The sequence below is a fragment of the Mesonia sp. K4-1 genome (assembly GCF_008017825.1).
In the GTDB taxonomy this organism is placed as follows: domain Bacteria; phylum Bacteroidota; class Bacteroidia; order Flavobacteriales; family Flavobacteriaceae; genus Mesonia.
The window spans coordinates 1-56,830 of record NZ_VRLS01000043.1 but is presented as its reverse complement, the minus strand read 5'-3'; the positions used below and the strand labels follow the sequence as shown (position 1 = coordinate 56,830).

General features: G+C 33.4%; 65 protein-coding genes and 2 tRNA genes (1 of these 67 cut by a window edge). 47 read left to right on the top strand and 20 right to left on the bottom strand.

Translation table 11 applies throughout. The annotated features are described in order from the left end of the window. Positions 1-191: the 5' portion of a calcium/sodium antiporter gene (locus FT986_RS07225; protein ID WP_147864515.1), read on the bottom strand. The gene continues 754 nt to the left of window position 1, outside the view; only the first 191 of its 945 coding nucleotides appear in the window; the start codon lies at positions 189-191; its stop codon lies beyond the left edge, outside the window. 226 nt (positions 192-417) lie between these two features. Here FT986_RS07225 and FT986_RS07220 point away from each other — a divergent pair, with 226 nt between their 5' ends. From FT986_RS07220 to FT986_RS07210, 3 genes are all read left to right on the top strand, one after another. Beyond that, on the top strand, positions 418-777 hold the full coding sequence (locus FT986_RS07220; protein WP_147864514.1) for a BlaI/MecI/CopY family transcriptional regulator: 360 nt from the start codon (positions 418-420) through the stop codon (positions 775-777). Then, on the top strand, positions 777-3,008 hold the full coding sequence (locus tag FT986_RS07215; protein WP_147864513.1) for a M56 family metallopeptidase: 2,232 nt from the start codon (positions 777-779) through the stop codon (positions 3,006-3,008). The genes FT986_RS07220 and FT986_RS07215 overlap by 1 nt, the downstream gene beginning before the upstream one ends. Positions 3,009-3,084: 76 nt before the next feature. Continuing rightward, positions 3,085-3,270: an SsrA-binding protein gene (locus tag FT986_RS07210; RefSeq protein ID WP_147864512.1), complete on the top strand. Its 186-nt coding sequence runs from the start codon at positions 3,085-3,087 to the stop codon at positions 3,268-3,270. Here the strand turns inward: FT986_RS07210 and FT986_RS07205 are convergent. Next, on the bottom strand, positions 3,267-3,776 hold the full coding sequence (locus FT986_RS07205) for an adenine phosphoribosyltransferase (protein WP_147864511.1): 510 nt from the start codon (positions 3,774-3,776) through the stop codon (positions 3,267-3,269). The two genes, FT986_RS07210 and FT986_RS07205, sit on opposite strands and share 4 nt — an antisense overlap. A 117-nt stretch (positions 3,777-3,893) precedes the next feature. Here FT986_RS07205 and FT986_RS07200 point away from each other — a divergent pair. From FT986_RS07200 to FT986_RS07175, 6 genes are all read left to right on the top strand, one after another. Then, positions 3,894-3,967, top strand: a tRNA-Arg gene (locus FT986_RS07200). Between the two features lie 277 nt (positions 3,968-4,244). Further along, on the top strand, positions 4,245-5,321 hold the full coding sequence (locus FT986_RS07195; protein ID WP_147864510.1) for an NAD(P) transhydrogenase subunit alpha: 1,077 nt from the start codon (positions 4,245-4,247) through the stop codon (positions 5,319-5,321). Between the two features lie 10 nt (positions 5,322-5,331). Then, positions 5,332-5,634 (top strand): NAD(P) transhydrogenase subunit alpha, encoded by a 303-nt coding sequence (locus tag FT986_RS07190; protein ID WP_147864509.1) that lies wholly within the window; start codon positions 5,332-5,334, stop codon positions 5,632-5,634. Positions 5,635-5,638: 4 nt separating this feature from the next. Beyond that, a complete protein-coding gene (locus FT986_RS07185; RefSeq protein ID WP_147864508.1) occupies positions 5,639-7,030 on the top strand; it encodes an NAD(P)(+) transhydrogenase (Re/Si-specific) subunit beta in 1,392 nt (463 codons plus the stop codon). A 70-nt stretch (positions 7,031-7,100) separates the two neighbouring features. Beyond that, positions 7,101-8,189, top strand: coding sequence for a sensor histidine kinase (locus FT986_RS07180; RefSeq protein ID WP_245924759.1), 1,089 nt, complete (start codon positions 7,101-7,103; stop codon positions 8,187-8,189). After that, on the top strand, positions 8,189-9,526 hold the full coding sequence (locus tag FT986_RS07175) for a sigma-54 dependent transcriptional regulator (protein WP_147864507.1): 1,338 nt from the start codon (positions 8,189-8,191) through the stop codon (positions 9,524-9,526). The genes FT986_RS07180 and FT986_RS07175 overlap by 1 nt, the downstream gene beginning before the upstream one ends. 64 nt (positions 9,527-9,590) lie before the next feature. Here FT986_RS07175 and FT986_RS07170 read toward each other — a convergent pair whose 3' ends face one another. Then, positions 9,591-10,397: a T9SS type A sorting domain-containing protein gene (locus FT986_RS07170; protein WP_147864506.1), complete on the bottom strand. Its 807-nt coding sequence runs from the start codon at positions 10,395-10,397 to the stop codon at positions 9,591-9,593. 436 nt (positions 10,398-10,833) lie between these two features. Between FT986_RS07170 and FT986_RS07165 the strand changes: the two genes are divergently transcribed. The 3 genes from FT986_RS07165 to FT986_RS07155 all read left to right on the top strand — a co-directional run bounded on the left by FT986_RS07165 (position 10,834) and on the right by FT986_RS07155 (position 13,074). Further along, the gene (locus FT986_RS07165) at positions 10,834-12,114 is read left to right on the top strand and encodes a Glu/Leu/Phe/Val dehydrogenase (protein WP_147864505.1); all 1,281 of its coding nucleotides are present in this window, start codon (positions 10,834-10,836) and stop codon (positions 12,112-12,114) included. Positions 12,115-12,253: 139 nt separating this feature from the next. Further along, entirely contained in the window at positions 12,254-12,643 is a 390-nt protein-coding gene (locus tag FT986_RS07160; RefSeq protein ID WP_111541260.1) for a GreA/GreB family elongation factor, read from the top strand. Between the two features lie 5 nt (positions 12,644-12,648). Beyond that, positions 12,649-13,074, top strand: coding sequence for a hypothetical protein (locus FT986_RS07155; protein WP_111541259.1), 426 nt, complete (start codon positions 12,649-12,651; stop codon positions 13,072-13,074). Positions 13,075-13,190: 116 nt separating this feature from the next. Here the strand turns inward: FT986_RS07155 and arsB are convergent, their stop codons facing one another. From arsB to FT986_RS07135, 4 genes are read right to left on the bottom strand one after another with little or no spacing between them, the layout of a single operon-like run. Next, a complete protein-coding gene (gene arsB, locus FT986_RS07150) occupies positions 13,191-14,228 on the bottom strand; it encodes an ACR3 family arsenite efflux transporter (RefSeq protein WP_147864504.1) in 1,038 nt (345 codons plus the stop codon). 3 nt (positions 14,229-14,231) lie between these two features. Then, complete coding sequence (locus tag FT986_RS07145) at positions 14,232-14,855, bottom strand: low molecular weight phosphatase family protein (protein ID WP_147864503.1); 624 nt, start codon at positions 14,853-14,855, stop codon at positions 14,232-14,234. A gap of 10 nt (positions 14,856-14,865) precedes the next feature. Further along, positions 14,866-15,330, bottom strand: a complete 465-nt coding sequence (locus tag FT986_RS07140) for a DUF6428 family protein (protein ID WP_147864502.1) — start codon at positions 15,328-15,330, stop codon at positions 14,866-14,868. A gap of 48 nt (positions 15,331-15,378) precedes the next feature. After that, positions 15,379-15,708: a helix-turn-helix transcriptional regulator gene (locus FT986_RS07135; protein WP_111541255.1), complete on the bottom strand. Its 330-nt coding sequence runs from the start codon at positions 15,706-15,708 to the stop codon at positions 15,379-15,381. A gap of 69 nt (positions 15,709-15,777) precedes the next feature. Between FT986_RS07135 and FT986_RS07130 the strand changes: the two genes are divergently transcribed. After that, on the top strand, positions 15,778-16,293 hold the full coding sequence (locus FT986_RS07130; protein WP_147864501.1) for a DinB family protein: 516 nt from the start codon (positions 15,778-15,780) through the stop codon (positions 16,291-16,293). A 61-nt stretch (positions 16,294-16,354) separates the two neighbouring features. Here the strand turns inward: FT986_RS07130 and FT986_RS07125 are convergent, their stop codons facing one another. From FT986_RS07125 to FT986_RS07115, 3 genes are read right to left on the bottom strand one after another with little or no spacing between them, the layout of a single operon-like run. Then, complete coding sequence (locus FT986_RS07125) at positions 16,355-16,744, bottom strand: rhodanese-like domain-containing protein (protein WP_146240774.1); 390 nt, start codon at positions 16,742-16,744, stop codon at positions 16,355-16,357. 2 nt (positions 16,745-16,746) lie between these two features. Then, complete coding sequence (locus FT986_RS07120) at positions 16,747-17,121, bottom strand: rhodanese-like domain-containing protein (protein WP_147864500.1); 375 nt, start codon at positions 17,119-17,121, stop codon at positions 16,747-16,749. A gap of 5 nt (positions 17,122-17,126) precedes the next feature. After that, positions 17,127-17,441, bottom strand: a complete 315-nt coding sequence (locus tag FT986_RS07115) for a rhodanese-like domain-containing protein (protein WP_111541252.1) — start codon at positions 17,439-17,441, stop codon at positions 17,127-17,129. 153 nt (positions 17,442-17,594) lie between these two features. Between FT986_RS07115 and FT986_RS07110 the strand changes: the two genes are divergently transcribed. The 23 genes from FT986_RS07110 (at position 17,595) to FT986_RS07010 (ending at position 37,003) form a co-directional block, all read left to right on the top strand. Then, positions 17,595-18,047 (top strand): MarR family winged helix-turn-helix transcriptional regulator, encoded by a 453-nt coding sequence (locus FT986_RS07110; protein WP_147864499.1) that lies wholly within the window; start codon positions 17,595-17,597, stop codon positions 18,045-18,047. Between the two features lie 15 nt (positions 18,048-18,062). Next, on the top strand, positions 18,063-18,695 hold the full coding sequence (locus FT986_RS07105) for an NAD(P)H-dependent oxidoreductase (RefSeq protein ID WP_147864498.1): 633 nt from the start codon (positions 18,063-18,065) through the stop codon (positions 18,693-18,695). Between the two features lie 8 nt (positions 18,696-18,703). Beyond that, positions 18,704-19,276: a YceI family protein gene (locus tag FT986_RS07100; RefSeq protein ID WP_147864497.1), complete on the top strand. Its 573-nt coding sequence runs from the start codon at positions 18,704-18,706 to the stop codon at positions 19,274-19,276. A gap of 189 nt (positions 19,277-19,465) precedes the next feature. Beyond that, positions 19,466-20,860: an anthranilate synthase component I family protein gene (locus FT986_RS07095; RefSeq protein ID WP_147864496.1), complete on the top strand. Its 1,395-nt coding sequence runs from the start codon at positions 19,466-19,468 to the stop codon at positions 20,858-20,860. 1 nt (position 20,861) lies between these two features. Continuing rightward, positions 20,862-21,428, top strand: coding sequence for an aminodeoxychorismate/anthranilate synthase component II (locus FT986_RS07090; protein ID WP_147864495.1), 567 nt, complete (start codon positions 20,862-20,864; stop codon positions 21,426-21,428). A gap of 9 nt (positions 21,429-21,437) precedes the next feature. Beyond that, positions 21,438-22,430 (top strand): anthranilate phosphoribosyltransferase, encoded by a 993-nt coding sequence (gene trpD / locus FT986_RS07085; protein WP_147864494.1) that lies wholly within the window; start codon positions 21,438-21,440, stop codon positions 22,428-22,430. Beyond that, positions 22,431-23,234: an indole-3-glycerol phosphate synthase TrpC gene (trpC, locus tag FT986_RS07080; protein ID WP_147864493.1), complete on the top strand. Its 804-nt coding sequence runs from the start codon at positions 22,431-22,433 to the stop codon at positions 23,232-23,234. Positions 23,235-23,244: 10 nt separating this feature from the next. Then, on the top strand, positions 23,245-23,856 hold the full coding sequence (locus tag FT986_RS07075; RefSeq protein ID WP_147864492.1) for a phosphoribosylanthranilate isomerase: 612 nt from the start codon (positions 23,245-23,247) through the stop codon (positions 23,854-23,856). Then, on the top strand, positions 23,853-25,040 hold the full coding sequence (gene trpB, locus FT986_RS07070; RefSeq protein WP_147864491.1) for a tryptophan synthase subunit beta: 1,188 nt from the start codon (positions 23,853-23,855) through the stop codon (positions 25,038-25,040). The genes FT986_RS07075 and trpB overlap by 4 nt, the downstream gene beginning before the upstream one ends. Positions 25,041-25,129: 89 nt before the next feature. Beyond that, positions 25,130-25,894, top strand: coding sequence for a tryptophan synthase subunit alpha (gene trpA / locus FT986_RS07065; protein ID WP_147864490.1), 765 nt, complete (start codon positions 25,130-25,132; stop codon positions 25,892-25,894). Between the two features lie 54 nt (positions 25,895-25,948). After that, positions 25,949-26,182 (top strand): hypothetical protein, encoded by a 234-nt coding sequence (locus FT986_RS07060; protein ID WP_147864489.1) that lies wholly within the window; start codon positions 25,949-25,951, stop codon positions 26,180-26,182. A 277-nt stretch (positions 26,183-26,459) separates the two neighbouring features. After that, complete coding sequence (locus tag FT986_RS15900) at positions 26,460-26,603, top strand: hypothetical protein (RefSeq protein ID WP_170116601.1); 144 nt, start codon at positions 26,460-26,462, stop codon at positions 26,601-26,603. 98 nt (positions 26,604-26,701) lie between these two features. Continuing rightward, complete coding sequence (locus FT986_RS07055; protein ID WP_147864488.1) at positions 26,702-28,480, top strand: VWA domain-containing protein; 1,779 nt, start codon at positions 26,702-26,704, stop codon at positions 28,478-28,480. A gap of 297 nt (positions 28,481-28,777) precedes the next feature. Further along, entirely contained in the window at positions 28,778-28,933 is a 156-nt protein-coding gene (locus tag FT986_RS07050; protein WP_147864487.1) for a lmo0937 family membrane protein, read from the top strand. Between the two features lie 18 nt (positions 28,934-28,951). Next, the gene (locus tag FT986_RS15895) at positions 28,952-29,092 is read left to right on the top strand and encodes a hypothetical protein (protein WP_170116602.1); all 141 of its coding nucleotides are present in this window, start codon (positions 28,952-28,954) and stop codon (positions 29,090-29,092) included. A gap of 62 nt (positions 29,093-29,154) precedes the next feature. Then, positions 29,155-29,844, top strand: a complete 690-nt coding sequence (locus FT986_RS07045; RefSeq protein ID WP_147864486.1) for a hypothetical protein — start codon at positions 29,155-29,157, stop codon at positions 29,842-29,844. 77 nt (positions 29,845-29,921) lie between these two features. Continuing rightward, complete coding sequence (kynU, locus tag FT986_RS07040) at positions 29,922-31,190, top strand: kynureninase (protein ID WP_147864485.1); 1,269 nt, start codon at positions 29,922-29,924, stop codon at positions 31,188-31,190. A gap of 1 nt (position 31,191) precedes the next feature. Further along, positions 31,192-32,589, top strand: a complete 1,398-nt coding sequence (locus FT986_RS07035; RefSeq protein WP_147864484.1) for an NAD(P)/FAD-dependent oxidoreductase — start codon at positions 31,192-31,194, stop codon at positions 32,587-32,589. 29 nt (positions 32,590-32,618) lie between these two features. Continuing rightward, complete coding sequence (locus FT986_RS07030) at positions 32,619-33,380, top strand: 2-keto-4-pentenoate hydratase (RefSeq protein WP_147864483.1); 762 nt, start codon at positions 32,619-32,621, stop codon at positions 33,378-33,380. Positions 33,381-33,384: 4 nt separating this feature from the next. Next, on the top strand, positions 33,385-33,813 hold the full coding sequence (locus FT986_RS07025) for a RidA family protein (protein WP_147864482.1): 429 nt from the start codon (positions 33,385-33,387) through the stop codon (positions 33,811-33,813). Beyond that, positions 33,800-35,251, top strand: a complete 1,452-nt coding sequence (locus tag FT986_RS07020) for an aldehyde dehydrogenase (RefSeq protein ID WP_147864481.1) — start codon at positions 33,800-33,802, stop codon at positions 35,249-35,251. Before FT986_RS07025 ends, FT986_RS07020 begins: the two co-directional genes overlap by 14 nt. A gap of 28 nt (positions 35,252-35,279) precedes the next feature. Further along, complete coding sequence (locus FT986_RS07015) at positions 35,280-36,362, top strand: amidohydrolase family protein (RefSeq protein ID WP_147864480.1); 1,083 nt, start codon at positions 35,280-35,282, stop codon at positions 36,360-36,362. After that, a complete protein-coding gene (locus FT986_RS07010) occupies positions 36,362-37,003 on the top strand; it encodes an O-methyltransferase (RefSeq protein WP_147864479.1) in 642 nt (213 codons plus the stop codon). Before FT986_RS07015 ends, FT986_RS07010 begins: the two co-directional genes overlap by 1 nt. On the opposite strand, the gene FT986_RS07005 is transcribed toward FT986_RS07010, so the two are convergent. The 8 genes from FT986_RS07005 to FT986_RS06970 form a co-directional block, all read right to left on the bottom strand. Beyond that, complete coding sequence (locus FT986_RS07005) at positions 36,980-37,555, bottom strand: phosphatase PAP2 family protein (RefSeq protein ID WP_147864478.1); 576 nt, start codon at positions 37,553-37,555, stop codon at positions 36,980-36,982. The genes FT986_RS07010 and FT986_RS07005 overlap by 24 nt on opposite strands. A 6-nt stretch (positions 37,556-37,561) precedes the next feature. Further along, the gene (locus FT986_RS07000) at positions 37,562-37,840 is read right to left on the bottom strand and encodes a twin-arginine translocase TatA/TatE family subunit (protein ID WP_147864477.1); all 279 of its coding nucleotides are present in this window, start codon (positions 37,838-37,840) and stop codon (positions 37,562-37,564) included. A gap of 69 nt (positions 37,841-37,909) precedes the next feature. After that, positions 37,910-40,219: a M1 family metallopeptidase gene (locus FT986_RS06995; protein WP_147864476.1), complete on the bottom strand. Its 2,310-nt coding sequence runs from the start codon at positions 40,217-40,219 to the stop codon at positions 37,910-37,912. Between the two features lie 34 nt (positions 40,220-40,253). After that, positions 40,254-40,760 (bottom strand): DUF6702 family protein, encoded by a 507-nt coding sequence (locus FT986_RS06990; protein ID WP_147864475.1) that lies wholly within the window; start codon positions 40,758-40,760, stop codon positions 40,254-40,256. Continuing rightward, the gene (locus tag FT986_RS06985) at positions 40,747-41,538 is read right to left on the bottom strand and encodes a hypothetical protein (RefSeq protein WP_147864474.1); all 792 of its coding nucleotides are present in this window, start codon (positions 41,536-41,538) and stop codon (positions 40,747-40,749) included. The genes FT986_RS06990 and FT986_RS06985 overlap by 14 nt, the downstream gene beginning before the upstream one ends. Then, entirely contained in the window at positions 41,525-42,334 is an 810-nt protein-coding gene (locus FT986_RS06980; RefSeq protein ID WP_147864473.1) for a carboxypeptidase-like regulatory domain-containing protein, read from the bottom strand. Before FT986_RS06980 ends, FT986_RS06985 begins: the two co-directional genes overlap by 14 nt. After that, positions 42,321-43,082, bottom strand: a complete 762-nt coding sequence (locus FT986_RS06975; protein ID WP_147864472.1) for a hypothetical protein — start codon at positions 43,080-43,082, stop codon at positions 42,321-42,323. The genes FT986_RS06980 and FT986_RS06975 overlap by 14 nt, the downstream gene beginning before the upstream one ends. A gap of 31 nt (positions 43,083-43,113) precedes the next feature. Further along, positions 43,114-43,899: a hypothetical protein gene (locus tag FT986_RS06970; RefSeq protein WP_147864471.1), complete on the bottom strand. Its 786-nt coding sequence runs from the start codon at positions 43,897-43,899 to the stop codon at positions 43,114-43,116. A gap of 100 nt (positions 43,900-43,999) precedes the next feature. On the opposite strand from FT986_RS06970, the gene pepE reads away from it, so the two are divergent. Together pepE and FT986_RS06960 are read left to right on the top strand one after the other, a co-directional pair. Then, positions 44,000-44,704: a dipeptidase PepE gene (gene pepE / locus FT986_RS06965; protein ID WP_147864470.1), complete on the top strand. Its 705-nt coding sequence runs from the start codon at positions 44,000-44,002 to the stop codon at positions 44,702-44,704. After that, complete coding sequence (locus tag FT986_RS06960) at positions 44,704-45,615, top strand: glutaminase (protein WP_147864469.1); 912 nt, start codon at positions 44,704-44,706, stop codon at positions 45,613-45,615. The genes pepE and FT986_RS06960 overlap by 1 nt, the downstream gene beginning before the upstream one ends. Before the next feature lie 33 nt (positions 45,616-45,648). Here the strand turns inward: FT986_RS06960 and FT986_RS06955 are convergent. Beyond that, a tRNA-Gly gene (locus FT986_RS06955) sits at positions 45,649-45,721 on the bottom strand. A gap of 161 nt (positions 45,722-45,882) precedes the next feature. Here FT986_RS06955 and FT986_RS06950 point away from each other — a divergent pair. The 9 genes from FT986_RS06950 (at position 45,883) to FT986_RS06910 (ending at position 52,057) form a co-directional block, all read left to right on the top strand. Next, positions 45,883-46,170, top strand: coding sequence for a GNAT family N-acetyltransferase (locus FT986_RS06950; protein WP_147864468.1), 288 nt, complete (start codon positions 45,883-45,885; stop codon positions 46,168-46,170). A gap of 4 nt (positions 46,171-46,174) precedes the next feature. Further along, complete coding sequence (locus tag FT986_RS06945) at positions 46,175-46,618, top strand: GNAT family N-acetyltransferase (RefSeq protein WP_147864467.1); 444 nt, start codon at positions 46,175-46,177, stop codon at positions 46,616-46,618. Then, positions 46,615-47,355 carry a M15 family metallopeptidase gene (locus FT986_RS06940; RefSeq protein WP_147864466.1) on the top strand — a complete coding sequence of 247 codons (741 nt, stop codon included), beginning with the start codon at positions 46,615-46,617 and terminating at the stop codon, positions 47,353-47,355. The genes FT986_RS06945 and FT986_RS06940 overlap by 4 nt, the downstream gene beginning before the upstream one ends. 68 nt (positions 47,356-47,423) lie before the next feature. Then, a complete protein-coding gene (gene gpmI, locus FT986_RS06935; RefSeq protein WP_147864465.1) occupies positions 47,424-48,935 on the top strand; it encodes a 2,3-bisphosphoglycerate-independent phosphoglycerate mutase in 1,512 nt (503 codons plus the stop codon). Continuing rightward, on the top strand, positions 48,932-49,501 hold the full coding sequence (locus tag FT986_RS06930) for a thioredoxin family protein (protein ID WP_147864464.1): 570 nt from the start codon (positions 48,932-48,934) through the stop codon (positions 49,499-49,501). Before gpmI ends, FT986_RS06930 begins: the two co-directional genes overlap by 4 nt. A 6-nt stretch (positions 49,502-49,507) precedes the next feature. Continuing rightward, complete coding sequence (locus tag FT986_RS06925) at positions 49,508-49,918, top strand: BT0820 family HAD-type phosphatase (protein WP_147864463.1); 411 nt, start codon at positions 49,508-49,510, stop codon at positions 49,916-49,918. A 6-nt stretch (positions 49,919-49,924) separates the two neighbouring features. Then, the gene (gene map / locus FT986_RS06920; protein ID WP_147864462.1) at positions 49,925-50,728 is read left to right on the top strand and encodes a type I methionyl aminopeptidase; all 804 of its coding nucleotides are present in this window, start codon (positions 49,925-49,927) and stop codon (positions 50,726-50,728) included. Then, positions 50,700-51,290, top strand: a complete 591-nt coding sequence (locus FT986_RS06915) for an HNH endonuclease (RefSeq protein WP_255505929.1) — start codon at positions 50,700-50,702, stop codon at positions 51,288-51,290. The genes map and FT986_RS06915 overlap by 29 nt, the downstream gene beginning before the upstream one ends. Then, positions 51,290-52,057: a class I SAM-dependent methyltransferase gene (locus FT986_RS06910; protein ID WP_147864597.1), complete on the top strand. Its 768-nt coding sequence runs from the start codon at positions 51,290-51,292 to the stop codon at positions 52,055-52,057. The genes FT986_RS06915 and FT986_RS06910 overlap by 1 nt, the downstream gene beginning before the upstream one ends. Before the next feature lie 333 nt (positions 52,058-52,390). Here the strand turns inward: FT986_RS06910 and FT986_RS06905 are convergent. Further along, the coding region (locus tag FT986_RS06905) for a T9SS type B sorting domain-containing protein (protein ID WP_147864461.1) at positions 52,391-56,830 on the bottom strand (4,440 nt) is incomplete at its 5' end.

The following is a 56,830-nucleotide window of genomic DNA, read 5'->3' as shown; positions in this document are numbered from 1 at the left end:
GAAAAGCCATCTAATGCCGCTTGCAAACTTACTAGAAGCTCTGGCATAGACGTAGCAAAAGAGACTACGGTAAGCCCTATGACCATTTTAGAAATATTTAATTTAAAAGAAAGTGCTACAGAAGATCTTACCAAGAACTCTCCTCCCACTACTAATAAAACCAAACCTAATAGAATAAGTAAAACAGACATATCGATTTTTTTTTGCGAAGATAAGGGTTTTCTTTTTCAGAGAAATTAAAATAGAAACTAATAAAATAGTTACATAACTATAAAAATAGTTGTTTAACTTATTTTTTAGTTATAGATTTGATTTGCGTTAAGGATGGAAACGGCATCCTTTTACTTGTTTTTTTTAAACAAGAAAAAGATATAGTGGACAGCCTGACCTGAAAGGGAACGCCCAAATAACACAACTATGGAAAAATTAACTCCGAAAGAGGAAGAGGTGATGCAAGCTTTATGGAAGCTAAAAGAAGCATTTGTAAAAGAAATTTTAGCCGAAATGCCTAATAGCAAACTGCACTACAATACGGTTTCTACACTGGTTAGAAAGCTAGAAGAGAAAGGGTTTGTAAATTATGAAGCGTTTGGAAAAACCCATCGTTACTTTCCTAAGGTTAGCAAAGAAAGTTATTCTGCCTATTTTATGAAAAATGCTACTCAAAAGTTTTTTGATAGTTCTTATAAGAATATGGTTTCTTTTTTCGCTCAAGAGGAAAAAATAAGCGCCAAAGAGCTACGCGAAATTTTAGAGATTATCGAAAATAAAAAGTAATGGAAATTCTTCTCTACTTATTAAAAAGCACATCTATATTAGGACTATTTTTTATCGTCTATTATTTCGCTTTACGAAAAGACACCTATTTTGAGAGTAATCGCTACTTTCTTTTACTAGGAATGGTGTGCGCTTTTAGTTTTCCTTTTTTAGAATTTACTCAAATCACATATATTGAAACTGAGCCTATTTTAAATTCGGTTTTTTTACCTGGAAACGAAGTTAGTTCTTCTCCTGTACAAAACTTTCCTTTAGCAGAAACTGAATCATTTAACTGGTTAAAACTATTACTTAACCTTTATATTGTTGGGGTGATTTTTATGGGCATTAGGTTTTTATTTCAGTTACTCAGCCTATTTAATATTTTAAGACTACCTAAAAAGAGAGATGCTGAAGGTTTTTATCATATTGAATTAATTAAAAAAACCTCTCCGTTTTCCTTTTTTCATTTTATTGGTTATCACCTACCCTCCTATCAAAAAGATGAGCTAAAATTAATCATTGAACATGAAAAAATTCACGGTAAGCAATACCACTCTATAGATGTAATGCTACATCAACTCATGCTTGTATTTTTATGGTTCAATCCGTTTGCTTGGTGGTATAATAAACAAATGCTAGAGAATTTAGAGTTTATTGCGGACAGAAATGTTACCACAAAAAACAACGTTGACCAAAAAGAATATGCACTTACCTTATTAAAAACTTCTAATCATCATCACTCGCCTAGTTTAGGCAATTCATTTTATCAATCATTAATCAAAAAACGAATTGTTATGTTACACAAAAATGCATCGTCCAAATATGCTTGGGCCAAATCTATTCTCATTTTACCTTTATTAAGTCTTTTTTTATGGAGTTTCAATGTAAAAGAAGAAATAAAATTTATTCCCTTAGCGGAAAATCAATCCACGGAAATTCATGAGAACGAAAACCTTCCTCATAAAGATTTAATTACAGAAGGGATAAAGTCGGTTAAAAACGCTTCAGCTAATCATCTTCAAGAAGTTGATAAAACTCAGCAGCAGCAAAAAACAGCTTTAACTACTAAAAAAACGTATGTAATTACTAAATACACTTCTGATAAAGAAATCAGAAAAATTAAAAACGGACTAGAAAAAGAACTAGAAAATACTAAACTAAAGTTTTCTAATATAGAGAGAAACACTAAAAGTGAAATCATTTCTCTAACGATTAGCAGCAAATTTAAAGATAATGAAAGCTATATAAAAAATATGATTATTGAAGGGGTCAATAGTTTTCCTATAAAAATAGTGGTTGTAAATAACCATATTAAAATCTGGAACAAAAACGATGAAGCTACCATAATTTCTAATAACGGAATCACAGCTGAAAAAAAAATAACATCCAACAAGTTAGGAGAAAAACCTTTAATTATTATTAATGGCAAAGAAGCAAATAAGTTTCAAAAAAAATCTCATACATTTAAAGAAGGTTCTTCATTAAATGTAGAAAGACTCGAGCCCGAAGAAGCACAGAAAATCTACGGAGAAAAAGCCAAAGATGGGGCAATTATTATTAAGGAGATTCCTGCAATTCAAACTTCAAATGAAGGTGTCAAAAAAGCTTTAAGAACTACTAAACAAAGTCCACTTATCATCATTAATGGAAAAGAATCTAATCGTAAGGAATTGAGCTTACTCCAACCTGAAAATATTGAAAATGTAAATTTAATTAAGGAGCAGAACGCTATAAGTGAATACGGAGATAAAGCTAAATACGGCATTATTGACATAACCTTAAAAGAAGACAAAGAGATCCCCTCGAAAGAAGAAAACAATAAAGAGATTGAGGTCGAAATTATCGAGTCTGCAAGTGAATATATTTATTGCCTTAACGGTAAACAAATAGAAGCAAGCGAGGCAGCAAACATCCCAGCTGAAAAAATAAAAACGATTACAGTTTACACATCTCAAGAAGCAAAGGAGAAACTAAATATTAATTCAAACGGAAAAAAATTAATGAATTTTAATATTTACAAAGAAGGTGAAATCAATACAACCTCTCCTAAAGAATTGTTAGAGCATCAAATTTCTCTTCAAAACAAAAACACCCTCATTATCCTTAACGGAAAAGAAATCACAAGAAGACAACTTAGTGAGCTAAACCCAGATCAGATTAAAAGCATCTTTACATTAAAAGGTAAAAAAGCTATTGAAAAATTTGGAAAAAAAGCTAAAGACGGAGTAATTGTCATCACAACCAAGTAAAAGCCTATAATTTTCTTAAAATATGAATCCTTGAAAGCTTGTCTTTCAGGGATTTTGTATTTTTAAAAGAAAAACCATGGGACTTAAAACATCAATATTTAGAGGTTTATCTAAACTCAATAAAGCCATTTTGCCCAATTATACCAAAAAAGGGCTCGACTTAAGAAATGCTAGCAAATTTCAACTGGCAATTATTGGCTGGAAAGCTTGGGTTACTAAACACGCTGGAGCAAACCCCAATCAAAAATTATTAGAAAATTAATACTTTATGAGCGAGAAGATGTCTTTTCCTTCTAATTGATTTTTCCCTTCTAAAAAAGTAAGCTCAATTAAAAAATTACATTGAATAATCTCTCCTTCTAAACGTTCTACCAAATTGCAAGCAGCTTTAGCGGTGCCGCCAGTCGCTAGAACATCATCATGAATTAAGACTTTTTCTCCTTTTAGAATCGCGTCTTCGTGAATTTCTAACTCATCTTGACCGTATTCTAGATCATAAGGTTCTTTTAAGGTATTATAAGGTAGTTTCCCCGATTTCCTTATCAGAACAAAACCTGCCTTTAACTCTTTTGCCAATAAAGTAGCAAAGAAAAAACCTCGAGACTCTATTCCCACTACTTTGTCTATTGGCGAATCTATTTGCTCTGCAAATTTCTTCACACAATATTCCATAACTTTATAATCTTGTAAAAGCGGAGTAATATCTTTATAACTAATCCCTTTCTTAGGAAAATCGGGTATAGTCCTTACTAATGATTCAATATTCATAGGAGTCAATTTTGGAGTTTTCGAAGATAGCCAGAAGTTTTTACAATTAAAATTTGAATTTTAAAACAGAAAACTTTGTAGTTTTATATAAAAGAGATATATTTGCACCCGCAAAACGGCCTTGTGGCGCAACTGAATAGCGCACCTGATTACGGCTCAGGAGGTTCCAGGTTTGAATCCTGGCAAGGTCACTACAAAACCCTAAAACGTTTATTATCGTTTTAGGGTTTTTTTATTTCCCAATTTTCAGCTTTTCCACACGCAAGTAAAATATCTTTTCATCTTCTTCTCTATTCGGCACACTACTATTCAAGCGAGTAATACCTACCCAGTAAAATATTTCACTAAAAAAACACAAAATTCTAATATTCAGTAAATTAAAAACCAAAAGTAGATCTTTTCTTAAGATGGTATAAAACTTGGCAAGTCCTAGCTTTAAAATAAGCTGATCACATATTTATATTATTTATGAAACATCATTTTGGACTTCTAAAGGAGTCCTCTCAAGAAACAAGACTCGCCTTTCTTCCCCAAGAGGTAAAAAAATTAATTGAAAAATATGAAGTTGTTATTCAAGTAGAAAAAGACTACGGTTTAAGAGCAAACATAACAGATGCCGAATATATTTCTGCAGGAGCTACTATAGAAACTAAAGCTCATATCTTACAAAAGGCAAACTTTATTCTTTCTATAAACGATGTAATAGAAGAAAAGGATAACGTAACCCCTCACACCACATTTATTGGTATTTACAACACTTTATATTTTTCTGAGCGACTTGAAAAGTTTAAAAAACTGCAAGCAAAGGTTTACAGTTTAGACCAACTTCCTAGAACTACTTTAGCACAAGCGATGGATGTGCGATCTTCTTTAGATGCTCTATCTGGATATAAAGCTGTTTTAAAAGCAACGGAGTTATACTCTAAAGTTTTTCCTATGATTACGACAGCCACAAGCACTTTACAACCTGCTAAGGTTTTAGTTTTAGGCGCTGGAGTTGCAGGTTTACAAGCTATTGCTACCACAAAACGATTAGGAGCCATTGTACACGCTTTCGATGTAAGAAAAGCTGCTGGAGAAGAAGTAAGAAGTTTAGGCGCTAATTTTATAGAAATTGAAGGAAATACCGAAGCTAAAAATGCAGGCGGTTATGCTGTAGAGCAAGCAGAAGATTACAAGCAACGACAACAAGATCGCATAAACGAGCAACTCCAATCTACAAACATAGTGATATGTACAGCGAATATTCCTGGAAAAAAAGCTCCTGTTCTTATTGATGAAAACGCCGTACAAAATATGCCTTCTGGTTCGGTTGTTATCGATCTAGCAGCAGAACAAGGTGGTAATTGTAGCTTAACCAAAAACAACGAAACGATAACATACAATTCCACTACAATTTTAGGAAACTCTCATTTATCGAGAGAACTTTCAAAAGCTGCTTCTCAATTATTGTCTGCTAATTATTTCAACTTTATAAAACATCTCATCGAAAAAGGGGAAGAAAACGAACTTATTAAAGCTACTCAAGTAATTAATCAAGAATAATAATTAAAATATGGAATTTTTACAAAATAACTTAGAAGCGATTTACATCGTACTCCTTTGTATCTTCATTGGAATAGAAGTACTATCTAACGTGCCATCGGTTTTACACACACCACTTATGTCGGGAGCAAATGCCATTAGCGGTGTTATTACCATAGGAGCCATTGCCATAGTACTTAATTTACCTGAAGATGCTCATATAGGAATATTAATTCTAGGCGGAATAGCTGTTTTTTTAGGAACACTTAATATCGCTGGAGGATTTTTAGTGACCCGTAGAATGTTGAGAATGTTTACCACAAAATCTAATTAAAGTTATGAATATCATTATGAATATTGGCTATTTATTAGCCTCGTTCTCTTTTATCACAGGTCTTAAATTAATGAGCTCACCTAAGCACGCCAGTAAAGGAAACACCATAGCTGCTGTTGGTATGCTAATTGCTATTCTTAGTGTTTTTACGGGAATTATATCAGAGAAAATCAATTACACTAATTTGGGTATTATTTTAACCGCTATTGTTCTAGGGATTCTAGTAGGTAAGCAAATGGCTTTTAAAGTTAAAATGACTGGAATGCCACAAATGGTATCTCTACTTAACGCTACTGGCGGTGGATGCGCTATGTTATTAGGATGGATTGAAGCCATACAAATTAATACTACTATAGCCACTGGGCCCCAAATTCTCTTAAACTTAGGAACGATTACTGGAGCAATTGCATTTTCAGGAAGTATAATAGCCTACTTAAAACTTTCAGGAAAATTAAAAGATCGTAATTCTTTATTTATCAATGTGATTTCTAAAATTCTAGTAATTATTTGTGTCGCATTACCCATAGCTTTTGCAGCCTCGGTTTTACCTATTTCATTTTTTCATCTTACCCTCATTTTATTAGTATTAGGATTACTTTACGGAATTATATTCGTGATGCCCATTGGTGGTGCAGATATGCCTGTAGTGATTTCTTTACTCAACTCTATTACTGGAATTGCCACTGCATTAGCTGGTCTTTTATACGATAATAAAACCATGATTGCAGGAGGAATTTTTGTGGGTGCCGCAGGAATTTTCTTAACTATTCTAATGTGTAAAGCCATGAATAGACCTCTATGGAAAGTTATTGCTGGTTCCAATAAAAGCAAACAACAGGGAGCACAAACATCTCAGCAGCAAGTAATTCAAGAGACCAATGTTTCTGAAACAGTTACTAAATTACTTCTGTCAAAAAAAATCGGAATTGTTCCTGGTTACGGAATGGCTGTAGCACAGGCTCAACACACTTGTTTTCAACTTCAAAAATTATTGCACGGACAAGATAAGACCTTAGATTACATTATTCACCCTGTTGCAGGTAGAATGCCAGGACATATGAATGTGTTACTCGCCGAAGCAAAAATAGATTATGATTACCTCAAAGAAATTCACGAGGCCAATGACTATATACAAGAATACGACTTATTATTAGTTATTGGGGCAAATGATGTTGTAAACCCTGTTGCGGAAACCAACCCAGAGAGTTCTATTTATGGCATGCCAATTATTAAAGCACATTTAAGTAAAAACGTCATCGTATTTAAACGAAGTATGAATCCCGGTTATGCAGGTATTGCAAACGAATTGTTTGAAAAAGAAAATTGCCAGCTTCTTTTTGGGGACGCTCAAACCAATTTACAAGAGATCGTTGAGCAATTGAAAGTTTTAAACTAAATCTGAAATTTTAAAATAGCGTTAATAAAATTATATTATATTGAATCGCCGGTGCAATAAAATAATGAATATGGGAGCAAATGAAAATTTAATTGAAAGAGTAAAAGAACTAAGCTGTCTATATGAAATCTCTTCCCTTTTTCAATCGCAAGATCACCAAGACCCTCAAATAATTTTGGAGAAGATAACCCATGTTTTAAAAAAAGCCTGGCGTCACCCCAATGCAGCATATGTAGAAATTAACGCTTTAAAACATCACTTAAAAACCGATGAGATTCCTGTAAATACAGTTCATCAATCTTGTGATATTTCGCTATTTAAGAAACGCGCTGGTGAGATTAAGGTGCACTATCCTATTCCGCAGTTTCAAACAAGTGATTTTCTAGAAGAAGAACAAAAACTATTAAATAAAGTAGCTCACGAAGTAAGTATTTTTTTAGAGAAGATTGAACAACAAAAGAAAGAAGAGTGGTTACAACGCAGTGCCCAACGTAATGATCGACTTGCGATTTTGGGAGAGATTACCGCAGGTATTGCGCACGAGTTAAACACACCTTTGGGAAACATGTTAGGCTTTGCTGAATTTATTGAAGAAAAAACAACCGATCCCTCCATTAAAAGAGACAGCAAAAAAATAATTGATGCTGCTATTTTTTCTCGAGAAGTAGTGAAGAAACTTATGTTTTTTGCTTGTGAAATGCCACAAAACAGAGAACATATTAATATAAAGCCTGTAGTAGAACAAGCTTTAAGTCTTCTGGGACAAAACTTCAAAAAAGCAGAAGTAAGCGTAAAACTAATTGCAAAAGAAGACATTGAAGCACAAATAGATAGCATTCAACTTACACAAGTATTATTCAATTTACTCATTAATGCCATCTATGCTTCTCCAACCAACAGTAAAATAACCTGTAGCTTAACGCAGGATGAAAAAAACATCTACATAACGATTGCAGACCAAGGTAAAGGTATTCCAGATAAATATGCTAAAAAGGTTTTCGATCCGTTTTTTACTACAAAACCTGTAGGAGAAGGATCTGGATTAGGTCTAAGCGTTGTACACGGAATTATAAAAAGTCATAAAGGAAGTATTACCTTTAGCAAAAATAAGCCCAAGGGTACAGTTTTTAAAATAAGTATTCCTAAACACCACTATTAATGGCACTAAAACGAGAAAATATTTTAATTGTAGATGATAATTATGATATGTTAGAGGTTCTTCAACGGAATCTTAAAGCTTTAGATTATCATGTTTACAAAGCTTCTTCTGTAAAGGAAGCACTAGATATTCTCAAATTATCTGCTATAGATTTGTTGATTACTGATATACAAATGCCAGAAGTTAATGGTATAGAATTGCTAAAATACGCTGGCGAGCATTATCCTTTTCTTCCAAAGTTAGTCATTACGGGGTTTCCTTCGATTACCTCTGCAGTGACTGCGATCCAATCTGGTGCTACAGATTATTTAGTAAAGCCCTTTACGAGCAATGAATTAAAAAATTCAGTAAAAAAATCTTTAAAAAACAAATTAGCGAGTCCAATTCAATTGGGAGATAAATCTGTGAAAGATCAAGATATTCCTATGGTGTATGCTGGGATAATAGGAAAATCTTCTTCCATACAAAATGTGATTGAAAGCATAGAGCGGGTAAAAAATAACCGGGCCACTATTTTAATTCAAGGAGAAAGCGGAACAGGTAAAGAACTTATTGCTCGCGCTATTCACTATAAAGGTTCGTTTGCGGGAAATCCTTTTATTGCTGTAAACTGCGGCGCTATTCCCGAGAATTTATTAGAATCTGAACTGTTTGGGTATGAAAAAGGTGCTTTTACAGGAGCTAATCAAAATAAAGAAGGTTTCTTTCAAGCAGCGAATACTGGTACTATTTTCTTAGATGAAATTGGTACTGCTCCTGCTTCGGTACAAGTTAAATTATTAAGAGTTTTACAAGAAAAGGAAGTCACTAAAATTGGAGCTACAAAACCTCAAAAAATTCAAATTAGGATTATTGCTGCCACCAACGAAGATCTATATCAACAAGTACAAAAAGGTACTTTTAGAGAAGATTTATACTATCGCTTAAATGTGGTAGATATACATGTGCCTAACTTACACGAACGCAAAGAGGATATCCCACTACTGGTTCAATATTTTTTATCTAAATATGCTAAAGAGTATGCCAAAGATAAAATACAGCTAAGCGATCGTATTTATGAAATATTTGAGCGTTACCCTTGGCCCGGTAATATACGAGAATTGGAAAACTGCATTCAAAAATTAACAATTATGAATGAAGACCAAGTAGATTTACCTCAGCTTCCAAAACACTTTAAATATAAAATAGAAACCACTGGAAAAGAAACATTTGTTCCGTTAGAGCAAATGGAGAAACAATATATTCAAAAGGTACTTTCTTCGGTAGATAATAATAAGACTAAGGCTGCCGAAATTTTAAAGATCAATCGAAAAACATTACGAAGTAAGTTAGAGTAAAGAAATAAAAAACGAGTACTTTCATGAAAAAAGCACTCGCTATTTGATACGTGGTTTTACTATTCTATTCCTTGACTATTTTAAAGCTATGCTGAGTTTCTTCCGTAAATAACTTAACCATATACACTCCTTTATTTAAGGATGAAACATTTACTTGTAATTGATTTGCATCTACTTTTTGAGATAATACTTCCTGTCCCAAAATGTTGAAAACCTTAACGGAATTTAATGCAGTTTTGTATTCTATATTTAACACCTCTTTTGCTGGTATAGGATAAACCGACAAGGCATTTTTATCAAAAGTACTGGTTTGCAACGCTCCTACATCTATCGTAAAATCTAAAGCTTGACCATAACCAGGGAAAGCTCCTTGACCAAACGCATCCATTTCTATTACACAAGGATCTACAATAGCAGGTGAATCTTCATCGGCATAGGTTTTTGTAAGTCTCGCTCGTGTTTCTCCTGTTAAAGCATTTGGAGGTACGGTAATGTTCATATTTAAAGAAATTCCATCGCTTCCGGTAGAATTAGTCAGCGTACCTAATTCATAAACCTCATCTATGTCATCTAAAATTTCATTTTGATTCCAATCAATAAAGAGAACTATCTCATTGCCAAAATCTCCATATGTGTTTCCTTCAACTGCAACAGAAATAGTCTCACTGAGATCTACATTTGCAATCGTAGCTGTTTCATCTATTAAAATGGAAGATGCATCACTATTTGGGATACTTGTTTGTCCAAAATTCACTAAGGTTATCTCTTCTACTGTGGTACCACTATCGTCTATATCGCAATATGGATCGGGAAAAGTTTGAGCCTGTAATCCTAAGTTGAATAATACTAAAGCTAGAGTAATTTTTTTCATCATTATAAATTTTAATTAGTTATTTAATTTACAATTAGTTAAAAGAACAGCATTAGCATTTAACTTTAGTTTTAGAATTTGTTTCGTTAAATCAGTTTATAAAAACCACAAGTCTCCATTTAAAAACTGGTACATTATTAATCTTGTGAGTAAAAATCTCTCAATAGGCACAATCTCTTTAAAAATAAAAACATCAACAAACAACTGATATACAAACACTTATTGTTTAACTACCCAAATAAAAAAACAATGGTACACCTATTGACTATTGGGTTTCAAAGAACACTAAAATCTGGTTAATGAATACTTTAACAAAAGAAAAACCTGTAGTTAATAAGGTTAATATTGATTCGGGTTTATGCATAGATTGCTTAGAAAGAATCACATGTATTTGGAAACACAATTTAAAAATGTATTGCGAAAATCATAACTAAATATGAGTACACTTCAAGAAAAAAAACCAGCTACCATGTATGAAAATGTTATGCAACAATATAATCAAGTTGCTAACCTTGTGGGGCTTAATGAAAATATTAAAAAAATATTAGGTATAACCAACAACGAAATTATTGTTCATTTTCCTGTAAAAATGGATAATGGTGAAGTCAAAATATTTACAGGGTACCGCGTTCAACATAACAATGCATTAGGTCCTTACAAAGGAGGTTTGCGTTATCACCCTACTATAGACGTAGATGATGCTAAAGCTTTAGCAATGTGGATGACATGGAAAACTTCTTTGGCAGGTCTTCCATTTGGAGGTGCAAAGGGAGGAATTCAATTAGATCCTAGAGAACATTCTTTAGCAGAGTTAGAAAGAATCACTAGAAGGTTTACTTATGCTTTAGGAGATAATATTGGCCCAGACCAAGATATTCCTGCACCAGATGTTAACACGAATCCACAGACTATGGCTTGGATTTTAGACACTTACATGTCTACGAAATCTCCTTCATCACGTTCTCATAATAATCATATCGTAACAGGTAAACCTGTAGGTTCTGGCGGTTTGGAAGGAAGAGATCGCGCTACAGGCTTTGGAGTTTTTCTTACCATCAAGCTTTATTTAGCTTCTCAGGGAAAAACTTTAGAAGGTAAAACATTTATTGTCCAAGGTTTTGGGAATGTAGGTCAATGGGCTTCACAATTTATGGTAGATGAAGGCGCTAAGTTGATAGCTGTACAAGACGCCCACGCAACTTTATATAAAGAAGAAGGAATAGATCCAATTACTTTAACAGAACATATACAACCAAGAAAAGGTTCTATAGCAGGCTTTACGGAAGCAGAAGAAATTGCGCCAGATGACTTTTTTGGATTAGAGTGTGATGTGCTTATTCCTGCTGCATTAGGAAATCAAATCAATCAAGATAATGCTCTTAGCGTGAAAGCAAATTTAATTGCAGAAGGAGCAAATGGTCCAATTACAACAGAAGGTGAAGAAGTTTTATTAAAACGAGGCATTACAATTATTCCAGATATCTTGTGTAATTCTGGCGGCGTTATTGGCAGCTACTTTGAGTGGTTACAAAACAGACACGGTGAGATTTGGCAATTGGATGAAGTGATGCAAAAAATTGAGAAAAAACTTACTGAAAACTTTAAACGCGTAGAAAAAGCAGTAGAAGAAAATAAAGTAGATTGGAGAACGGCAGCATATATTATTGCCATTCATCGTATAGAATTAGCCTATACTCAACGCGGAATTTTCCCATAAGAAGTATGATTAAAAGTGCTTGTGGTGTCTCGTCAATTATATAATAAATTTTGGAAAATTTAATTTTAAACTAAACAACTGCATTTAGTAATAAATGTAGTAGGCCACTGCAAGTACTTTTTTAATTAATGTTATAGATATGAAATACAACACTTTAATCATAGAAAAGAAAGAGTATGATTTAATCAAAAGAATTATCTCTATGGGAAAATACCAAAAAGATGATACTTATAAAACCTCTATATCAAAATTAAAGGAAGAGCTTACAAAAGCTCAAATTGTAAAAAAGGATAAATTACCAAATGATGTAATAAGATTCAATTCTTATGTAACTATAAAAACTCCTTTTTTAGAAAAAACATACCAACTAGTAACTCCAGAACATAGCGATCTTAAAAACAATAAAATTTCTTTTTTAGCACCTATGGGGCTTGCTTTATTTGGATATGCTAAAGATGATGAAATTACTTGGCACTTCCCATCTGGTGAAAGTACCATTAAAATTATTGATGTAACCCAGACCTCATAAATACCATGGACAATCCTATACAAGAACATCATGATGATGATGATATTCAAAAACTGAATCTTGAAAAAGATATTAATGAATGGACGAAAGAAATAAAGTTTGTAGAACAAGAACTTGTATTCTTTTCTAAACTTTTGGATTCTAATCTAATTAGAAAAGCCAATGCAAATGAAGAAGATGGTTCCTATATTTTAAAATCAATAAAACATATTACTGATAAGAATGCTCATTTTAAACTAAAGCTAATAGAGTTTAAAAATAAGTCTGAAGATATTGTAGAATGCGAAGACGTTCAATGTGAAACTTTTTTTCTAAATGAACACTTTAATTTTAAACAAAAACTAATCACTCATATTAATCAAGTAAGAACTTTAAAAAAGATATTATTTAATTTTTTTGAGCATAATCTAAACAAAGAGATTCTTAATTAGAAAAGCCGTTTTGGTACCGCTATACTACTTTATCAAATAGGCCGTTAAGCAAATAATTAATCAAAAAAAATCCCATAAAACTTAAATTTTATGGGATTTTTTATATAGAATATTGATTACTTATAATACTTTTTCTTCAACCAAAAGGAAACCCTGACTAATAAAATAAGAGCAGGAACCTCAACAAGCGGACCTATTACTCCTGTAAAAGCTTGTCCAGAATTTAAACCGAAAACTGCTATAGCTACGGCAATGGCTAATTCAAAATTATTTCCCGCAGCTGTAAATGCAATGGCTGCATTTTTATCGTAAGTTGCTCCCATCGCTTTACTTATAAAGAAACCTATTAAAAACATAAGCGCAAAATAAATAAGTAATGGAATAGCAATAAGCAATACGTCTCCTGGTAGTTTCACTATATATTCTCCCTTAAGTGAAAACATCACTACAATAGTGAATAAAAGAGCTATTAAGGTTAGTGGTGAAATAGCAGGTAAGAAAGTATTATTATACCAAGCTTCTCCCTTTAGTTTTGCTAGAAAAAACCTACTTAACATCCCTAGTAAGAAAGGAATTCCTAAATAAATAGCAACACTTTCGGCAATAGTAGCGATAGAAATATCTACAATAGCACCTTCAAAACCAAAATAAGGAGGCAATACTGTAATAAATAACCACGCATAAAAACTATATCCAAAAACTTGAAATATACTATTTAGAGCAACTAAACCTGCTCCATATTCACTGCTTCCTTCAGCTAAATCATTCCACACCAAAACCATGGCAATACATCGTGCTAATCCTATTAAAATTAACCCGACCATATATTCTGGATGATCTTGTAAAAAGATAATAGCCAATACAAACATTAACACAGGTCCAATAATCCAATTGAGCACTAAAGATACCGAGAGTACTTTTACATCTTTAAAAACTTTTGGTAATAAAGCATAATTAACTTTCGCTAATGGCGGATACATCATTAAGATTAGACCAATGGCAATGGGAATATTTGTAGCCCCTTTTTGAAAAGAATTTACTATTTCTGGGAAGCTTGGAAAAAAATATCCTAAGCCTACACCTATCAACATGGCTACAAAAATCCATAAAGTTAAATAACGGTCTAAAAAACCTAAACGTTTCTTACTACTCATTTCTTAATTTTTAATTTTAGTAAAAACATATTTCATTTCGGTAGCTATTTGCTCACTTCTTTCTTTGTATTTTTCAAGTGCATTGGGTATACCATCAAACTCTTTGGGGTCGTCATAGGTTAATGCTACTCGTTTTTCCGCTCCAGCGATAAAAGGACAACCTTCATCTGCTTGAGAACAAGTCATAATGGCACCAAACTGAGTCTTCGGGTTAAATGAATGATCGTACACTTTAGAAAAACCAATTACCTTAGGTAAATTTTCTCCTAATGAAATAGCGTAAACACTATTTTCCATTTCAGCTAAGTTTTCGATTGAAAAACCTACTTCCTTTAATGCTAAACCAATATTATTATGCATCGCTGTAGCCACTGTTCCTCCAGAATAAGCATAAAAAGGAAAAACATTAAAATAACTAGCCATACTTTGTGCCCAAACTTGACCTAGATGGCTTCTACGGGAATTATGAGTACAGATAAAATTAAGGTTGCAAACTTCATTATTATCTATTTTTCCCTGAATAAATTCAGCTAAAGTATCTAAGATCTCTTTTCTTTCTTGAGATAAGTTTTCAATCGATAATTGATCGATATAATCCACTAAATTTGAATACAGTAAATTTTTCATAACTTATAAATTAACAGCAACCAGAATTTGGCGTACATGTATTATTGCTCATTCCACTTAATTCTACTTTTAGTTTCTTTTCTGGTATGCCACATTGGTCTTTTGCTAAACAATCTGTTTTTTTAGATACCAATAAAAATTCTCCTTTGCTGAAATTTAAATCATAAGTTTCAATAGTATTTCCTTGGTATTCTACTTCTATATCTACATTCTTTAAGCTTAAAGTACTTTCGGCAGTTTTTAAAATAGCGATTAGTTTTTCAGGATGTAACCTATGGTCATAATCATCTGCTTCCCATAGTTGTAGGCTTATTTTTTCTTCTTTACGGAATTCTCCTCCGCAATCCACAAACTCTTTCTCTACTTTAGCTACTTCCGTAACGTGAAAATGCGAAGGGACTAACGCACCAGAAGGCAACTGAAAATATATCTTTTCTAATGCTGACAACTGATTTTTAAATTCTTCTAAATTCATAATTTGATTTTTTAATCGTAATATTACGATGATTATAATTAAATTTTTTTAACAGCAATGATTCTCTGGTAATGATAAGTCGAAAAAACTACTTAAAGTATTTTTCATCTCTTCCCAATTCTCTACATCTATACAATAACAAACTCTTGTACCAGTAATTTCACCCTTAATTAAACCTATATTTTTGAGTTCTTTAAGATGCTGAGATATAGTTGGCTGTGCCAAACCAATCTCTTCTACTAAATCTCCACAAACACAGGTTTTTATTTTAAATAACTGTTCTAAAATAGCAATACGCGCAGGGTGTCCCAATACTTTGGCAAGACTAGCGAGTCTATTTTGTTGCGGTGTAAATATTTCTGACTTGGTAATTCCCATTTAATCATTTATATATTGCAATATTACGATTAATAATTAAACTACAATGTGTATTTTAGTAAAAAAAACATGAAAGTTTCCAATTTACCATCATCAGATTTTGATCATTACCTCAAAAATTATTTAGAAAAAGTACCTGATCTCTCTTTACTTGAAAGCTTAGATTATTCTAAAAATAAAGTAATTCAGTTTTATAAGGATCTGCCTAGTGATAAAGAAGTATATCGTTATGCTGAAGGAAAATGGACTCCTAAAGAAATTTTATTGCATTTAATCGATACTGAAAGAATTTTTTGTGGTCGTGCGTTACGATTTGCTCGGAATGATAAAACCGTTTTACCTGGTTATGACCACGAAGATTTTGTAAAAGAATCGGATGCTAATGATCGTATGTTGGAAAATCTACTAGAAGAATATGTTGCACAAAGAAAAAGTTCTCGCCTATTATTTAAATCATTTTCTCAACCCATACTTAAAAAAATTGGAAATGCAAATAACTTAATGGTATCGGTAGGTGCTATAGGTTTAGTGATTTCTGGTCACGAGTTACATCATTTACAAATATTAAATGAACGTTACTTATAGAAATAAAAAAAAGCGGAATTAAATAAATTCCGCTTTTTTTATTTTGATTAGCTAGAGTAACTTACTCTAGATTATCTTTATAGGTCCAAGCTTCAAAACCACCTTCTAGATCATAAATCTTTTCAAATCCTGCTTCTTTTAAAATGGTGGCACATTTTGCACTTCTTCCTCCTGTATGGCAATATACTGCCACAGGTTGTTGCTTATCTAATTGAGAGATCTTATTAGCAAAATCTTCATCATAGACTATATTTTGAGCTCCTTTAATATGTCCTGCTTCAAACTCTTTAATAGTTCTTACGTCTATTAATTGAGTATGATCTGACTTTATGATGTCTTTCATCTCTTCTTTAGACACCATTTGTATTTGAGAGGTTTTCTCCTCGGTACAAGAGTTAAACACCAAAAGAGCTAAAACCATAGTTGCAATAACTAATAATCTTTTTTTCATAGTTAATTTATATTAATATCATTTTTCCAACTAGAGTATTCATTTAGGAAAAAATATACAAGCTTAAAGTCTTCATCAAATAATAACATAGAAGCATTCATACTTTCATCATTATTTTCCGCGTAAAGCACTACAGTTTTATCTTTATCAAACTCCTTCATATTTATTAGGAATTGATCATCAAAGACAACATTTACCGCTCCTTTTAAGTGTTCTTTATCAAAACTTGTTTTATTTCTAAGGTCTATTGAGTGAAATTCTTCACTATCATTAACCATATCTTCTAACTCCGTTGGGGTTATAGATTTGACTCTACTAGGTTCACATCCTGCAAGAATAGAAAACGTAAATAATAGAAGAAATAGTCTTATAAGCATTCTACTTAATCTTTTTTCTTGGCTCCTTCCCAATTGGAAAATCCTCCCTGCAAGTTATAGGTGTTTTCAAACCCCATTTGATCTAGAATTTGACACGCTTGCGCACTTCTTCCGCCAGAGCGACAATAAATATAGTATTCTTTCGACTTATCTAATTGATTTACGGCATCCATAAATTCTTGGGGTTGATGAATGTCTATTAAAGTTGCACTAGGAATATAACCTTCATCCCACTCTTCTTGAGTTCTTACATCTAAAATCTCTACATTAGCTTCATTATCAATAGCTTTTTGCCATTCTTCTTGTGTTAAGTCTTTCATGGGTATGTTAATTTATTAGATGACAAATTTACTATTTTATAGTTAATTCTCGCAGAACTAGTATACGAACTTAAAAAAAAGTTTAACACTAATTTTAGACTTACAAACATTTAAAAATATACATTTGTACATACAACAATTGTAAATACAATTATGAATATAGAAGAACTTATAAAATCAAATCAGCCTATTTGTCCAAGAAAGGAATTGATTATTAATTTATGGGTTACAAGTTCTAATCTTAATGTGGAAGTAGCCGAAAGCGTTAAATCTTTTGGTATCTCTATGCAACAGTTTAATGTGTTACGAATTTTAAGAGGTCAAAAAGGTAAACCTGCGAATTTACAAACCATTCAAGAAAGAATGGTTCATAAAATGAGCAACACTACCCGATTAGTGGATAAACTGATTGAAAAAAAATTAACCGAACGCTTTATATGTGAAAATAATCGCAGAAAAGTGGAAATCACCATTACAAAAAAAGGCTTGTCTTTATTAGATGAATTAGATCCTATCATTACCGAAGCTGAAGAAAGATGCACTAAAAATCTTTCAGTTAAAGAAGTAGAAACTTTAAATCAATTATTAAATAAACTTAGAGAATAAAACAAAACAATAGTTATGGAAAAATACTTGGAGAATTTAAATTGGCGATATGCCACAAAGAAATTTGACAGCACCAAAAAAATTAAAGAAGACGACCTAGAGAAAATTAAAGAAGCTATTCGCCTAACTGCTTCTTCATACGGACTTCAACCTTATAAAGTTTTAGTGATTGAAGATGCCGGTGTTAGAGAAAAATTAAAAGCTGCTTCTTGGAATCAGACTCAAATTACAGATGCTTCACAAGTAATTGTTTTTGCTAGCTACACTAAAGTAACCGAAAAAGATGTAGATGAATTTATGCAAAATATAAGTGTGGTTAGAGAAATTGATTTGGAGAACTTAAAAGGATATAGCGATACCATTAAAGGAACAACTCTTCAATTACCAGAAGAGCAGCAAGCTATTTGGGCTGCTAAACAAACTTATATTGGCTTAGGGAATCTTTTAAGTGCTTGTGCTACAATGAAAATTGACGCTTGTCCTATGGAAGGTTTTGATGCTAAAGCTTATAATGAAATTTTAGGCTTGACAGAGAAAGGCTTAACCGCCTCTGTAATAGCTACTATAGGATATAGAAGTGATGAAGACGAAACTCAACACAACAAAAAAGTAAGAAAATCTAAAGAAAATTTATTTATTAATATATAACAGAAATCATGAAAAAAAACTTAAAAGGCCTAGCGGCTGCAGTAATTGTATTAGCTACTGTTGCTTTTACAACGACAAAAAAAGAAACCAAAAAAGTTGATACCCAAGCTAGTAAAATCACTTGGACAGGAGAAAAATTAACTGGTTCTCATACAGGAACTATCGAACTGCAAGAAGGTTATCTAAATTTTGAACAGAATGAACTTACTGGAGGAAGTTTTATAATTGATATGACAACTATCAATGTAACCGATCTTAAAGGAGAAGGAAAACAAAAATTAGAAGGTCACTTAAAATCTGATGATTTTTTTGGTGTAAAAGATCATACCAAAGCAATGTTTAACATTACAAATGTGATTAAGAAAGGAAACATTTATGCTGTATCCGGTAAGATGACCATAAAAGGCAAAACAGAACTTACTAGTTTTGATATGAATGTAATGGAAAATTCAGCTACAGCTAAACTAACAATCGATAGAACTAAATTCGGTATAAAATATGGTTCTGGAAGTTTCTTTGATAACTTGGGGGACAACATGATTTATGATGATTTTATCTTAGATGTAAATCTTAAATTTTAATTAAATTCTTGTAGAGAAACAAAACGTTTCTATCTTTGCAGTCATGTTTACAAAAACTGTACATACTTGGTGGTGGAATAACTTACGTCAAACGTCGTGAGCTAGCTACTAGTTTGTATAATCTATTATATAAAAAAGGCTTGTCATTCACGACAAGCCTTTTTTCATGCTTTAAATTTAAAATTTACTATGTATACGCTAACCACTTCCTCAAAAAAAATTATTGCCGACACCATCACTCCGGTGAGTATTTACTTAAAACTAAGAGACAAATACCCTCACAGTCTACTATTAGAGAGTAGTGATTACCACGCCAATAATAATAGTTTTTCATACATCTGTTGTAATCCTATTGCATCTATAGAGGTTAAAAATGAAATGATAGTGATGCAATACCCAGACGGTAAAATAGAGAAAAAATCTATTACAGAGACTACAAATGTGATGGAAGAGATTCAAGCTTTCGCGGAAATGTTTCAAACTCAAGATGAATCTTACTCTTTTATTCACAATGGCTTATTCGGTTATACAGGCTATGATGCAGTGAGGTATTTTGAGAAAGTATCTATTCAGCAAAAAGAGAACAAGCTCGATATTCCTGACATGTATTATGCAGTTTATCAAAACATTATCGCTATTAATCATTTTAACAATGAAGCTTATTTATTTTCTCATACTTACCAAAAAGAAGATAATTTAGAAGAACTCTATAACTTAATCACTGTTCAAGATTTTGCCGAATTTAACTTTGAACTTGATGGAGAAATCACCTCTAATATAGATGATGAAACCTACCGCAATAATGTCTTAAAAGCTAAAGAACATTGTGCACGCGGAGATGTTTTTCAACTTGTACTTTCTAAACGTTTTTCTCAAAAATATAAGGGAGACGACTTTAATGTATACCGAGCTTTGAGGAGCGTTAATCCTTCTCCTTATTTATTCTACTTTGATTATGGAAATTTTAAAATATTTGGTAGCTCTCCAGAAGCACAAATAGTCATACAAGATGATATGGCAGAAATTCACCCTATCGCAGGAACCATAAAACGTACAGGAGATGATGAAAAGGATGCTGCCGCCGCACAACAACTAGCAAAAGATCCTAAAGAAAATATCGAACATGTAATGTTGGTCGATTTAGCCAGAAACGATTTAAGTAGAAACTCTTCTGAAGTTAAAGTAGAAACCTACAGAGAAATTCAGTTTTTTTCTCACGTTATTCATTTGGTGAGTAAAGTGACAGGGAAAAAGAAAAAAGATATTCCTAGTCTGCAATTAGTAGCCGATACTTTTCCTGCAGGGACACTAAGTGGAGCACCAAAACACAAAGCACTCCAACTTATAGAAAAATATGAAACCGTTAACCGAACCTTTTACGCAGGGGCAATTGGAGTAATGGATTTTAAAGGAAACTTTAATCACGCCATTATGATAAGAACCTTTTTAAGTAAAGACCATCAACTACATTGGCAGGCAGGAGCAGGAATTGTAACCGATTCTACTCCAGAAAATGAATTGCAAGAAGTATATCATAAATTAGGTGCGCTTACCAAAGCTTTAAATATCGCAACACAACTTTAATATGAAAAAGATTTTAGTCATAGATAATTACGACAGTTTTGTATATAATTTAGTCCATTATTTAGAAGACCTCAACTGTCAAGTTACCGTTAAACGGAATGACGAGCTCTATCTTGAAGAGGTAGAACAATACGACAAAATTTTATTATCTCCAGGACCAGGCATTCCCGATGAAGCAGGTTTATTAAAAGAAATTATAAAAACTTACGGTCACTCCAAACCTATGTTAGGTGTATGTCTTGGACAGCAAGCCATAGCCGAAGTTTTTGGAGGTAAACTTATTAACCTCAACAAGGTTTATCACGGCGTGGCAACTTCTATAGAAGTAATAGAAGAAAATTCTGTTTTATTTAAAGATCTACCAAAGAAATTAGATGTAGGCCGTTATCATTCTTGGGTGGTGGAGCAACTTCCTGATGCTCTCATCCCAACCTCTTATGATGAAAACGGACAAATTATGTCTATAAAACATAGGGACTTTCCTGTTTTTGCAGTTCAATTTCATCCAGAATCTGTACTTACTCCATTAGGAAAGAAAATATTAGAAAACTGGGTGAACCACGCTTAAAGAAATGTCATGAAAAACACTTTAAATAAATTAACACATCATCAAATTTTAAGTAAAGAAGAAGCCAAAGAAAGCCTTATTCAAATTTCTAAAGGCAATTTTAATACTACTCAAATTGCAGCATTTCTTACTACTTATATGATGCGTAGTATTAGAGTTCAGGAATTAGAAGGTTTTAGAGATGCGTTGTTAGAGCTCTGTATTTCTATAGATTTATCTGCTTACCAACCCATAGATTTATGTGGTACTGGCGGGGATCATAAAAACACTTTTAATATTTCTACTCTTGCTTCTTTTATAACTGCAGGAGCAGGTATTCCTGTAGCTAAACACGGTAATTACAGTGTATCCTCTGTAAGCGGAAGCAGTAATGTTTTAGAATCTTTAGGGATCAAATTTTCTAATGAAGAGGCTTTTTTACAACGTTGTATAGAAGAAACGAATTTATGTGTATTACACGCTCCATTATTTCACCCAGCGATGAAAGCTGTGGCTCCTGTTAGAAAAGATTTAGCTGTAAAAACCTTCTTTAATATGTTAGGCCCAATGGTTAATCCTGCGTTTCCTACAAAGCAAGTAGTGGGTGTGTTTAGTCTAGAGTTAGCAAGAATGTATCACTATCTTTATCAAAATACCTCAAAAAAATATACCATTGTTCATGCACTAAATGGTTATGATGAAGTTTCATTAACAGGAGATACCAAAATTTACACTAATCAAAGGGAAGCCGTTTTAAGTCCGCAAGAATTAGGGTTTCAAAAAATTGAAGCTAAAGAAATATATGGAGGAAATTCGGTAGAAGAAGCTACAAAACTTTTCTATAATATCCTTAACGGAAAAGGTTCATCTGCTCAAAATGCAGTGCTTATTGCAAATTCCGCTTTAGCGATATCTACTTCTAAACAAATAAGCATAGAGGAAGCTTTAGCTCTAGCTGAAGAATCCTTACTTTCAGGAAAAGCTCTTGAAACCTTAAAGCAACTTCAAAAAATTAGTCTTTAAATGAAAACTATTTTAGAAAAAATAATTGCACAAAAAGAACGAGAAGTCGCTTTAAAAATTAGCATAGTCTCTAATCATCAATTAGAAAAAAGTGAGCTTTTTAAAAGAGCACCTTTTTCTCTTAGTGAACGTATAAAAAATAATTCGTTAGGTTTTGGCATCATCGCAGAACATAAGAGAAGGTCGCCTTCTAAGGCAAGTATCAATCAATCTTTACAAATTCAAGACGTTTTAGCAGGTTATGAAAATGCAGGAGCTAGCGGAAGTTCGATATTAACAGATAATAGTTTTTTTGGCGGTTCTCTAGAGGATTTATTACTTGCTAGAGCTACCACTCAGCTTCCTCTCTTACGAAAGGATTTTATTATTGATAAATATCAAATTTTAGAAGCTAAAGCATATGGCGCCGATGCAATTTTACTGATTGCTACAGCATTAACTCAACAGCAGGTGTTTACGCTTAGTTCTTTAGCTAAGAATTTAGGCCTCGAAGTTTTATTAGAGGTACACAATTTAAAAGAATTAGAGCAGAATTTAGATGCTCCAGTTCAACTCATAGGAGTAAATAATAGAAACTTAAAAACTTTTGAAGTTGATATTGACAATAGTCTTTTACTGGCTAAGCACATCCCAAATGACATAGTAAAAATTTCAGAAAGCGGTATTAATTCCGCGAAAGCGATACAAAAATTACACGCAGCAGGCTTTAATGGTTTTTTAATTGGTGAACATTTTATGAAAACTAATACTCCTGGAGATGCTACACAAAAATTTATAGAAGAAGTTACTCAACTCATTCACTAAAAAAATAGCTATGAAAATTAAAATTTGCGGAATGAGAGAATCAGAAAACATCAAAGAAGTTGCCGCACTTTCTCCTGATTATATGGGCTTCATTTTTTATAAAAGTTCTCCACGTTACATTACACAGATTCCTGAAAATTTATCGCAAGAAATTAAAAAGACAGGGGTTTTTGTAAACGAAGATTATGAGCATATTATGGAAAAAGCTGAGCTTTTTGGTTTACAAGCGGTTCAATTGCATGGAAAAGAAACAGCTGAATTATGCGATAAACTAAAAAATGAAAATTTAGAAGTCATTAAGGCGTTTTCTGTAGATGAAGAATTCAATTTTGGAACTTTAGCTCCTTATATAAAAGCTACTACATATTTTTTATTTGATACTAAAGGGAAAAACTATGGTGGTAATGGAGTAACTTTTAATTGGGGTATTTTGCAGAATTATACTTACCAGCATCCATTTTTCTTAAGTGGAGGAATTGCTATAAAGCACATACAAGAAATTAAAAAAATAAAACAGTCTTCTTTACCTCTAGCGGGAGTAGATTTAAATAGCAAATTTGAAATAGCTCCGGGATTTAAAAATACTGATTTATTAAAACAGTTTAAAGATTTAATGCAATGAAAAATTCTTATCATATAGACGAAAAAGGGTATTATGGCGAATTTGGAGGAGCTTTTGTCCCCGAAATGCTACAACCCAATCTAACCGAATTAAAAGAACAATACTTAAACATTCTTGAAGACGATCAATTTCAAGAAGAGTTTCAAGATTTGTTGAAACAATATGTAGGTCGCCCTACTCCGCTTTATTATGCCAAACGTCTAAGCGAAACTTATGGAACTAAAGTATATTTAAAAAGAGAGGATCTTTGTCATACTGGAGCCCATAAAGTGAATAATACGGTGGGGCAAATATTATTAGCCAAACGTTTAGGAAAAAAAAGAATTATTGCCGAAACTGGAGCAGGTCAGCACGGAGTAGCCACAGCCACTGTTTGTGCCTTAATGGGTTTACCATGTGTTATCTATATGGGAGCCATAGATATAGAACGACAAGCACCAAATGTTGCCCGCATGAAAATGTTAGGTGCTACAGTTATACCTGCAAAATCGGGGAGTAAAACATTAAAAGATGCTACCAATGAAGCGATTAGAGATTGGATAAGTAATCCTACAGATACGCATTACATTATAGGCTCTGTAGTTGGTCCCCACCCCTATCCAGATTTAGTTGCTCGTCTGCAAAGTATCATTTCTAAAGAAATAAAGAATCAACTTTTGGAAGTTGAGGGAAAAGAAAATCCAGATTATGTCATCGCTTGTGTTGGCGGAGGAAGTAATGCTGCAGGAGCTTTTTATCATTTCCTAGAGGAAGAAAACGTAAAACTTATCGCTGTAGAAGCCGCAGGTAAAGGTGTAGATTCTGGAGAAAGTGCAGCCACCTCAATTTTGGGGAAAACGGGAATTATTCACGGGAGTAAAACCTTGCTTATGCAAAGTAAAGACGGACAAATAACTGAACCTTATTCTATTTCAGCAGGTTTAGATTACCCAGGTGTGGGACCTTTACACGCACATTTGTTTCAATCTAAAAGAGCCGATTTTGTTGCTATTACAGATGAGGATGCGATGAAAGCGGGATTACAATTATCTAAATTAGAAGGGATAATACCAGCTATCGAAACCTCACATGCCTTGGCACTTTTAGAACAAAAAACATTTAAAAAAGATGATATTGTAGTAATTAATTTATCTGGTCGAGGCGATAAAGATTTACAAACCTATATAGATTATTTTAAATATTAAGGGCGTTCGGGCGGGTTATTCGCTGTATCTTTTTCGTTTATCAACTCAAAAGGATGCCGCTTCTACCCCTAACGCTAAAAAAAATAGTTATGAATAGAATAAATAAACGCTTACAAGAGAATAAAAAAATTCTCTCTTTATATTTTACCGCAGGCTTTCCTCAATTAAATGACACCACCTCTATTATTAAATCCTTAGAAAATAGTGGTGTAGATATGATCGAAATAGGATTGCCATTTAGCGATCCTTTAGCAGACGGCCCTACCATTCAGGCTAGTTCTACCCAGGCGCTTAAAAATGGAATGACTACAGATTTGCTTTTTACACAACTAAAAAATATCCGCGAAAGCGTGAATATTCCTTTAATAATTATGGGATATTTTAATCCGATATTTCAATATGGTGTAGAGGAGTTTTGCAAGAAATGTCAAGAAACGGGCATTGACGGATTAATAATACCAGATCTTCCTTTAGAAGTTTATCAAGATGAATATCAAACCATTTTTGAGTCTTATGGTCTTATAAACGTTTTTTTAATAACTCCCCAAACCCCTACAGAACGCATAAAGAAAATAGATAAAGTTTCTAAAGGTTTTATTTATATGGTAAGTTCGGCAAGTGTTACTGGAGGGAAAAATGACTTTAGTGATGAGCAACTTAAGTATTTTGAGCGAATAAATAATTTACAATTAAAGACTCCGCAAATTGTAGGGTTTGGAATTAGCAATAAAAAAACGTTTAAACAAGCAACATCACACGCTCACGGAGCTATTATTGGTTCAGCGTTTATTAAATTTTTAAAGAATAAAAAAGATAATTTTGAAGATTTTATTTCAGATTTTACAAAAAATTAACACTACATAAATTTTTAGCACGTAATTTTAACAATTCACTGCTAGAGATAAAATATGAAAATAAAGTTAGGAGATACCAAATACTTTAACGAGGTTAAAAAGACACATAAATTACAAATTGGTACATTTTATTTTTTTAATAAATTTATTGTAGCAGAAATCAACGAGGGAGAGAATGTGAATTGGGGTAACTGTCAACAAATTATAAACTTAGCGTTAGACTATTACCCTGTCAATTCAATTCAAAAGTTAATTATATATCTAATAGGGTTCATGATTACTCCGTAAGCCCTGTAGACTGGTTGAAATTTTTCAAAAAAATTAATGGAATTGAAAATTATTATGTAGTGTGTTGTTCTAAATCATCCTTTTTAAATTTTCAGTTTGAAAAACTTTTTTTCGTTAATAATATGTTTCAAACAAATTCATTGCAAGCAGCTATAACCAAATGTTTAGAGCAAGAAAAAAATCAATTCACAAACACTTAACAAGAGTTTATAAAAGCATTAATAGAATTTATCCTTTCTAATTTTTAATTTTATAGAACACTTTAAAACTAGAAATTATGGGACGTATAGAAGATAATCATAGAGAAAGAAAAAATAAAGATGTTGATAACCCTTTAGGAGAATTGGGTAATAGAAATGAGAAAACAAATGAAGTAGATATCGATAAAAAGACAATTAAAGATCAACAAAATAAGAAGTAATTTACTTACTTTTTTAATATTAAAGCCGCTCAAAATTGAGTGGCTTTTTTTGTTTGGCAGATTTATTGATTACCAATAAATACTAAAACTTTAATCTTATGAAAAACTTAGTCTTATTTTTTAGCATCTCCATTCTTTCAATTTCCACTCTCATTGCTAAAACCATTACCGGAAAAGTAACCGATAACGAAGGAATGCCTCTACCAGGCACAAGAATAATTATTAAAGGCACAAATACTGGTACCCAAACCGATTTTGACGGTAAATATACCTTAGAAGCAAAAACTGGAGACGTACTTATTTTTAGCTATATAGGCTTTACAACACAAACTATTAAAGTAAAAAAACAAAGTGTTATAGATATTAAAATGACTGCTAGCTCACAATTGGAGGAAGTTGTGGTTCAGTCTGACATGGCTTTAAAAAGAAAAGCCCACGGTATCCATATAAGTAGACATACTATTAGACCTGTTCATACTAATACTGAATCTTACAAGAAGATAGAGGAAAATACTTTTAAAATGGTAAAATCTTCACCGCTTTCTACGTTCTCTATCGATGTAGATAAAGCAGGATACAGCAATGTAAGACGAATGATCAACAACGGACAAGAAATTCCTAAAGATGCCGTAAAGATTGAAGAAATGATTAATTATTTCGATTATAACTATCCTCAACCTAAAGGAAAAAATCCTTTTGCCATACATACCGAAGTTAACACTACTCCGTGGAATAAAGGCAGTAAGCTTATAAAAATAGGTTTACAAGGGAAAACAGTTCCGCTTGACGATATTCCGCCATCTAACTTGGTTTTTTTAATCGACGTTTCGGGTTCTATGAATTCTCAAAATAAACTTCCTCTATTAAAATCGGCTTTTAAACTTTTAGTGAATCAGCTTAGAGATGAAGACAAGATAAGCATTGTGACCTATGCGGGTGCTGCTGGTTTGGTCTTACCTCCTACTTCTGGAGATAATAAAAATAAAATTTTAGAAGCTTTAAATAATTTAAATGCTGGTGGTTCTACCGCAGGTGGTCAAGGAATTGAATTAGCCTATAAAACTGCCGAAGAAAACTTTATTAAAAACGGAAATAACCGTGTTATTCTTGCCACCGATGGAGATTTTAATGTAGGAGCTAGTAGCGACCAAGCCATGGAAGAACTTATTGAAGAAAAAAGAAAAAGTGGTGTATTCTTAACTTGTCTTGGCTTTGGAACTGGAAATTACCAAGATAGTAAAATGGAAACCCTTGCCGATAAAGGAAACGGAAATCACGCTTATATAGATAGCATGCAAGAAGCACAACGCATTTTAGGAACCGAGTTTGGTGGAACGCTTTTTACCATCGTTAAAGATGTAAAAATTCAAGTAGAATTCAATCCTGCATTTGTACAAGCCTACCGACTTATAGGTTATGAGAATCGGTTATTAAATGACGAAGACTTTAACGATGATAAAAAAGATGCGGGAGAATTAGGGAGCGGTCATAAAGTTACCGCGCTTTATGAAATTATCCCTACAGGAGTAAAAAGCAAATGGTTAAAAGATATTGATGATTTAAAATATAGTGATAAACCATCAGCCAACAATCAAAAAGATTTACTTACCGTAAAGTTCCGCTATAAAGAACCAGATGGTGATAAAAGCAAACTTATAGAGCATATCATTTCCGCTAAGGAGTTGAGGAATAATAATGCTTCCGCGGATTTTAAATTCGCCTCGGCTGTAGCTATGTTTGGAATGAAGCTAAGAAAATCAGAATATATAGAAGAAAGCTCCTTTCAAAACATCATACAACTCGCTGAAGAAGGAAAAACAAAAGATGAGGAAGGTTATAAAGCAGAATTTATCCGTTTGGTTAAAGCTTCAAAATAATTTTTATTCCGTTAAGTAATTTAAACAACATAAAAGCCCCAACTAAGTTTGGGGCTTTTATGTTTCACGACAGAGTAAATTTCTATTAAAACAATTACTTCAAAACAATAATCTAACTATAACAGCTCTCATTTAAAAGCCAACCTTCTAATTATTAAATAAATATTAATTTTCTAAATTTGTTAGCATAAAACTAAATTTGATATTAAAACATAGTTAATTACTCGTTAAATGAAATTTCGCGAGATGATAATTATTATACATTTATCACATACTAACTAACAAAAAAGAAATATTATGAGAGATTTAGTTTGGCTAATCGTAGTAATTTTAGTGATAGGATGGCTTGTAGGTTATTTTGCTTTTCCTGATTTAGGAAGCATCATACATATCTTATTAATATTAGCTGTAATTATGATTATTTATAAACTTATTACAGGAAGAAGACTTTAATCATTAAAAACCAATATTATGAATATTAAGAAATTATTTTTAGCATTATTTGCAATGGGAATTTTATCTACGGCATTTGTAAGCTGTCGAGATGAAGGAGATAAAGCGGAAGACGCTGTAGAAGATGTAGCAGACGATATTGAAGATGCAGTAGATTAAATTTAAAGGCCTCTAAAATTTAGAGGCCTTTTTTTATTGTATATTACACCATAATTTTACTTATGAAAAAATCAATACTTATATCGCTCCTCGTTACCACAACCTTTTTTATTGTAGGCTGTCAAGAATCAACAAAAAAGAAAACCGAATCTTCTCCTAATAAAGAAACTAAAGAACTTTCTATACTTGAAAAAATAGCCAATGCGAATGGATATGAAAATTGGAAAGATGTAAATAAAATTACTTACACCTTCAATGTAGACCGAGATTCTTCTCACTTTCAAAGAACTTGGCACTGGAGTCCTAAAGAAGAAAAAGTAACTTTAATAAGCTCTAAAGACACCATTAACTATCACACCAATCAAAAAGATAGCACCCTTACCAAAACAGATCAAGCTTTTATTAATGATAAGTATTGGTTACTATTTCCTTTTCAATTGGTTTGGGATAAAGGTTTTGACTACACTGTAAAAGAAGAGGTTAACTCTCCCCTTCATAAAGAAACTTTAACCGAAATAAGCATCTCCTATAATAATGAAGATGGTTATACTCCAGGTGATATGTATAAAATTTACATAGACAAGGAGTATATGATTAAAGAGTGGTCGTTTCACCCTCAAGGAGCAGAAAAAGCAGCCTTAATAAATACATGGGAAGATTATGAATCCCAAAAAGGTATAAAGTTCGCTAAAATGCATCAAGATAGCACTGGCAGTTTTAAACTTTACTTTACCAACGTTTCAATTCAATAATTGAGTTTTTATTATGTAGAACAATCATTAATTATTGCTAAATTTGTGAAAAACACACCCATTTAGAAAAATAAATAATGACCAACTACAAAAACACCCTAGAGTTTGCGAAAGAATTAGATCAACTAGATCCTTTAGCAGATTTTAGAAACCAATTTCATATTCCAAAAAATCAAGACGGTACAGAACAAATTTACCTTTGCGGAAATTCACTAGGCCTACAACCTAAGAAAACCAAAGAATATCTTCAAGAAGAATTAAACGATTGGGCTAATTTAGGGGTTGAAGGACACACCGAAGCAAAACATCCTTGGATGCCTTACCACGAATTTTTAACCGAAAAAATGGCTAAAATCGTAGGTGCAAAACCTAGTGAAGTGGTAATGATGAACACTCTTAGTGTAAATCTTCACCTAATGATGGTGAGCTTTTATCGTCCTACTACAAAAAAATATAAAATAGTAATTGAGAGTGATGCTTTTCCTTCAGATAAATATGCGGTAGAATCACAATTAAAGTTACACGACATAGATCCTAAAGATGGCCTTATTTTATGGAAACCTAGAGAAGGCGAAGAGCTTTGTCGTTTCGAAGATTTAGAAAAAATAATGCAAGAGCAAGGAGATGAAGTGGCTCTTTTAATGATAGGAACTACCAATTATTATACGGGACAATCTTTCCCTATTAAAAAAATAACTCAATTAGGTCATCAATACAACTGTAAAGTAGGATTTGATTTAGCCCACGGTGCAGGAAACATTCAACCTCAACTTCATGAAAGCGAAGCTGATTTTGCTGTGTGGTGTAGCTACAAATATTTAAATAGCGGACCAGGAAGCGTAGGTGGCTGTTTTGTACATGAAAAGCATGCCAACGACGCCAATTTAAAAAGATTTGCTGGTTGGTGGGGACATAATAAATCAACAAGATTCAACATGCGCCACGAGTTCGATCCAATTCCAGGAGCAGAAGGTTGGCAATTAAGTAATCCTCCTATTTTATCTATGGCGGCGATTAGAGCTTCTTTAGATATTTTTGATGAAGCAGGGTTTGATAACATTAGAGAAAAAGCCATTAAACTCACTGGATTTTTAGAATATCTTTTACTTGAAATTAAGGATGAACGTATAGAAATGATTACGCCTACAAATCCGCAAGAGCGTGGTAGTCAAATTTCAATCAAATTGAAAGGCGCTACTAAACAATTGTTCGATGATTTAATGAAAGCTGGTGTAATTAGTGACTGGAGAGAACCCAACGTTATTAGGCTTGCTCCTATTTCATTATACAACTCTTACCAAGATGTATATCAAATGGTTCAAATCCTAAAAAAATTGCTGAAGTAAGATGAAAAAAGAAGAACATATACTAATTATTGGGGCCGGACTTTGCGGAAGTCTTCTTGCCTTAAGATTAGCGCAACGAGGCTATCAAGTAAGCTTAATAGAGAAAAGACCCGATTTAAGATGCACAGATATTGCTGCTGGAAGATCAATTAATCTGGCATTTTCAGATCGTGGTATAAAAGCGATGAATCTTGTCGGTTTAAAAGGAAAGGCTAAAGACTTGTGTATTCCTATGCAAGGAAGAATGATTCACAATTTAGGTCAAGATGAATTTTTATCTCGCTACAGCGGATTAGAATCTGAATACATCAACTCTATTTCTCGAACAGATTTGAATGCTCTTTTACTCGATGAAGCAGAAAAAATGTCTAATGTAAGCATTCAGTTTAATCAATCTTGTACCGATGTGGACTTACAAAAAGCTCACGCAACTTTTGAAGATTACAACACCAAAGAAACACAAACCATTAAAGCCGATATTATATTTGGAGCAGACGGCGCCGGTTCTGTAGTAAGAAAAAGCATGTTAGAGGATCATTTGTTTCTCTTTAGCTTCTCACAAGAGTATTTAACTCACGGCTATAAAGAACTTACCATTCCACCTGGAGAAAATGGAAGTTTTAGAATAGAAAAAAATGCTTTACATATTTGGCCTAGGGGAGAAAATATGGTGATTGCCTTACCTAACCTTGACGGAAGTTTTACCGTAACTCTATTTTTATCTTACGAGGAGGGAGAATATAATTTTAAGAATTTAACCACACCAGAAAAGGTGCAGGAATATTTTGACACAGCTTACCCTTCAGCTGCTGCACATATGCCTACTTTAACAGAAGATTTTTTCAATAATCCAACAGGAGCTTTAGGTACTGTAAAATGCTCACCATGGAATAGTTTTGGAAAAGTGATGCTTATGGGAGATGCGGCACACGCCATTGTACCTTTTTACGGACAAGGAATGAACGCTTCTTTTGAAGATGTAGTAGTTTTAGATGAAATGATAGAAAAGTATGAAGGAGATTGGAATACAACATTTTTAGAATATCAAAAAAAGAGAAAAATTGACACCGATGCTATTGCAGATCTAGCTATTGATAATTTTCATGAAATGAAAGAGCATACGGCTGCCCCCATATTTCAGCAAAAAAGAAAATTAGAAACTGCTTTTGAACAAGAGTTCCCTAAAGAATATGCTTCTAAGTACAGACTTGTTACTTTTCAAGAAGAAATTGGTTATGCTGAAGCTTTAGAAAAAGGAAGAGCTCAAGACAAAGCAATACTCAATTTACTTGCTCAAAATAGAATCGACGCTCAGCTTTCCTTACAAGAAAAGTTGGTGCTCGTCAACCAAGAAACACTAGAAATACTAAATGAAGATGCCGTTTTAAAAGTAAAATAACTTCTAAATCAGCAAAATCCATATATAATATGAATAACGAAGAAATTGCAGAAATACTCGATCAAGCTGCTAAAAATGCAACGGCAACACAGCAATTAGCCGAAAAGCACGAATTTACATTAGAGGACGCTTATGACATTCAGCGCCTATCTATTGATAAGCGTTTAGCACGCGGAGAGGAAATTACTGGTTTTAAATTAGGATTCACCTCTCGTGCTAAGATGGAACAAATGGGAGTTCACGATCTAATTTGGGGAATCCTAACCAATGAAATGGAACTGCAACCTCAAGAAGAAGTTAATTTAGACCGCTGGATTCATCCAAGAGCAGAACCAGAGATCGCTTTTAGAATTTCTAAAGATATAGAAGAATCTATTGGTTTAAAAGACATTCATAAGTATGTGGATGCTATGGCGCCAGCTTTAGAAATTATAGATTCTAGATACGAAAATTTCAAGTTCTCGTTAGAAGATGTTGTAGCAGATAATTGTTCTTCAACTGGATATGTCATCGGCGATTGGATTGATCTTAATACAGAGATCTCTGATCTTAATATTGATTTACGTACCAATAATGAAGTTATTCAGGAAGGAAAAACATCTGCTATTCTTAATAATCCACTTCAATCTCTAGTAGAGTTGAGTAGGTTAGCTTCAAAAGCGGGAATAAAAGTAAAGAAAGGTCAAGTAGTTTTAGCTGGTGCAGCAACTGCAGCATCATACCTAGAAAAAAATCAGCATATAGAAACTCAAGTAGAAAAACTTGGCAAAGTTTCATTTAAAACAAAATAATATCATGGAAGGGAAAGTAATTGAAGGAAAAGCTACACCAAGAGGAAAGTATCCACACGTTAAAAGAGTAGGCGATTTTATTTTTGTTTCTGGCACCAGCTCTCGTCGTGCAGATAATACTTTTGAAGGTGTAGAGGTAGATGAAATGGGAACCACCAACTTAGATATAAAAAAACAAACCGCTGCCGTTTTAGAAAATATTGATAATATTTTACAACAAGAAGGGGCTAGTTTAAAAGATGTAGTAGACGTGACCACTTTTTTAGTCAACATGAATGATTTTAAGGGATACAACGAAACCTATGGTGAGTTTTTTGAACCTGCAACAGGTCCGACTAGAACTACTGTAGCCGTTCATCAATTACCACATCCACATTTATTGATAGAAATTAAAGTCATGGCATATAAAAAACAAGCTTATGCAGGACATTAAAAATTTTATTGGTGGTAAATTAAAAAATCCTATAGATGGAAGCTGGCTAGACAATTATAATCCTGCTAAAGGTGAGGTTTATTCTAGAATTCCCGCTAGTAACTCTAAAGATGTAGAGCAAGCTGTGGAAGCAGCAAAAAATGCTTTTCCTGTTTGGTCAGAATTCACCATAGAACAACGCAGTAAAGCATTACACGAAATTGCCGATAAAATTGAAGAAAACCTTATCGCTTTCGCGGAAGCAGAATCTCTAGATAACGGGAAACCCCTAAGCTTAGCATTAGCTATTGACATTCCTAGAGCTATAAGCAATTTTAGATTTTATGCGCAAGCGATCACACAATTCGCTAGTAAATCTCACGAAACTGTGGGCACCAACAGCATCAACTTTACCTTAAAAAAACCTCTTGGTATAGTAGGCTGTATTTCACCTTGGAATCTTCCATTATATTTATTTTCGTGGAAAATAGCTCCAGCCTTAGCTGCAGGAAACTGTGTAGTAGCTAAACCAAGTGAGGTTACACCCATGACTGCTTATCTATTAAGTGAAATTTGCAAAGAAACCAGTTTACCAGAAGGAGTTTTAAATATTGTACATGGTACGGGACCAGATACAGGACAAGCAATTGTAGAGCATCCACAAATTAAAGCCATTTCTTTTACTGGCGGAACAAAAACTGGAGAGATGATTGCTAGAACTGCAGCTCCTATGTTCAAAAAATTATCTCTAGAACTTGGCGGGAAAAATCCCAATCTCATTTTTGCCGATTGTGATTATGATAAAATGCTTCAGACCACAATTAAATCTTCTTTTGCTAATCAAGGGCAAATTTGTCTTTGCGGAAGCAGAATTTTTGTTGAAGAAAGCATCTACGAACAATTTAAAACTGATTTTGTTGCTGAGGTAAAAAAATTGAAAGTTGGTCCTCCTTCCGAGGCATCGAGCAATTTAGGCGCTTTAGTTTCCGAAGAACATTTGGAAAAAGTATATAAATACATTCAAGACGCACCTCAACAAGATGCCACAATTTTATGTGGAGGAAATAAAGTAGAGGTAGAAGATCATGAGCAAGGCTATTACTTAGAACCTACAGTTATCGAGGTAAAAAGTAATCGCTGCGCACTTAACCAGCAAGAAATTTTTGGTCCAGTTGTTACCATCATGCCTTTCTCTTCTGAAAAAGAAGCCTTAGCTTTAGCCAATGATGTTCGTTATGGACTATCGGCCACGGTTTGGACTAATAATCTTAATCGTACGATGAGACTTAGCAATCAACTTGAAGCTGGAATCGTCTGGGTAAATACTTGGCTTAACCGAGATTTAAGAACTCCATTTGGCGGAGTAAAAGACAGTGGTGTTGGTCGCGAAGGCGGCTTTGAAGCTCTAGAGTTTTTTACTGAACCAAAAAATATATGCATTCAATACGCAGCTGAATAACCACTAATTACCAAAACCAACCATCCCTATGAAAAAAAGACTTAGAATTAACGGCCATTCCCACTTACTACCTTACCCACATGAAATTCCTGCTTTTATGAAAGAAAAAGAGATTTTTTGGGTAGATGAGGAGCGTAAATTTATGCTTCAAAAAAACTGGAAAAGACCGGTAACCGATTCTAGTTTCTTTTTAGATGAAAAGTTAGAATGGATGGATCGCTACGATATAGATCACGCTGTTGTACTTAACCTATCACAACTTTACGGAAATGGTTTGCGTGTAGAGGAAATGAAAAAAGCTTTACGTTTTCAAAACGATTTTAATGCAAAAGTTCAGCATAATCATCCCTCTAAATTTACATGCGGATTCGTAGTTCACCCAGGCTTTGTTCGTGGAGCATTGTGGGAAATTGAACGTTGTGTAGAAGAGCTAGGCTTACAATTGCTGTGTCTCCCTACGCATTATATGGATAGTATTGGAACTTGGCGTTGTATTTTTGATGAAGAAAATGAGCCTATTTTTGAAATGGCTTCTAAGTATAATTTGGCCGTAGAAATACATCCGTATGACGGAGAGAAGTTTATTTTATTAGAAAACACTTCGTGGCGTTTTCATTTAATTTGGATGCTAGCTCAATGTGCAGATGCTTATCATTTTTTAACATTGAATGGTTATCCAGATAAATACCCAAATATGCGTGTCTGTTTTGCTCACGGCGGACAATTAGCACAAATTAACTTAGGTAGAAGAATACAGGGTTTTGATGGAAGATCTGACTTGTTTGAAGGGAAAACTCACCCTCGTAAATCAGTAGGGCATAAAAATATCTTTTTTGACACCTTGGTTCATGATACGGGTTCTTTAAAATTATTAGTAGAAAATCAAAAACCTAAACAAATTATTGCAGGTTTAGATGACCCTTATCCGTTAGGGGAAATGGATAGTGCTCCTCAATCATCTTATCCAGGTAAGATTTTAGATTTAGCCGTTGAAAGGAAAATTCTTACGAAAGATCAATGCGACGATATTTGGGAAGATAATGTAATACAGTGGCTGTGTGGGGACGATCAAGCAGCAAAAGATAAATTAGTAAAACGTATTTTAAGCTAATGCATTTTTTACCAGAAGATATTAATCAATACGTAGAGCAGCATTCTCAACAAGAGCCAGAGTTATTGCAAAAACTACAAAGAGAAACTTTTCAAAAAATATTACAACCGCGAATGTTAAGCGGTCACTTTCAGGGGAGAGTTTTAAGCATGTTGGCTAAACTAATTCGTCCTAAAAGCATTCTCGAAATAGGTACCTATACAGGATATTCAGCTTTATGCTTAGCGGAAGGAATGGATCCCGATGGTAATTTGTACACTATCGATAAAAATGAGGAATTAGAGGATTTTCAACGTAAGTATTTTGATTTATCACCTTGGGGCAAGCAAATTCACCAGTATGTAGGAAATGCTCTTGAGGTTATACCGCAAATAGATGTAGAGTTTGACTTGGTTTTTATTGATGCAGATAAACAAAACTACCCTAATTATTTTGATATAATTTTGCCGAAAATAAAATCTGGAGGAGTTATTTTATCTGATAACGTATTATGGAGTGGAAAAATAGTCGAATCCGTAAAAAAAGGAGATAATGATACTGAAGCTTTACTTCTCTATAACAAAAAAATCAATGAAGACCCACGCGTAGAAACTGTTTTACTCCCCATTAGAGATGGGTTAACTGTTACTAGGGTTCTTTAAATTATTATCGATAAGTTTTTTATAGAAATAATAGACAAAAAAGGCACAAAATAAGCCTACAATTGCCCCACCAATTAAATCGCTTGGATAATGTACTCCCACGTAGACCCTACTTGTGGCAAATAAAAATGGCCATAAGTAAAATATATAAACCCATTTCCATTTTTTTCTTAAAGCTAATACTACGAAAGTTGTAATTGCTACAGAAGTTGAAGTGTGTCCTGAAACAAAGCTATAATAAGTAGGTTCTTGTAATATTCGAATAACTTCTTGAAATTCATCTACATTATTAGGTCTTGCTCTAGCTATAGTAGCTTTAATAATTCGCGTTAGACCGAATGTTACAGCAAAACTAGCTAAGAAAGAAATTAAGCCTATAAGAATGTTTTTTCCTTTATGAGAAAGGATAATTAAGATAGCAAGCAAAATATATAAAGGAATCCAGGTTTCTTCTTGTGTAACAAATATCCAAAAAGCATCAAATCGCTCTACTCCTAATCCGTTAAGATATATAAAAAGATCTCGATCCCATTGTTTAATTTGTCCTATCATAAATGCTTATCGCTTTCTACTCACAGAACCTGTAATTTCCTCTATTTCATCTTTTACCTTATCAACCTCTTCTTTTACATTCTTGCCTCCCATATCACCAAGGTGTTTATCGGTACTAGAAGTAATTTCTGATTTAATATCATTGGTAGCATCTCTAACAGTACGCATACCTTTCCCTAATCCACGTGCGATTTCGGGTATTTTATCGGCTCCAAACACCATTACCAGTATAAATACGATAAAAGCTATCTCAGCGCCACTAATAAATAATGGAATCATTTGCATACCACAAATATAACATGAAAAAAAAAGCTGACTCGTTAAAGTCAGCTTAAAAATTAAATAGGTTGAATATTATCCTTTTGTCTTTTCTTCTTTGAATTTTTCAAATTCATTTGGCTTCTCTTCTTGTGGCCAAGAGTTATTTGAAGTATCAACGTCGGCAGTTTCCATATCTGGATCTACTACAATAGATTCTAATTCTTTATTTGTTGCCAACACTCGAGTTACTTCTTTATCATTCTTTCTCCAGATTTGTGCTGGGTAATTAATTCTTTCTGAAGTACCATCTTTATATTTATATTCTACAATAAGTGGCATTACTAAACCTCCTGGTTTATTAAATTTAATTTGATAGAAGTGCTTAGGAACATTCATATTTTGACGCTCTTGTTCCGTAAAGTTATCCATCATAAACGTTTTAAGTTTAGGCGCATTTTCTAAAGCAGATTTGTTTTTCATTTCTGGTTTATACTCTTCACTACCCTCTTCTACCACATACAAAGCGTCTATTTGAGAGGCATCTTCAATCCCATAACGCTTTAACATTTCTTTTCCTGCTTTTGTAGGTTGATCAGTAACATAGTAAGAGTTTACTTCTTCAATTCCTATGTCTACGAAGTCTGTAGTATAAAACCAACCTCTCCAATACCAATCTAAATCTACGCCTGAAGCGTCTTCCATAGTTCTAAAGAAATCTTCTGGAGTTGGGTGTTTAAACATCCATCTTCTTGAATAAGTTTTAAAAGCGTGATCAAACAATTCTTTCCCCATTACCGTTTCTCTTAAGATATTAAGTGCGGTCGCTGGTTTACCATAAGCGTTATTCCCTAATTGGTAAACTTGCTCTGGATTACTCATAATTGGTGAAATAAAGTCCTGGTTACCTTTCATATAACTAGTGATCTTTGCTGGGTCTCCTCTTCTTGAAGGGTAGTTATCTAATGGTGCAACAGCTTCTGGATGTTTTTTTCCAAATTGCTGCTCTGAAACAAACTGAACAAAGGTATTTATTCCTTCGTCCATCCAACCCCATTGGCGTTCGTCACTATTTACGATCATAGGGAAAAAGTTGTGACCTACTTCGTGAATAATTACACTTATCATTCCAAATTTAGTACGGTCACTATAAGTACCATCTTCATTTGGACGACCATAATTCCAGCAAATCATAGGGTATTCCATCCCTTGATTTTTAGCATGTACAGAAATTGCTTTATGGTATGGATAATCAAAAGTCATATCGCTATAACTAGTTAAAGTATGAGCAACAGCCTTGGTAGAATACTCTTCCCATAGAGGGTTACCTTCTTTAGGATATAAAGAAACCGCCATTACTTCACGATTTCCTACTTTTACATTTTGCATATCCCAGATATACTTTCTAGAAGTTGTAAACGCAAAATCTCTTACCATTTTAGCTTCAAACTCCCAAGTTTTAGTTTTATTAGAAGCTCCTTTTTCTGCTTTTTCTGCTTCCTCTTGCGTTACAATAAGAACAGGCTTATCAAAAGATTTTTTTGCTTGTTCGTAACGATCCATCATTTTCTTAGAAAACACTTCTTTTCTATTTTCTAATTTTCCAGTTGCATCTAAAACATGATCTGCAGGAACGGTAATTTTTACATTATAATCTCCAAAAGGTAAAGCAAACTCTCCGCTTCCCCAAAATTGATAATTCTGCCAACCTTCTACATCATTATATACTGCCATTCGTGGAAAAAACTGTGCTATTACGTAAGCGTAGTTTCCATCTTTTTCAAAAAACTCATATCCAGAACGTCCTCTATTTACTATGTGATCGTTAATATTATACCACCATTTTATAGAAAACTCTACATCGTCTCCTGGCTCCAAAGCCTCAGGAAGATCTACACGCATCATGGTTTGATTGATCGTATATTTTAAAGGAGAACCATTTTGAGTTACTTTTTCAATATTAAAACCACCATCAAAAGGTTCATCTACAAATTGAGAAACAAAACGTCCTGTTTGGTTAACTGCAGCAATACCATTACCATTGCGCAATTGAGATTTGCTATCTTTTGCTCTTACATTTTGATCTAATTGAACCCATAAGTATTCTAAGTGATCTGGAGAGTTGTTAGTATATGTAATAGTCTCTTCCCCATATAGTTTTTGATTTTTATCATCTAAAGTGATATCCATCTCATAGTCTGCCGTATTTTGATAATATGCAGGACCAGGAGCTCCAGACGCAGTTCTATACTGGTTAGGAGTTGAAAACTCTTGATATAGTTGTCTAAACTTATTAGTGTTTTGATGACCTTGTTGTGGTTCTTTTTCTGTAGGCTCTTCTTGAGCAAAGACAACAACGCTTGCCATCGCAAAAATGAAGGTCATTACTCTGTGTAAATTTTTCATGTTCATGAAATTAAGTTTATATTAGTAGTGATGGTTAATTAAATTTAATAGTACCTGTTGGTTTTTCTTTCACCAACATAAGAGATTCTGTTTCTCCTCCTTTTTCAAAATGCACCAAGTTTTTTTGTTCCTCAAATAAATCGGTTAACAAAAGATTGGTGATTTCTACGGAAGAGAAGTTTTTTACACCCTCAATTTCAAAATAACAAATTATAAGGTCATCTTCATAGCGTTTTCCTATAAAATTGAGATTAAGATCTTTATTTTGAATGTTTATTTTTAATTTTTTATTAAAATATTGCTGAATATACACATTATTTTCAGCTAAATCTTGCCCTCTCAATAATTGAACATTCTTGTCATATCGAGTTTGAAGCAATTTTTGAAAATCATCTACAAAAAGTCGAGTAATAATTTGAACCGAAGAAGATTTCTCTACATAAGCTGCATCGGTAACGCTTAGATAAAATTTATGTGTTCCTTTAAAGGATAAACACGAACAAACTAAAAATAAAAAAATGATTTTTTTAAGGTGACTCATTATTAATTTCTTTGAGCTTTATATAGTCTACAGACTTTTGCTGTAAAAACTGAACTAAATCTAAGGTTTGCATTTCTTTGACTATTAAATCTGGAAAAGGTTTAAAAGTGGCACAATAATATAGAAAATCTTTCACTAAATTCTCTGGAACCTGAAGTTCTTGGGTATAAAAATCTAAAGGAAATATATCATAAGCTTTTTCCATTAAACTTTTTTCTATTTCATAATCCCGTTGACGATAAACCATCGCTAACCTTCCAGAAAAATAATTGATGATAGGGTCTAAAGGAACAATTCCTCCTCCCGAAGTTGTAGCGGTGTATACTCTACGCTGTGCCAATGTCGATCTATTTTTTACCACAGGCAAACCAAAATTAGAAGCGTCTAAATAAGGCTGAGTTTCTATAGCTTCTACATCTTTACTTAATAAACCCGTTAAATTAATATTAGAAACTTTTACCTCTTTTAATTCGTTAATTAATGGAAGTAAGTAAATCTTTTTCTCACTCTTAAAATCTTCTGCGGTGACAGTGATTTGGTAAGGTTCATATTGTAAAGAAGAAAAAAATATAATATCTCCCGCTTTCGCGGAAATTTCAAAATAACCGTTTTTTTGATTAACAGTTCCTTGTTTAGAGTTAAGGTTAACCACATTTACTTCTCTATATGCAATTGAATCGGCTATAATTTCACCAGAAAAGTTCTCTTCTTGTGCCCAAGTAAAACTTGAGATAAGTAGAAAAATCAACGTGATTGTAAAAAGCTCAATTCTGCTCATTATCCAATTCTTTGAATACTTTATATGCTGTCGATTTTCCAATTAAAAATTCAATTAAATCTAAAGTTTTCTTTTCCTGTTCAATAAGTCTTGAAAAGCTTTTAAAAGTAACACAGAAATATAAAAAATCCTCGATTAAATTTTCTGAGATGCCGAGTTCATCAGTATAAAATTTACTATTGAAAATTGAATAGGCTTTTTCTAAAGACATTTTTTCAATTTCATTAATTCGTTGACGACGGAACATAGCCATTTTACCCGAAATTTCATTCATTACCCTATCTACAGATATTGTAAGGTTGGGCACAGTAGTAGGTTTTGACCAAATTAATTGATTACCCGAAGTATACAATCTCCTTTCAGCTAAAGTAGATCTATTTTTAATTACAGGAAAGCCTAAACTAGAAGCATTATAATACCTTTGAGTCTCTATAACTTCTACATCTTTATTTAAAAAACCAGTTAAATCTACATTAGAAAGATTAACTCCCTCCAACTCATTTATCAAGGGATGTAAATAAACATTTTTCACTTCCGTAAAGTCTTCCGCTACGACGGTTATTTGGTGAGGCTCATATTGTAAGGAAGAAAAAAATATAGTATCCCCCGCTTTCGCGGAAATTTGAAAGTTACCGTTTTTAAGATTGACAGTTCCTTGCTTTGAATTTAAATTGACCACATTTACCTCTCTAAATGCAATGGAATCGGCTATTATTTGTCCTTTCAGGTTTTTTTCTTGAGACCACATTGCATTAGAGAATAAGATGCAATAAGCGATTAGTTTAAGGACTTTCATTTTTAAATTTATGGTAAGCAGTCACTTGTTGCTGAAAAAACTCGATCATTACAAATGCGTCGTTTTTATTTACAGTTGATTTAAAATTTTCTTGCTGGGAGCAGAAATACAAAAAATCATCAATCCAAGTGGGTTTAATATTGAGGGTTTCTTCAAAAAAATTATTAGGGACTAAACTTTCGCTTTTAGCGATGAGCTGCTCCAAGTCGGCATATTCTTTTTGACGTTTTAGCATTTCCATTCTTCCGCTAAGCACATCTATTAAAACTCCAACGGGTCCTCCAGAAGCCGCCGTATAGAGTCTTCTTTCTTCCACAGTTAATCTTGGAGCTGTTCGTACGGGCAAACCTAAATCTCTAGCGCTTAAAGAAGGTTCTAAATCCATATTATTAGCATCTGCGAGTAAATCTCCTGTTAAAGTTAAAGATGATATATTGACTTCTTCTAACTCGTTAACCATCAAAAAAAGAATAATTTGGTGGTTCTCTTTTTCTAATATTTTTTGAGTAATCTCTACCGTATAAGGTTCATATTTTACAGAAGAAAAAATTACCTTATCTCCCACTTTGGCGGGAATAGAAAATTTTCCAGATTTTGAGTTTACCGTCCCCAGACCATTATTATAATTCACGATATTCACTTGAATCTCTGCAATAGAATCGGCTACAATAGTCCCTGAAAATTCTTGTGCATTGCTATAGAATAACCCGACAAGAAAAAATATAATAATGAAGTAATTTTTTTGCATAAAAAGAAATTGGCTCTATTTTAAAGACAGCCTACTTCTGTTGTTGTTGCATTTTGTAGGTTTTACTTTTTTCAATTAAAAACTCAATAAGATCTAATTCATTACCCTTTTCTAACATATTTTGATTTAAACCATTCTCTTGAGTATAGTAGATAAACTCGTTTATATTTTCTTCTTTTATATCTAGATTACGTTTAAAAAAATCGTCGTTGTAAACTTTTCTTATTGCTACATCTATTTCTTCTGTATTGGCATTATCATTTTTATCAGTAAAAATAGCTCTAAACATATTTGCGAAATTTAGACCATTGGTTAAATATCCTTTATCAATAGAAATATTTTCGACTTTAGAATTTTTATCATCTCTAAATTTATAGTCATACGTGTTGACCATTTCTAAAGAAGATAATTCTGGTCTTCCTGCGTCTACAGTTTCTATTTTGGCAACATCGGCCTGTACATTACCTGAAAGGTCATAGGGCCTTACAGTAACTTCTTCAAGCTCATTAACCGCCTCGCTAATTTTTATATTTATTGTTTTATTTTTAAGCACACCTTCGTCTACGACTACGATAAATTCTTGGTATTGAATAGAAGAAACTAAAAGACGGTCATCTAAACCTACCTTTAATATAAACTCCCCATACTTGTTAGTCGCAGCGCCTTCAGTTGTACTCATATTGTATATATTTATATCACCAGCATCCATATAGCTATCTACACTCACTTGGCCTTTAATAAATACTCTATTTTCTATTTGTGCATGTAAAGCAGTTAAATTCAGTAAAACAATTAATAGAAGAAGTCTTTTTTTCATAACTTTTTTGATTAGGGTAAATCTTATAGAAAACTTAAAAAGTGTATAATTCTTTTTTGTAGGTTTTCAATACTATAAATTTACATAAAAAATACCATATATGAATTGTATTATCGCCAGTACTTCTACCGTTCACGGAAGTGATTACCTGGGTTATTTCCCCAATGCCTTAACGGAATTATTTAAAGGAGTAAATGAAATTATTTTTATTCCTTATGCAAGACCAGGAGGTATAACTCATGATGAGTATACTCAGAAAGCTCAAGATGGACTTCGTTTTTTAAATATAAATGTTGTTGGAATTCACCAAAAAGAAGATCCTAAAACAGCCATTAAAAATGCTGAAGCTATTTTTACAGGGGGCGGCAATACATTTTTATTAGTATCACAACTTTATCAAAACGATGTGATGCAACTCCTAAGTGAAAAAATAAAAAAGGGATGCGCTTATTTGGGCACAAGTGCGGGCAGTAATATTTGCGGAAAAACAATGAATACCACTAATGACATGCCAATTGTGCATCCTCCTTCTTTTAAAACGCTAGGGCTATTTTCGTTCAATATTAATCCGCATTACTTAGATCCTGATCCTTCTTCAACACATAAGGGAGAAACTCGAGAAACTAGAATAAAAGAGTTTCAAAACCTTCAAAAAACTCCAGTCGTTGGTTTAAGAGAAGGAAGTTGGTTACGAATAAAAAACAATGACATTCTTTTAAAAGGAGATTTAAAAGCTCGCGTGTTTATTCCGCAAAGAGATCCTATAGAAGTTGAGCCTAATCATTCTTTTAAAGATTTATCATAATGGATTATCAAGCAATTCTTAATGTTATAGAAAAAGAACTGGAATCTTTTGAAGATGAAGGGAAAGTAGCAGATTATATTCCTGAACTTGCATTTGTACCTTCCGATAAGTTTGGAATGCACCTACACTGTATCGATGGCGGGGATTATTCATTTGGTGACAGTGAAGAAAAATTTTCTATACAAAGTATCTCTAAAGTTTTTAGCCTTGCGTTAGCTAAAAAATACGGAAGTAAAATTTGGAAGCGAGTAGATGTAGAACCTTCAGGTGACCCTTTTAACTCCTTAACTCAGTTAGAAAAAGAAAAAGGAATTCCTAGAAACCCTTTTATTAATGCAGGTGCTTTAGTCATTGCCGATATTTTAGTCAGTTGCTTAGATAATCCCAAAAAAGACTTATTAGATTTTGTGAGGTTAATTGCTCAAGACGATGACATTCATTACGATGAAAAAGTGGCGAGCTCGGAGAAAAAACACGGGTATAGAAATATCGCTTTGGTAAATTACATGAAAGCCTTAGGTAATATAAATAACGATGTAGATGATATTTTAGATTTTTATTTTTACCAATGTTCTATATCTATGTCTTGTCACCAATTAGCAAAAGCTTTTATGATTTTTGCTAACGAAGGAAGAATTATGGGAACTGAAGAAAAAGCTATAAAGTCTAACAGTACAAAACGTATAAATGCTATTATGCAGACTTGTGGTTTTTATGATGAAGCTGGAGAGTTTAGCTTTAGAGTAGGTTTACCAGGCAAAAGTGGTGTTGGTGGAGGCATTGTAGCCATACACCCTCATCAGTACGCAGTAGCAGTTTGGAGCCCGTTATTAAATGAAAAAGGGAATTCAGAAAAAGGAATGCGAGCTTTAGAAGAATTGACTACACTTACAGGGCTTTCAATATTTTAAAATAAAAAAAGCCTCTTAAAAAAGAGGCTCTTGAGCGGGAGACCAGGTTCGAACTGGCGACATTCAGCTTGGAAGGCTGACGCTCTACCAACTGAGCTACTCCCGCATTGCGGAGGCAAATATAGTATATATCTTTAGTTCTAAACAAATAAAAATTTATTTTTTTTATAGAATTCAATTAATTTTTAAATACAATAAGTTACATTCATAAAATAATTTTAATTTTAAAGTTAGAAATTATTTTCAACCACAAAACAGCTTCTCCCTATGAGCCAATCAATTAAACATAAAGAAAACCAAACTAACGGTATGTTTTATCTTGAAGATAATAATGGAATACTCTCTGAACTTACCTATATAAAAAAAGATAATAACATTTTAGTAATTGATCATACCGAAACTAAAAAAGGAGAAGAAGGTAAAGGTTTAGCTTCAAAGTTATTAGATCATACGGTAAATTATGCTAAAGAGAATAATTTTAAAATAGATCCGCTTTGTCCTTTTGCCGAAGTAAAATTTGATGAAAACGAAGAGTATCAAAAACTAAAAGCTTAATTTGTTGAATATTCAGATTAGAGTAGTAGAAAGCAATACAGTTCTTCCTATACGTCAAAAAGTATTAAGAGATGGTAAAGCTTTAGAATTTTGTAAAATGCCTGGCGATGATGACAACTCTACAATTCATTTGGGTGTCTATTTTAATAATGTTTTAGCAGGCATTGCTACTTTGATGATTGATGATCATCCAGATTTTTCATTTAAAAATTCTCAATTACGCTTACGCGGAATGGCAGTATTACCAGATTATCAAAAGAAACAATTAGGTAACTTATTGCTAGAAAAAGCTATAGAAATTGCAAAATCACAGAACTACAAAATCTTATGGTTTAACGCCAGAGAAATAGCTGTTGGATTTTACCAAAAATTCGGATTTTCAGTAAAAGGAAATGTATTTATGATTGAAGATGTTGGTCCACATTTTCTTATGTATAAAAGTTTATGAACAGAAGAAGTTTTATAAATAAAAGTGTTCTTACAGCAAGCGCAAGTTTGCTTCCTCTTTCTTTTTGGAATTCATTAGATTCGGAAGAATTTACCATTGAAGAACTTACCGGTAAAGCCAATACTAAATTTTATGGCAACGGTTATCTAGTTAGGAAAGAAGTAAATGAAGCATTTATAAAAATGCAAGCTGCTGCGAAGAAAGAAAATATCAACATTCAAATTGTATCTGCTTATCGTGGTTACAAACGTCAAAAACAAATTTTTAATGCTAAGTTTACTCGGTATACCCATCAAGGATTAAATGAAATAGAAGCCATTAATAAGATTATTGAATACTCTACTATTCCAGGAACTTCTAGACATCATTGGGGCACCGATATCGATATTATCGATGCTAACGCTACTCAACCGAAGAACGTTTTACTTCCTGAAAATTATGAATTAGAAGGTGTATATTATAAAATGAAAATGTGGTTAAATGAACATAGTGAAAAATTTGGATTTTATATAGTGTATACTAATAACCCTAACCGAAAAGGCTTTTACCCAGAGCCTTGGCATTTTTCTTATCGAAAAATTGCTTTACCTATGTTAAAGGCTTATAAAAAAATTGATATTCATAAAATTATAACCAACGATACCAATCTTAAAGGAAGAAATTTTTTAAGTACAGCTTTTATAGACAGTTATAAAAACGACAATATTTTTGATATTAATCCAGCATTACTTCCGTAAAGGAAATTTAGCATAACTTTATAAAAAAAAGATAGCTAACTTCTTTAACTTTGCGGCAAAACAATATCATGTCGAACAAAGCTATTTTAGTCATTTTAGATGGCTGGGGTGAGACAAAAGATAAAAGTGTATCTGCTGTAGACCAAGCTAACACCCCATTTATAGACTCTTTATATAAAAACCATCCGCATGCTTTATTGAGAACTGATGGTGAACACGTGGGGCTGCCTCATGGACAAATGGGAAATAGTGAAGTTGGACATCTTAACTTAGGAGCTGGAAGAATAGTTTATCAAGATCTAGCAAAAATAAATAGAGCTGTAGAACATAAGTCTTTATCTACAGAACCTGTTTTAGAACAAGCTTTTGATTATGCTGTAAATCATAAAAAACCTATTCATTTTATTGGTTTAGTTAGTGACGGTGGTGTACATTCTCACATTAATCACCTAAAAGGTTTATTAGAAGCTGCTAATGAATTTGGCGTAAAAGATAAGTACATTCATGCTTTTACAGACGGTAGAGATGTAGATCCAAAATCTGGATTAGGTTTTATAGAAGAAATCGAAAATTCTTTAGAAGAAACTCAAAGTACTTTAGCATCGGTTGTGGGAAGATATTATGCGATGGATCGTGATAACCGCTGGGAAAGAACAAAAAAAGCTTATGATTTATTAGTCCATGGCGTTGGAGAAGAAACATCTTCTGTAGTAAATCATATTCAAAAAAGTTATAATAACGGAATTACCGATGAGTTTTTAGAACCAATTTTGGTGAATACTCAGGGTAAAACGCATACGATAGAAAAAGGAGATGTCGTAATTTTCTTTAACTTTAGAACAGATAGAGGACGCCAACTTACTCAAGTTTTATCACAAGAAGATATTACTGAATATAATTTAAAGAAACTTCCGTTGTATTTTGTTACTATGACGAATTACGACAATACTTTCTCCAATATAAATGTTGTTTTCAATAAAAATAACATTAATGCTACATTAGGAGAAACCCTAGAATATGTCGGAAAAACTCAAGTAAGAGCTGCCGAAACAGAGAAATACCCTCATGTTACTTTCTTTTTCTCTGGCGGAAGAGAAGTTCCATTTAAGGGAGAAGAACGAATTCTTGTTCACTCTCCTAAAGTTGCCACTTATGATCTACAACCCGAGATGAGTGCAATTGAACTTACAGATAAGTTAGTTGATAAAATTGAAGATAACGATAAGGACTTTTTTTGTATTAATTTTGCAAACCCAGATATGGTAGGTCATACAGGAGTTTTTGAAGCTGCAATTAAAGCTTGCGAAACTGTCGATGCCTGCTTAAAGCGAATAGTTGAAGCCGGAAAAGAAAATTACAACTTTATTATTTTAGCTGATCATGGAAATAGTGAGAAAATGAAAAATGAAGATGGATCGATGAATACCGCACACACTACGAATCCTGTTCCCGTTATTTTGATTTCTTCTGAAAATAAAAAAATTAAAGATGGTATTTTAGGTGACATCGCCCCTACTATTCTAGATCTTATGAATATTGATAAACCCGAGTTAATGACTCAAAAAAGCCTTTTAATATGAAAGTAACATTCACCTTTTTAGTTGCGCTGTTAACTCTAACTTCTTGTAAAGCTCAAGAAAAAACATCAACCAATACCACTACCGAAAATACAGTTGTTTCAACCTCAGAATCAACTCCGCAAGACAATGATTATTCAGGAAAGATTACAGAAGAAGACTTTAAATCTGGAAATCTAAAAGAGTGGTTTATGCCTGGATATGAAGCCTACGAGCCAGAAGAAGAAATCGTAGAAAAAATCAATAAAAACATCGACGAGTATAAAATTAAGGTTTTTATGGGTACTTGGTGTTCAGATAGTCGAAGAGAAATTCCAAAACTTTATAGTTTACTTGATAAAATTGATTATAACCAAGATCAACTTGAAGTAATTGCAGTAGATAGAAGTAAAACTACCGCGCAAGGTTACGAAAAAAACTACGACATACAGTTTGTACCTACCATTATATTTATAGATAAGAATGGAAAAGAAGTAAATAGATTCGTTGAGTTTCCACAAGAAACTTTAGAAGAAGATATTTTAAACATTGTAACTAATCAGCCTTATAAAAATAGTTACGCAGATTAATTACTTATGAAAAACAGTAAATCTTTATTGATAGCCGTAGATTTTGACGGAACTATTGTAGAAAATAAATATCCTAAAATAGGGGAACCTATGATTTTTGCTTTCGAAACTTTAAAAAAGCTTGAAGAAATAGGACATCGATTGATTCTCTGGACCTACCGTTACGGAAAAGAATTGGATGATGCCGTTGCATTTTGCGAAGAGCGAGGAATTAAATTCTACGCAATCAATCAAAGTTTTCCTGAAGAAGAATTTGACCCTAGAGTAAGCAGAAAGATTAATGCTGATGTTTTTATTGATGATAGAAATATTGGTGGTCTTTTAGGATGGGGAGAAATATATCAGCAAATAATAAACGAAGAACCAGAACATTTAAAGCCTACAAAAAAGAAAGGTTTATTTTCCTTTCTCAAATAAAAGCATATGATTATACCAAAAAATAGCGAAGAAATTGAATTAATGAGAGAAAGTGCTTTAGTAGTTTCTAAAACTTTAGGAATGATTGCTAAAGAAGTTAAACCTGGCGTAACCACTTTACAACTAGATAAACTTGCTGAAGACTTTATAAGATCTGAAGGTGCTATTCCTGGTTTTTTGGGTCTTTACGACTTTCCTAATTCATTATGTATGAGTCCCAATGCTCAAGTTGTGCATGGAATACCTAATGATCAGCCTTTGCAAGAAGGAGATATTATTTCTATAGATTGCGGAGCTATAAAAAATGGTTTTTATGGAGATCATGCTTACACGTTTCCTGTTGGAGAAGTAGACCAAGAAACGGCAGAATTATTGAGAGTGACCAAAGAATCACTCTATAAAGGAATAAAAGAATTTAAAATAGGTAACCGTGTTGGTGATGTAGGTTATGCTATTCAAAAACACGCCGAGGACCACGGTTACGGTGTAGTAAGAGAATTGGTAGGTCATGGTTTAGGTAGAACGATGCACGAAGATCCAGAAATGCCCAACTACGGAAAAAGAGGAAGAGGAAAAAAGTTTGTAGAAGGTATGGTTGTCGCAATAGAACCTATGATTAATATGGGCACTAAAAACATTAAACAACTTAAAGATGGTTGGACAATCCTTACTCGCGACGGAAAGCCTAGTGCACATTTTGAGCACGATGTAGCTTTAATAGATGGTAAACCACAACTACTATCTACGTTTGAATATATTTATGAATCGTTAGGAATTGAGAATGATGAAGAAAGAGAGTTTAAAAAATAAAGAAAGTTTTTATCTCAATAATAATTTATTAGAGGAGTGGAAATTTTACTACGAAGAAAACTGGGCAGAAGGTTATGAAGTAGCCCTTTCGAGTAAAGGTCGTGTAATGAACTTTGTAAAAAGTAAACACGGAAAAATCTTAAAGGGGAGTACTATTAATGGTTACCCTATTTTCAATACACGATTAAAAAATGGCAAAAGAAATAATTTCTATACCCATAAATTAATCGCAAAAGCATTTCAAGAAAAACCTGAAGATGCTCTTTTTGTCATTCATAAAAATTATGATAAGACAGATAATAATCTAAATAATCTTCAATGGGTTAACCGAAAAGAATGGGAGCGTCATCAAGATAAAAACCCAAAGGTTATTGCCAAAAGAAAGAATAAAAGTAGAAGCTTTGCTAAATTAAGTTACGCCCAAGCTACTATTTTAAAGAAAAAGTTATTAGATCCTAATAGGCGAACAAGATTAAAAGTTTTAGCTAAACAATTTGGAGTTTCAGAAATGCAGCTTCATAGAATTAAAACTGGAGAAAACTGGGCCGACATAAAAGTATGATTAAAAAAGGATTCCGGTTTATTCTTAACCACATACCAAGACCTTTACTTATAAAATTGAGCTATGTAGCCAGACCTATTTTAGCTACTGCACTCCGAGGGAAAAAATATACAGATCCTATAGACAAAAAAAGTTTCTCTACTTTTCTTCCTTATGGATATGTTACTCAACGCCCTAATGTTTTATCTCCCTCTACCCTTTCTCTAGAAAGACACAGGTTATTGTGGTTATATTTAGAAGGGCAAACCGATTTTTTTACACAACCTAAAAAAATGCTTCATTTTGCTCCCGAGCAAGCCTTTTATAAGCGATTCAGGAATATGAAGCATCTGGATTATACAACTACAGATTTAAATTCACCTCTTGCTGATGTTAAAGCTGATATTTGCAAACTTCCTTTTAAAGATAATAGCTTCGATGTAATTTTCTGCAATCACGTGTTAGAACATATTCCAGATGATGACTTGGCAATGCAAGAACTTTATCGGGTTTTAAAACCCAAAGGTTTCGCAATTTTACAAGTCCCCCAAGATTTAAATAGAGACACTACTTTTGAAGACGATAGTATTACCGATCCTAAAGAAAGAGCTAAAATATTTGGTCAATATGACCACGTGAGAATTTACGGAAGAGATTATTTTAAGAAACTAGAAGAGAAAGGTTTTATAGTGAAACAAATACTTCTTGCTAATCAACTCAGTAAAGAAGAAATTGAGCGTTACCGCATTAATCCTACCGAAATTCTACCTGTTTGTTATAAGGATTAATAATGATAATATTAAAGTGTATTTCTCACAGTAGGCATCAATCTATAATCTACTAAAAATTTTATTTTACACCATTAAGTTATCAACTTAATTAGTCACACATATTCAAAACTGAATAGCTTTTCTTAACTCTTCCAACTAACTTGTTTTACAAATTTTTAGTGATTTTTGATAATATTTTAAGAATCGCTCTGACTAATCATAGTTATTACATTTACAAAATTTTCTATAATAGTATAAAAACCCTCCTATAAGTTTATTTATAAAAAAAAGATCCCTCCAATATTGGAGGGATCTTTTTTTGTTGGTCTTTTGCTTTCGCGGAATTACCTTTTATCTCTTCAAAGTAAAGTTAGCTTTGAATTCTTTTCGGGTTCCATCAATATCAGTGTACTCTACTCTGAACCAATAATCATTAGATGGCATTAGTTTTCCATTGTAGGTTCCATCCCATCCTGGACTGCTAGGGCTTAATTGTTTTAATAATTTTCCATAACGATCAAAGATGTAAATCTTAGCATCTAACTGGTTAGAGATTCCTTGGATATTCCAAGTATCATTGTAACCATCTTGGTTAGGGGTAAAGAATTTAGGATAGTCGATAAAGAATACTTCATTTAGTGTAATTCCACATCCGTTTCTATCTCTTCCTCTTACCTCGTGAACTCCTCCTGATAATCCATCTAGAGTTAATGTTCCTTCTGCTCCTAAAGCGATCCAAGGTCCATTATCTACACTAAACTCATAGTCTCCTGCTCCAATCACATTGCTGATCAATAAAGCGTGTTCTCCATTAAAACCAAATGTAGTAGACTCTACTGTAAATTCTGGTGGGTTCCCAGAAGCAAATGTAGCACTGCTTGTACTTGCACATCCTGTTAAAGGATCAGTCACTGTTACTTCATAGGTCCCAGGTTCACTTACGGTTAAACTTGATCCTGTTTCCATTAACGTAGCTCCGTTTTGAGTCCACTCAAAGTCATATTGAGTAGTGCTTAATCCAGTCTCTATCGTTACAGAGCTGTAATCTCCTCCTACTACAGGAGTGTTTGGATCTAGATCTTCACAAAGCACTGTTCCATCATAGCTAGAGATGTCTATAATTGGGCTTTCCCCTATTTCGATCTCTATAGTCGCAAATAACTCTGACTCACATAGGGTTACCGTATCAATTACTTCTGCTATGATCGTCTGTGGATTCTCAACAGTAGTATAAGCACTTAACTGTGATGGGTCTATAGCTATTCCTGCCATATAATCATTCATCGTTGCATAATACACCACCTGAGTATTAGCTGGAGATCCTGGGTTGATCTGTCCATTATACTGGGTTAGATCAATAGTTACACTATCTCCTCCTTGCTCATCTGAACATAACTGCTCTAAGATATCTACATCATCAATACTTGGACGCTCTTCTACCGTTACCACTACTTCTCCTATAGCATTGGTATTGTAACATCCTGTATCTTTATATTCTATACGGATAAAGAAACGCTCTCCATCTGTAGCTTGGTAACCGTTAGGCACTTCTGCCGTATCTGTTTCTGCTCCTACTTGTGTAAAGTGGTAGCTCACTGTATAGTTAGTAATGTCTAAATCTTCATTTTCTGTTTGATCTAATAACGGTACTAATATTGAAGTATCTGCCGTAGTATTAGGATCGGTATCAAAATCTAGTGTAGCATCGTATACATTCTCTGCAATATCATCTAAGAAAATGGTTGCAGTTCCTGTATTACCATCTTCACATAAAATATATCCAAAAGGATCCATATCATTTAACACCGGTGCTGGCACTACATCAATTTCAAAAGATACTACTACAAAACAGAAGTTACCGTTTACATTACTATCTATTCTTACATAGATCACCTGTACACTTAATCCATCTGCATTGGTGATATTTAAACTAGGATCATTGGTATAGTTAGTAGGGTCTGCAATGTATTCTGGAGCTGTTGTATCTCCATCTTCTGCTGCATTCTCTGTTGTGTAATACGTTAATATTACATTCTCTCCTGCCGAAATTAGATCTCCGCTTTGCGTTAAATCAAAACCAGTAGCCGCTATTCCATCATTGTCATCATCACATTCTTCTAAACGTAAGATATCTTGATCATCTTCTGACGGACTTGGTAATGGCAATACTTCTATAGTTAAATTAACCGTGCTTGCACACATACCTTCTGTAGTTGTATCTACCACCTCTACAATAATCGTTTGAGGATTACTTTGGTTTTCATAAGCGGTTGGATCTCCTATAGCTGTTCCTGCTTGGTAGTCTGCATTATTTGCATAGTAGGTAAACTCATAACTACTTGGCGGGAAGTTTTGACCTGAAATCTCTCCTTCTTTTACCGTTAAGTTAAAGATGTTTTGAGGTACTGGATTCGTTGCATAATCATCATCACATAACTGCAGGTTCGTTGGATCCATTACATCCGGATTTTCTTCTACTTCTATCCAGAAACTATTGTCATTGGCAGTATCAAAAGTATCAATACATCCTGTAGCATTATTTTCTATTCGAACGAAGATACGCTGCGGATTCATATTATTGGTATACATACTTGGTACCGCAATCGCGTTGGTTCCTGCAGCTGCATCAGCTTGAGTCTCGTAGTAAGTTACTGTTACATCAGCTGGGTTTTGGTTTCCGATCACATTGGTAGTGTTTACCGTTAAATCAAATATCGCAAAACCATCTGCTGTAGCATCATCACATACAAACAGGTCTTCTAAAGTTCCTATCTCTGGGGTGGAAACTACTTCCAACTCTAACACTTCTACTACATAACACCCAGTAACGCTATTGGTAGCTCTTACATAAATAGTTTGAACTCCATTCCCTGCTACTATTCCGTAAGGTTGAGTCGTATCGATAGGGTTACTTCCTGCATCTGCATTGGCTTGGGTAATATGGTAAGTAACTACCACATTTACTTCTCCATTGGTGATGATCGGGATTTGAGCATCTAGATCAAATTCGGCAAAACCATCGTTATCGGCATCACATACTAATAGAGGATCTACAGGTACTTGTGGGGAAGGTAATGGATTCACTACTAAGGTTAAGGTATAACCTTGAGTTACACTACAACCCGTATCTTGATCTACCGATCTTATGTAGATAGTCTCATTATTTACCGTATTGGTATATGGACTGCTTAACGGATTAATCCCTGCATCTGCATCTGCTTGTGAAGCATAGTAAGTTACATCTATACTATTATCTCCTCCAGTGATTTCTAAAGTGGCATCGTTTAAATTAAATGCTTCTTGTTCATCTCCTGGGTTATTGTAATCACAAAGCTCTAAAGCACTTGGCGGATTAACCGTTGGTAATGGATTAACGATAAGCTCAAAACTAGTTTCTCCTAAACAACCATTTAACCCTTCTACTACTACATAGATAGTTTGGTTCAATCCGTTGCTAGTGTAAGCTGCTGGTACTCCAATAGGATTAGTTTGATTATCTGCATCGTTCTGTGTCTGGTAATAAGTTACCGTAAAGTCTGATGGAGTAGTCTCGTTAGCTAAAATCGCTGGTTCCATCTGTGTAAGATCGAACACCGCATTTCCACTATTGTCATCATCACAAGCCTCTAATGGATCTAAGTCGGCTGCTAAAACTGGCTGCGGACTATCTTCTACTATTAAGGTTGCCGTCACCGTACTGTAACAGTCTACTCCAGGACTCTCTACTCTTACATAAATGGTTTGAGTGGTATTTACCGTATTGGTAAATGGACTGCTTAATGGCAATACATTATTATCAGCATTGGCCTGAGTCTGGTGGTAGGTGATCGTTACACTAGGATCGTTATTGATCTCATCATCTAAATCAGTTAAAATAAATTGTCCCACTCCATCATTATCGTCATCACAGTAAATAAAATCTTGTGGTTTATTGGCTTGTGGAGCTTGATCTACTTGGAGATCTAAACTGTCTACCACGAAACACTGAGTGTTGATATTATAAATTCTTACCCATATCGTTTCATTGAAAGGATTAGTATTTGTATAACTATTAGGCAATTCATCATTAGGGTCTCCTGCTTGAGCCGTAGCCTGACTTGGGAAGTAACTCACATTTAAGTTAGGATTACTTCCTGTAAGCTGAGCGGTAGCATTACTTAAAGTAAATGTTGCTGTACCATTAGCACTTGCATCATCACAAATAATTAATGGCGCTGGTGCATTGTAACTGGGTAATGGGTTCACCGTAATATCAAACTGTGCCTCGGTAGTACAACCTGTTGTCAAGTTCTCTACTAATACAAAGATAGTTTGCGTATTTGGCGTTGTATTATCATAAGCAGTTTCAGTAGCAATTGCATTTGCATTAGCTAAATCTGTAGCATTTGCATAATACGTCACATCAAAGTTTGCCGGACTAGGCTCGTTTGATAAGATCGTTGCTTCATTATCCGTTAGGTTAAAAGTTGCTATTCCATCTGTATCATCATCACACAATTCTAAAGTTGGTAATGCATTAGGTACATCTGGATTAGGATTCACCTGTAAATCTACTGCAATAGTATTATAACATCCAGGAGGATTATTGTCCTCTACTCTTGCATAAATAGTTGCTGTAGCTGAATTATATAAAACTGGCAATACCGGAGTTCCTGCATCAGCTGCTGTTTGAGTGGCGTGGTAAGTGATCGTTACATTAGGATCATTATTTACCGCTGCATCTAAAGTAGATAGATCAAACTGTGCTTGACCTGTTCCACTATCACACAATTCATATACTGCTGGAGCTGT

Excerpts from the sequence above, each read along its gene's own strand:
- FT986_RS07220 (WP_147864514.1), top strand. The coding sequence starts at position 418 with ATGGAAAAATTAACTCCGAAAGAGGAAGAGGTGATGCAAGCTTTATGG.
- FT986_RS07215 (WP_147864513.1), top strand. The coding sequence starts at position 777 with ATGGAAATTCTTCTCTACTTATTAAAAAGCACATCTATATTAGGACTA.
- FT986_RS07210 (WP_147864512.1), top strand. The coding sequence starts at position 3,085 with ATGGGACTTAAAACATCAATATTTAGAGGTTTATCTAAACTCAATAAA.
- FT986_RS07205 (WP_147864511.1), bottom strand. The coding sequence starts at position 3,776 with ATGAATATTGAATCATTAGTAAGGACTATACCCGATTTTCCTAAGAAA.
- FT986_RS07195 (WP_147864510.1), top strand. The coding sequence starts at position 4,245 with ATGAAACATCATTTTGGACTTCTAAAGGAGTCCTCTCAAGAAACAAGA.
- FT986_RS07190 (WP_147864509.1), top strand. The coding sequence starts at position 5,332 with ATGGAATTTTTACAAAATAACTTAGAAGCGATTTACATCGTACTCCTT.
- FT986_RS07185 (WP_147864508.1), top strand. The coding sequence starts at position 5,639 with ATGAATATCATTATGAATATTGGCTATTTATTAGCCTCGTTCTCTTTT.
- FT986_RS07180 (WP_245924759.1), top strand. The coding sequence starts at position 7,101 with ATGGGAGCAAATGAAAATTTAATTGAAAGAGTAAAAGAACTAAGCTGT.
- FT986_RS07175 (WP_147864507.1), top strand. The coding sequence starts at position 8,189 with ATGGCACTAAAACGAGAAAATATTTTAATTGTAGATGATAATTATGAT.
- FT986_RS07170 (WP_147864506.1), bottom strand. The coding sequence starts at position 10,397 with ATGAAAAAAATTACTCTAGCTTTAGTATTATTCAACTTAGGATTACAG.
- FT986_RS07165 (WP_147864505.1), top strand. The coding sequence starts at position 10,834 with ATGAGTACACTTCAAGAAAAAAAACCAGCTACCATGTATGAAAATGTT.
- FT986_RS07160 (WP_111541260.1), top strand. The coding sequence starts at position 12,254 with ATGAAATACAACACTTTAATCATAGAAAAGAAAGAGTATGATTTAATC.
- FT986_RS07155 (WP_111541259.1), top strand. The coding sequence starts at position 12,649 with ATGGACAATCCTATACAAGAACATCATGATGATGATGATATTCAAAAA.
- arsB (WP_147864504.1), bottom strand. The coding sequence starts at position 14,228 with ATGAGTAGTAAGAAACGTTTAGGTTTTTTAGACCGTTATTTAACTTTA.
- FT986_RS07145 (WP_147864503.1), bottom strand. The coding sequence starts at position 14,855 with ATGAAAAATTTACTGTATTCAAATTTAGTGGATTATATCGATCAATTA.
- FT986_RS07140 (WP_147864502.1), bottom strand. The coding sequence starts at position 15,330 with ATGAATTTAGAAGAATTTAAAAATCAGTTGTCAGCATTAGAAAAGATA.
- FT986_RS07135 (WP_111541255.1), bottom strand. The coding sequence starts at position 15,708 with ATGGGAATTACCAAGTCAGAAATATTTACACCGCAACAAAATAGACTC.
- FT986_RS07130 (WP_147864501.1), top strand. The coding sequence starts at position 15,778 with ATGAAAGTTTCCAATTTACCATCATCAGATTTTGATCATTACCTCAAA.
- FT986_RS07125 (WP_146240774.1), bottom strand. The coding sequence starts at position 16,744 with ATGAAAAAAAGATTATTAGTTATTGCAACTATGGTTTTAGCTCTTTTG.
- FT986_RS07120 (WP_147864500.1), bottom strand. The coding sequence starts at position 17,121 with ATGCTTATAAGACTATTTCTTCTATTATTTACGTTTTCTATTCTTGCA.
- FT986_RS07115 (WP_111541252.1), bottom strand. The coding sequence starts at position 17,441 with ATGAAAGACTTAACACAAGAAGAATGGCAAAAAGCTATTGATAATGAA.
- FT986_RS07110 (WP_147864499.1), top strand. The coding sequence starts at position 17,595 with ATGAATATAGAAGAACTTATAAAATCAAATCAGCCTATTTGTCCAAGA.
- FT986_RS07105 (WP_147864498.1), top strand. The coding sequence starts at position 18,063 with ATGGAAAAATACTTGGAGAATTTAAATTGGCGATATGCCACAAAGAAA.
- FT986_RS07100 (WP_147864497.1), top strand. The coding sequence starts at position 18,704 with ATGAAAAAAAACTTAAAAGGCCTAGCGGCTGCAGTAATTGTATTAGCT.
- FT986_RS07095 (WP_147864496.1), top strand. The coding sequence starts at position 19,466 with ATGTATACGCTAACCACTTCCTCAAAAAAAATTATTGCCGACACCATC.
- FT986_RS07090 (WP_147864495.1), top strand. The coding sequence starts at position 20,862 with ATGAAAAAGATTTTAGTCATAGATAATTACGACAGTTTTGTATATAAT.
- trpD (WP_147864494.1), top strand. The coding sequence starts at position 21,438 with ATGAAAAACACTTTAAATAAATTAACACATCATCAAATTTTAAGTAAA.
- trpC (WP_147864493.1), top strand. The coding sequence starts at position 22,431 with ATGAAAACTATTTTAGAAAAAATAATTGCACAAAAAGAACGAGAAGTC.
- FT986_RS07075 (WP_147864492.1), top strand. The coding sequence starts at position 23,245 with ATGAAAATTAAAATTTGCGGAATGAGAGAATCAGAAAACATCAAAGAA.
- trpB (WP_147864491.1), top strand. The coding sequence starts at position 23,853 with ATGAAAAATTCTTATCATATAGACGAAAAAGGGTATTATGGCGAATTT.
- trpA (WP_147864490.1), top strand. The coding sequence starts at position 25,130 with ATGAATAGAATAAATAAACGCTTACAAGAGAATAAAAAAATTCTCTCT.
- FT986_RS07060 (WP_147864489.1), top strand. The coding sequence starts at position 25,949 with ATGAAAATAAAGTTAGGAGATACCAAATACTTTAACGAGGTTAAAAAG.
- FT986_RS15900 (WP_170116601.1), top strand. The coding sequence starts at position 26,460 with ATGGGACGTATAGAAGATAATCATAGAGAAAGAAAAAATAAAGATGTT.
- FT986_RS07055 (WP_147864488.1), top strand. The coding sequence starts at position 26,702 with ATGAAAAACTTAGTCTTATTTTTTAGCATCTCCATTCTTTCAATTTCC.
- FT986_RS07050 (WP_147864487.1), top strand. The coding sequence starts at position 28,778 with ATGAGAGATTTAGTTTGGCTAATCGTAGTAATTTTAGTGATAGGATGG.
- FT986_RS15895 (WP_170116602.1), top strand. The coding sequence starts at position 28,952 with ATGAATATTAAGAAATTATTTTTAGCATTATTTGCAATGGGAATTTTA.
- FT986_RS07045 (WP_147864486.1), top strand. The coding sequence starts at position 29,155 with ATGAAAAAATCAATACTTATATCGCTCCTCGTTACCACAACCTTTTTT.
- kynU (WP_147864485.1), top strand. The coding sequence starts at position 29,922 with ATGACCAACTACAAAAACACCCTAGAGTTTGCGAAAGAATTAGATCAA.
- FT986_RS07035 (WP_147864484.1), top strand. The coding sequence starts at position 31,192 with ATGAAAAAAGAAGAACATATACTAATTATTGGGGCCGGACTTTGCGGA.
- FT986_RS07030 (WP_147864483.1), top strand. The coding sequence starts at position 32,619 with ATGAATAACGAAGAAATTGCAGAAATACTCGATCAAGCTGCTAAAAAT.
- FT986_RS07025 (WP_147864482.1), top strand. The coding sequence starts at position 33,385 with ATGGAAGGGAAAGTAATTGAAGGAAAAGCTACACCAAGAGGAAAGTAT.
- FT986_RS07020 (WP_147864481.1), top strand. The coding sequence starts at position 33,800 with ATGCAGGACATTAAAAATTTTATTGGTGGTAAATTAAAAAATCCTATA.
- FT986_RS07015 (WP_147864480.1), top strand. The coding sequence starts at position 35,280 with ATGAAAAAAAGACTTAGAATTAACGGCCATTCCCACTTACTACCTTAC.
- FT986_RS07010 (WP_147864479.1), top strand. The coding sequence starts at position 36,362 with ATGCATTTTTTACCAGAAGATATTAATCAATACGTAGAGCAGCATTCT.
- FT986_RS07005 (WP_147864478.1), bottom strand. The coding sequence starts at position 37,555 with ATGATAGGACAAATTAAACAATGGGATCGAGATCTTTTTATATATCTT.
- FT986_RS07000 (WP_147864477.1), bottom strand. The coding sequence starts at position 37,840 with ATGCAAATGATTCCATTATTTATTAGTGGCGCTGAGATAGCTTTTATC.
- FT986_RS06995 (WP_147864476.1), bottom strand. The coding sequence starts at position 40,219 with ATGAAAAATTTACACAGAGTAATGACCTTCATTTTTGCGATGGCAAGC.
- FT986_RS06990 (WP_147864475.1), bottom strand. The coding sequence starts at position 40,760 with ATGAGTCACCTTAAAAAAATCATTTTTTTATTTTTAGTTTGTTCGTGT.
- FT986_RS06985 (WP_147864474.1), bottom strand. The coding sequence starts at position 41,538 with ATGAGCAGAATTGAGCTTTTTACAATCACGTTGATTTTTCTACTTATC.
- FT986_RS06980 (WP_147864473.1), bottom strand. The coding sequence starts at position 42,334 with ATGAAAGTCCTTAAACTAATCGCTTATTGCATCTTATTCTCTAATGCA.
- FT986_RS06975 (WP_147864472.1), bottom strand. The coding sequence starts at position 43,082 with ATGCAAAAAAATTACTTCATTATTATATTTTTTCTTGTCGGGTTATTC.
- FT986_RS06970 (WP_147864471.1), bottom strand. The coding sequence starts at position 43,899 with ATGAAAAAAAGACTTCTTCTATTAATTGTTTTACTGAATTTAACTGCT.
- pepE (WP_147864470.1), top strand. The coding sequence starts at position 44,000 with ATGAATTGTATTATCGCCAGTACTTCTACCGTTCACGGAAGTGATTAC.
- FT986_RS06960 (WP_147864469.1), top strand. The coding sequence starts at position 44,704 with ATGGATTATCAAGCAATTCTTAATGTTATAGAAAAAGAACTGGAATCT.
- FT986_RS06950 (WP_147864468.1), top strand. The coding sequence starts at position 45,883 with ATGAGCCAATCAATTAAACATAAAGAAAACCAAACTAACGGTATGTTT.
- FT986_RS06940 (WP_147864466.1), top strand. The coding sequence starts at position 46,615 with ATGAACAGAAGAAGTTTTATAAATAAAAGTGTTCTTACAGCAAGCGCA.
- gpmI (WP_147864465.1), top strand. The coding sequence starts at position 47,424 with ATGTCGAACAAAGCTATTTTAGTCATTTTAGATGGCTGGGGTGAGACA.
- FT986_RS06930 (WP_147864464.1), top strand. The coding sequence starts at position 48,932 with ATGAAAGTAACATTCACCTTTTTAGTTGCGCTGTTAACTCTAACTTCT.
- FT986_RS06925 (WP_147864463.1), top strand. The coding sequence starts at position 49,508 with ATGAAAAACAGTAAATCTTTATTGATAGCCGTAGATTTTGACGGAACT.
- map (WP_147864462.1), top strand. The coding sequence starts at position 49,925 with ATGATTATACCAAAAAATAGCGAAGAAATTGAATTAATGAGAGAAAGT.
- FT986_RS06915 (WP_255505929.1), top strand. The coding sequence starts at position 50,700 with ATGATGAAGAAAGAGAGTTTAAAAAATAAAGAAAGTTTTTATCTCAAT.